Annotated in this window: 59 protein-coding genes and 1 pseudogene (2 of these 60 only partly in view); 12 read left to right on the forward strand and 48 right to left on the reverse strand. The window is 41.8% G+C overall.

Annotated elements, in window-relative coordinates:
- From recG to OC530_RS06590, 11 genes are all read right to left on the reverse strand, one after another.
- A protein-coding gene (recG, locus tag OC530_RS06540; protein ID WP_262080699.1) for an ATP-dependent DNA helicase RecG crosses the window boundary here: on the reverse strand, nt 1-1,964 show its 5' portion. 52 nt of this gene lie to the left of the window's left edge; the window shows 1,964 of its 2,016 coding nt (coding positions 1-1,964); its start codon is at nt 1,962-1,964; its stop codon lies beyond the left edge, outside the window.
- Between the two features lie 18 nt (nt 1,965-1,982).
- Nucleotides 1,983-3,086: an alanine racemase gene (alr, locus tag OC530_RS06545; RefSeq protein ID WP_262080700.1), complete on the reverse strand. Its 1,104-nt coding sequence runs from the start codon at nt 3,084-3,086 to the stop codon at nt 1,983-1,985.
- A complete protein-coding gene (acpS, locus tag OC530_RS06550; protein WP_000635004.1) occupies nt 3,076-3,438 on the reverse strand; it encodes a holo-ACP synthase in 363 nt (120 codons plus the stop codon). The genes alr and acpS overlap by 11 nt, the downstream gene beginning before the upstream one ends.
- A gap of 44 nt (nt 3,439-3,482) precedes the next feature.
- Entirely contained in the window at nt 3,483-4,514 is a 1,032-nt protein-coding gene (locus OC530_RS06555) for a 3-deoxy-7-phosphoheptulonate synthase (protein WP_262080701.1), read from the reverse strand.
- Nucleotide 4,515: 1 nt separating this feature from the next.
- On the reverse strand, nt 4,516-5,547 hold the full coding sequence (locus OC530_RS06560; protein ID WP_000232192.1) for a 3-deoxy-7-phosphoheptulonate synthase: 1,032 nt from the start codon (nt 5,545-5,547) through the stop codon (nt 4,516-4,518).
- 80 nt (nt 5,548-5,627) lie between these two features.
- Complete coding sequence (secA, locus tag OC530_RS06565; RefSeq protein WP_262080702.1) at nt 5,628-8,141, reverse strand: preprotein translocase subunit SecA; 2,514 nt, start codon at nt 8,139-8,141, stop codon at nt 5,628-5,630.
- A 145-nt stretch (nt 8,142-8,286) separates the two neighbouring features.
- Nucleotides 8,287-8,577: a hypothetical protein gene (locus OC530_RS06570; protein WP_000940698.1), complete on the reverse strand. Its 291-nt coding sequence runs from the start codon at nt 8,575-8,577 to the stop codon at nt 8,287-8,289.
- Between the two features lie 10 nt (nt 8,578-8,587).
- A complete protein-coding gene (locus OC530_RS06575) occupies nt 8,588-9,238 on the reverse strand; it encodes an ATP-binding cassette domain-containing protein (RefSeq protein WP_001235271.1) in 651 nt (216 codons plus the stop codon).
- 3 nt (nt 9,239-9,241) lie between these two features.
- Nucleotides 9,242-9,883: a hypothetical protein gene (locus OC530_RS06580; RefSeq protein WP_000475785.1), complete on the reverse strand. Its 642-nt coding sequence runs from the start codon at nt 9,881-9,883 to the stop codon at nt 9,242-9,244.
- On the reverse strand, nt 9,876-10,667 hold the full coding sequence (locus OC530_RS06585) for a hypothetical protein (protein ID WP_000701267.1): 792 nt from the start codon (nt 10,665-10,667) through the stop codon (nt 9,876-9,878). The genes OC530_RS06580 and OC530_RS06585 overlap by 8 nt, the downstream gene beginning before the upstream one ends.
- Before the next feature lie 21 nt (nt 10,668-10,688).
- Nucleotides 10,689-11,081, reverse strand: a complete 393-nt coding sequence (locus tag OC530_RS06590; protein WP_000850412.1) for a hypothetical protein — start codon at nt 11,079-11,081, stop codon at nt 10,689-10,691.
- Between the two features lie 336 nt (nt 11,082-11,417).
- Between OC530_RS06590 and rgg1518 the strand changes: the two genes are divergently transcribed.
- On the forward strand, nt 11,418-12,269 hold the full coding sequence (rgg1518, locus tag OC530_RS06595) for an Rgg/GadR/MutR family transcriptional regulator Rgg1518 (RefSeq protein ID WP_001267149.1): 852 nt from the start codon (nt 11,418-11,420) through the stop codon (nt 12,267-12,269).
- A 221-nt stretch (nt 12,270-12,490) separates the two neighbouring features.
- Here the strand turns inward: rgg1518 and OC530_RS06600 are convergent, their stop codons facing one another.
- From OC530_RS06600 to nrdR, 6 genes are all read right to left on the reverse strand, one after another.
- Entirely contained in the window at nt 12,491-12,841 is a 351-nt protein-coding gene (locus tag OC530_RS06600; protein WP_262080703.1) for a hypothetical protein, read from the reverse strand.
- An 81-nt stretch (nt 12,842-12,922) separates the two neighbouring features.
- Nucleotides 12,923-14,233: a ribosome biogenesis GTPase Der gene (gene der, locus OC530_RS06605; protein WP_001207696.1), complete on the reverse strand. Its 1,311-nt coding sequence runs from the start codon at nt 14,231-14,233 to the stop codon at nt 12,923-12,925.
- A gap of 13 nt (nt 14,234-14,246) precedes the next feature.
- Entirely contained in the window at nt 14,247-14,960 is a 714-nt protein-coding gene (locus OC530_RS06610) for an NADPH-dependent oxidoreductase (RefSeq protein WP_112443883.1), read from the reverse strand.
- Entirely contained in the window at nt 14,957-15,853 is an 897-nt protein-coding gene (gene dnaI, locus OC530_RS06615; RefSeq protein ID WP_112443882.1) for a primosomal protein DnaI, read from the reverse strand. The genes OC530_RS06610 and dnaI overlap by 4 nt, the downstream gene beginning before the upstream one ends.
- On the reverse strand, nt 15,854-17,023 hold the full coding sequence (locus OC530_RS06620) for a replication initiation and membrane attachment family protein (protein WP_112443881.1): 1,170 nt from the start codon (nt 17,021-17,023) through the stop codon (nt 15,854-15,856).
- A complete protein-coding gene (gene nrdR / locus OC530_RS06625; protein WP_001203672.1) occupies nt 17,024-17,497 on the reverse strand; it encodes a transcriptional regulator NrdR in 474 nt (157 codons plus the stop codon).
- 140 nt (nt 17,498-17,637) lie between these two features.
- Here nrdR and OC530_RS06630 point away from each other — a divergent pair, with 140 nt between their 5' ends.
- The 6 genes from OC530_RS06630 (at nt 17,638) to OC530_RS06655 (ending at nt 22,424) form a co-directional block, all read left to right on the forward strand.
- Complete coding sequence (locus tag OC530_RS06630; protein ID WP_000119149.1) at nt 17,638-18,003, forward strand: GntR family transcriptional regulator; 366 nt, start codon at nt 17,638-17,640, stop codon at nt 18,001-18,003.
- A gap of 4 nt (nt 18,004-18,007) precedes the next feature.
- Nucleotides 18,008-18,703: an ABC transporter ATP-binding protein gene (locus tag OC530_RS06635; RefSeq protein WP_112443880.1), complete on the forward strand. Its 696-nt coding sequence runs from the start codon at nt 18,008-18,010 to the stop codon at nt 18,701-18,703.
- A gap of 16 nt (nt 18,704-18,719) precedes the next feature.
- Entirely contained in the window at nt 18,720-19,487 is a 768-nt protein-coding gene (locus tag OC530_RS06640; protein WP_112443879.1) for a hypothetical protein, read from the forward strand.
- A 138-nt stretch (nt 19,488-19,625) separates the two neighbouring features.
- Complete coding sequence (locus OC530_RS06645; RefSeq protein WP_262080712.1) at nt 19,626-21,173, forward strand: ABC transporter ATP-binding protein; 1,548 nt, start codon at nt 19,626-19,628, stop codon at nt 21,171-21,173.
- Nucleotides 21,174-21,357: 184 nt separating this feature from the next.
- Nucleotides 21,358-21,732 carry a CidA/LrgA family protein gene (locus OC530_RS06650; protein WP_000781325.1) on the forward strand — a complete coding sequence of 125 codons (375 nt, stop codon included), beginning with the start codon at nt 21,358-21,360 and terminating at the stop codon, nt 21,730-21,732.
- Nucleotides 21,729-22,424, forward strand: a complete 696-nt coding sequence (locus OC530_RS06655) for an LrgB family protein (protein ID WP_001288943.1) — start codon at nt 21,729-21,731, stop codon at nt 22,422-22,424. The genes OC530_RS06650 and OC530_RS06655 overlap by 4 nt, the downstream gene beginning before the upstream one ends.
- Here the strand turns inward: OC530_RS06655 and OC530_RS06660 are convergent.
- From OC530_RS06660 to OC530_RS06675, 3 genes are all read right to left on the reverse strand, one after another.
- Complete coding sequence (locus OC530_RS06660; RefSeq protein WP_225904800.1) at nt 22,421-22,567, reverse strand: hypothetical protein; 147 nt, start codon at nt 22,565-22,567, stop codon at nt 22,421-22,423. The genes OC530_RS06655 and OC530_RS06660 overlap by 4 nt on opposite strands.
- A gap of 800 nt (nt 22,568-23,367) precedes the next feature.
- Nucleotides 23,368-24,567: an ABC transporter permease gene (locus OC530_RS06670; protein WP_112443876.1), complete on the reverse strand. Its 1,200-nt coding sequence runs from the start codon at nt 24,565-24,567 to the stop codon at nt 23,368-23,370.
- A complete protein-coding gene (locus OC530_RS06675) occupies nt 24,564-25,457 on the reverse strand; it encodes an ABC transporter ATP-binding protein (protein ID WP_112443875.1) in 894 nt (297 codons plus the stop codon). Before OC530_RS06675 ends, OC530_RS06670 begins: the two co-directional genes overlap by 4 nt.
- A gap of 336 nt (nt 25,458-25,793) precedes the next feature.
- Between OC530_RS06675 and OC530_RS06680 the strand changes: the two are divergent.
- Together OC530_RS06680 and OC530_RS06685 are read left to right on the forward strand one after the other, a co-directional pair.
- Nucleotides 25,794-26,084 (forward strand): annotated as a pseudogene (locus tag OC530_RS06680) (IS30 family transposase); the annotation flags it as partial.
- Between the two features lie 401 nt (nt 26,085-26,485).
- A complete protein-coding gene (locus tag OC530_RS06685) occupies nt 26,486-27,103 on the forward strand; it encodes a TVP38/TMEM64 family protein (protein WP_000076168.1) in 618 nt (205 codons plus the stop codon).
- A 319-nt stretch (nt 27,104-27,422) separates the two neighbouring features.
- Here the strand turns inward: OC530_RS06685 and scrK are convergent, their stop codons facing one another.
- Both scrK and OC530_RS06695 read right to left on the reverse strand, forming a co-directional pair.
- Nucleotides 27,423-28,310, reverse strand: a complete 888-nt coding sequence (scrK, locus tag OC530_RS06690) for a fructokinase ScrK (protein ID WP_000164310.1) — start codon at nt 28,308-28,310, stop codon at nt 27,423-27,425.
- Nucleotides 28,311-28,459: 149 nt separating this feature from the next.
- On the reverse strand, nt 28,460-30,346 hold the full coding sequence (locus OC530_RS06695) for a sucrose-specific PTS transporter subunit IIBC (protein ID WP_188109845.1): 1,887 nt from the start codon (nt 30,344-30,346) through the stop codon (nt 28,460-28,462).
- Between the two features lie 379 nt (nt 30,347-30,725).
- On the opposite strand from OC530_RS06695, the gene OC530_RS06700 reads away from it, so the two are divergent.
- Together OC530_RS06700 and OC530_RS06705 are read left to right on the forward strand one after the other, a co-directional pair.
- Nucleotides 30,726-32,180, forward strand: coding sequence for a glycoside hydrolase family 32 protein (locus OC530_RS06700; RefSeq protein WP_173219990.1), 1,455 nt, complete (start codon nt 30,726-30,728; stop codon nt 32,178-32,180).
- Nucleotides 32,161-33,126, forward strand: coding sequence for a LacI family DNA-binding transcriptional regulator (locus tag OC530_RS06705; RefSeq protein ID WP_262080725.1), 966 nt, complete (start codon nt 32,161-32,163; stop codon nt 33,124-33,126). Before OC530_RS06700 ends, OC530_RS06705 begins: the two co-directional genes overlap by 20 nt.
- A gap of 151 nt (nt 33,127-33,277) precedes the next feature.
- Here the strand turns inward: OC530_RS06705 and OC530_RS06710 are convergent, their stop codons facing one another.
- The 26 genes from OC530_RS06710 to OC530_RS06835 all read right to left on the reverse strand — a co-directional run bounded on the left by OC530_RS06710 (nt 33,278) and on the right by OC530_RS06835 (nt 56,395).
- Nucleotides 33,278-34,552: a hydroxymethylglutaryl-CoA reductase, degradative gene (locus tag OC530_RS06710; RefSeq protein ID WP_262080728.1), complete on the reverse strand. Its 1,275-nt coding sequence runs from the start codon at nt 34,550-34,552 to the stop codon at nt 33,278-33,280.
- On the reverse strand, nt 34,552-35,724 hold the full coding sequence (locus OC530_RS06715) for a hydroxymethylglutaryl-CoA synthase (protein WP_262080730.1): 1,173 nt from the start codon (nt 35,722-35,724) through the stop codon (nt 34,552-34,554). The genes OC530_RS06710 and OC530_RS06715 overlap by 1 nt, the downstream gene beginning before the upstream one ends.
- 130 nt (nt 35,725-35,854) lie before the next feature.
- Nucleotides 35,855-36,103, reverse strand: coding sequence for a hypothetical protein (locus OC530_RS06720; RefSeq protein ID WP_173282527.1), 249 nt, complete (start codon nt 36,101-36,103; stop codon nt 35,855-35,857).
- Nucleotides 36,104-36,263: 160 nt separating this feature from the next.
- Nucleotides 36,264-36,713 (reverse strand): threonine/serine exporter family protein, encoded by a 450-nt coding sequence (locus OC530_RS06725; protein WP_057487161.1) that lies wholly within the window; start codon nt 36,711-36,713, stop codon nt 36,264-36,266.
- Nucleotide 36,714: 1 nt separating this feature from the next.
- Complete coding sequence (locus OC530_RS06730; RefSeq protein WP_262080735.1) at nt 36,715-37,473, reverse strand: threonine/serine exporter family protein; 759 nt, start codon at nt 37,471-37,473, stop codon at nt 36,715-36,717.
- Nucleotides 37,474-37,587: 114 nt separating this feature from the next.
- Entirely contained in the window at nt 37,588-39,567 is a 1,980-nt protein-coding gene (gene pknB / locus OC530_RS06735) for a Stk1 family PASTA domain-containing Ser/Thr kinase (RefSeq protein ID WP_262080737.1), read from the reverse strand.
- The gene (locus OC530_RS06740; RefSeq protein ID WP_000406242.1) at nt 39,564-40,304 is read right to left on the reverse strand and encodes a Stp1/IreP family PP2C-type Ser/Thr phosphatase; all 741 of its coding nucleotides are present in this window, start codon (nt 40,302-40,304) and stop codon (nt 39,564-39,566) included. The genes pknB and OC530_RS06740 overlap by 4 nt, the downstream gene beginning before the upstream one ends.
- Nucleotides 40,305-40,318: 14 nt before the next feature.
- A complete protein-coding gene (gene rsmB / locus OC530_RS06745) occupies nt 40,319-41,632 on the reverse strand; it encodes a 16S rRNA (cytosine(967)-C(5))-methyltransferase RsmB (RefSeq protein ID WP_262080740.1) in 1,314 nt (437 codons plus the stop codon).
- The gene (gene fmt / locus OC530_RS06750) at nt 41,625-42,560 is read right to left on the reverse strand and encodes a methionyl-tRNA formyltransferase (RefSeq protein ID WP_262080742.1); all 936 of its coding nucleotides are present in this window, start codon (nt 42,558-42,560) and stop codon (nt 41,625-41,627) included. Before fmt ends, rsmB begins: the two co-directional genes overlap by 8 nt.
- Nucleotides 42,561-42,572: 12 nt before the next feature.
- On the reverse strand, nt 42,573-44,969 hold the full coding sequence (locus tag OC530_RS06755; protein WP_262080743.1) for a primosomal protein N': 2,397 nt from the start codon (nt 44,967-44,969) through the stop codon (nt 42,573-42,575).
- Nucleotides 44,970-45,034: 65 nt separating this feature from the next.
- Nucleotides 45,035-45,349, reverse strand: coding sequence for a DNA-directed RNA polymerase subunit omega (gene rpoZ / locus OC530_RS06760; RefSeq protein WP_262080745.1), 315 nt, complete (start codon nt 45,347-45,349; stop codon nt 45,035-45,037).
- 24 nt (nt 45,350-45,373) lie between these two features.
- Complete coding sequence (gmk, locus tag OC530_RS06765) at nt 45,374-46,000, reverse strand: guanylate kinase (protein WP_262080747.1); 627 nt, start codon at nt 45,998-46,000, stop codon at nt 45,374-45,376.
- A 128-nt stretch (nt 46,001-46,128) separates the two neighbouring features.
- Nucleotides 46,129-47,742: a ribonuclease Y gene (locus tag OC530_RS06770; RefSeq protein WP_049511849.1), complete on the reverse strand. Its 1,614-nt coding sequence runs from the start codon at nt 47,740-47,742 to the stop codon at nt 46,129-46,131.
- A gap of 202 nt (nt 47,743-47,944) precedes the next feature.
- Nucleotides 47,945-48,199, reverse strand: coding sequence for a Txe/YoeB family addiction module toxin (locus tag OC530_RS06775; RefSeq protein WP_218764346.1), 255 nt, complete (start codon nt 48,197-48,199; stop codon nt 47,945-47,947).
- Between the two features lie 3 nt (nt 48,200-48,202).
- Nucleotides 48,203-48,457 carry a type II toxin-antitoxin system Phd/YefM family antitoxin gene (locus OC530_RS06780; RefSeq protein WP_218764345.1) on the reverse strand — a complete coding sequence of 85 codons (255 nt, stop codon included), beginning with the start codon at nt 48,455-48,457 and terminating at the stop codon, nt 48,203-48,205.
- A 131-nt stretch (nt 48,458-48,588) separates the two neighbouring features.
- Entirely contained in the window at nt 48,589-49,686 is a 1,098-nt protein-coding gene (locus tag OC530_RS06785; protein ID WP_262080752.1) for a nucleotidyltransferase, read from the reverse strand.
- A gap of 9 nt (nt 49,687-49,695) precedes the next feature.
- The gene (locus OC530_RS06790) at nt 49,696-50,436 is read right to left on the reverse strand and encodes a class I SAM-dependent methyltransferase (protein WP_025170714.1); all 741 of its coding nucleotides are present in this window, start codon (nt 50,434-50,436) and stop codon (nt 49,696-49,698) included.
- A gap of 111 nt (nt 50,437-50,547) precedes the next feature.
- Complete coding sequence (gene rsfS / locus OC530_RS06795) at nt 50,548-50,901, reverse strand: ribosome silencing factor (protein WP_001003006.1); 354 nt, start codon at nt 50,899-50,901, stop codon at nt 50,548-50,550.
- Nucleotides 50,902-50,913: 12 nt separating this feature from the next.
- Nucleotides 50,914-51,414, reverse strand: a complete 501-nt coding sequence (locus OC530_RS06800) for a cysteine hydrolase family protein (protein ID WP_000844710.1) — start codon at nt 51,412-51,414, stop codon at nt 50,914-50,916.
- A complete protein-coding gene (gene yqeK / locus OC530_RS06805; RefSeq protein ID WP_262080756.1) occupies nt 51,415-52,008 on the reverse strand; it encodes a bis(5'-nucleosyl)-tetraphosphatase (symmetrical) YqeK in 594 nt (197 codons plus the stop codon).
- Entirely contained in the window at nt 52,008-52,637 is a 630-nt protein-coding gene (locus OC530_RS06810) for a nicotinate-nucleotide adenylyltransferase (RefSeq protein ID WP_112443859.1), read from the reverse strand. The genes yqeK and OC530_RS06810 overlap by 1 nt, the downstream gene beginning before the upstream one ends.
- A gap of 52 nt (nt 52,638-52,689) precedes the next feature.
- Nucleotides 52,690-53,001 carry a ribosome assembly RNA-binding protein YhbY gene (gene yhbY, locus OC530_RS06815; protein WP_000060169.1) on the reverse strand — a complete coding sequence of 104 codons (312 nt, stop codon included), beginning with the start codon at nt 52,999-53,001 and terminating at the stop codon, nt 52,690-52,692.
- Between the two features lie 214 nt (nt 53,002-53,215).
- Complete coding sequence (gene yqeH / locus OC530_RS06820) at nt 53,216-54,322, reverse strand: ribosome biogenesis GTPase YqeH (RefSeq protein WP_173282462.1); 1,107 nt, start codon at nt 54,320-54,322, stop codon at nt 53,216-53,218.
- A gap of 2 nt (nt 54,323-54,324) precedes the next feature.
- Nucleotides 54,325-54,852, reverse strand: a complete 528-nt coding sequence (locus OC530_RS06825) for a YqeG family HAD IIIA-type phosphatase (RefSeq protein WP_125443532.1) — start codon at nt 54,850-54,852, stop codon at nt 54,325-54,327.
- Nucleotides 54,853-54,868: 16 nt separating this feature from the next.
- Entirely contained in the window at nt 54,869-55,774 is a 906-nt protein-coding gene (locus OC530_RS06830) for a magnesium transporter CorA family protein (RefSeq protein WP_173282461.1), read from the reverse strand.
- Nucleotides 55,775-55,834: 60 nt separating this feature from the next.
- Nucleotides 55,835-56,395, reverse strand: coding sequence for a mechanosensitive ion channel family protein (locus OC530_RS06835; protein ID WP_001168881.1), 561 nt, complete (start codon nt 56,393-56,395; stop codon nt 55,835-55,837).
- A 138-nt stretch (nt 56,396-56,533) separates the two neighbouring features.
- Here OC530_RS06835 and sstT point away from each other — a divergent pair, with 138 nt between their 5' ends.
- On the forward strand, nt 56,534-57,671 hold the 5' portion of the coding sequence (gene sstT / locus OC530_RS06840; RefSeq protein WP_119943197.1) for a serine/threonine transporter SstT. 68 nt of this gene lie beyond the right edge of the window; only the first 1,138 of its 1,206 coding nucleotides appear in the window; the start codon lies at nt 56,534-56,536; its stop codon lies off the right edge, out of view.

Here is a 57,671-nt window from a genome sequence, read left to right on the forward strand (position 1 = left end):
GGATCCTCTTGCCAAGCTTCTATCGAACTAATGTAGCTAGCAACCTTTCTTGCTTCCTCTAAAATCGGAAAATCCTCGATAATATCAGCCACTTGAAACTCTGGGAGACCTGACTGTCTGGTTCCAAAAATCTCACCAGAACCACGCATTTTCAAATCTTCCTCCGCAAGGACAAAACCATTGGTGGTTTCTGTCATGATGCGCATGCGGTCTTTCCCAGAATCAGTCTTAGGATTGGCAACGAGAACAGCATAGGACTGCTTGTCTCCCCGACCGACACGACCTCTAAGCTGGTGAAGCTGACTGAGACCGAAGCGATCCGCATCCATGATGATCATGACAGTCGCATTGGGAACATTAACCCCAACCTCGATAACCGTTGTTGAAACCAGAATATCTGTTTTTCTCTCCTTGAAATCCTGCATGATCTGGTCTTTTTCGTCACTCTTCATCTTACCATGTAGAAGAGCCACTTCTGCCTTGCCTGCAAAATGAGCCGTCAGCTCTTCTGATAAGGCAATGGCATTTTTCAAGTCCAGAGCTTCTGATTCTTCAATCAAAGGAGAGATGACATAGGCTTGAGAACCTTTTTGGATTTCCCCCTCTAACCAAGTCAAAACCTGAGCTAGTTGCTCATGTTTGATCCAGCGCGTCACAATAGGCTTCCGACCTGCTGGCATCTGGTCGATAATGGAAACATCCATATCTCCAAAGGCTGTGATGGCAAGCGTCCGTGGAATAGGAGTCGCTGTCATCATGAGAACATCTGGATTGTCTCCTTTTTCCCTTAGAATACGCCTTTGCCCCACACCAAAACGGTGCTGCTCATCGATAATAATCAAACCAAGGCGATTATAATCCACCCCATCCTGAATCAGAGCGTGGGTTCCGATAATCAAATCAGCCTCACCCTTGGCAATAGTCTCTAAAACTTCTCTTTTTTCTGAAACTTTTAAGGAACCTGTCAAAAGAGCTACTTTTAGGTCTGGGAAGAGACTCTGTAGACTCTCAAAGTGTTGCTCTGCGAGGATTTCTGTTGGTACCATGAGGGCTGCCTGATAGCCAGCTGTCACCGCCGCAAACATGGCCAAGCCAGCGACGACTGTTTTTCCACTCCCCACATCTCCTTGCAAGAGACGATTCATGTGATGGTCGGACTTCATATCAGTTAAAATTTCCTGTAAACTCTTTTCCTGAGCTTGGGTCAGAGCAAAAGGTAGACTTTCTTTAACAGCCGACACTTTTTCCTGAGACCACTCCAGAACCAGACCGCTTCCCTGAACTCTATTTTTAGACTTGAGCGTCTGCAATTGCATTTGGAAATAAAAGAGTTCCTCAAATTTGATACGGCGAAGGGCCTGCTTGTATTCCGCCAAATCCTTTGGAAAATGCATAGCTCGGACAGCCTGACAACGGGACATGAGTTTGTATTTGTCCAGCAAAGACTGGGGAAGATTTTCTTCTATCAAGAGGTCCAGTCCCTGATCAAAGGCTGTCTTAATGACCTTTACCAGACTGGCTTGACTGATTCCCTGAGCCAGACGATAGACAGGTTGGAGGTCATCTTCCACCTGAGCCAAAACCTTCATCCCTGTCAGACTAGCCTTGGCGCGGTCCCATTTTCCAAAGACAGCAAGGGTTGCTCCCAACTCTATCTTGTCAGCCAGATAGGGCTGATTAAAGAAATTCACCGCAAAAACGACTTCTCCCTGCTTGAGGCTAAAGCGCAGGCGATTACGCTTGAAACCATAATACTGGACACTGGCAGGAGTCACAACTTGACCAGATAGGACTGCCTTCTCCCCGTCTTCCAGCTCCAGCACTTGCTTGGTTTTGAAGTCTTCATAACGGAAAGGAAAGTAGAGCAAGAGGTCTTGCAAATTTTCAATTCCTAGTTTGGCGTATTTTTCTGCTGACTTTGGTCCCACACCAGGTAAGACATGCAAGGGTTGATGTAGATTCATGCTCCACTCCTTTCTTTTCTAATCATATTCTCTCGGAATGCGGTCGCTGAGAAGACAAACCACCTCGTAGTTAATAGTCCCACGGTAGGTCGCTACCTGAGTAGCTGTAATTTCCTTGCTTCCGTCGGAGCCAATCAAGATTACCTTGGTTCCAAGTGGATAAAGCTTAGGCAGACGAATAGTGATTTGGTCCATCGAAACCCGCCCAACGATTGAGCAAGCTTGCCCATCTACCAAGACAGTGAAATTCTGCATATCTCGTGTCCAACCATCCGCATAGCCGATTGGCACGGTCGCGATGACTTGCTCACTGTCCGCCTGATAGGTGGCTCCGTAGCCCATACAAGCTCCAGCTGGAACTGTCTTGACGTGAACCAGAGCAGATTCCAAGGTCAAGGCCGGAGTCAAGTCATAAGGCAAGTCCAAGACCGCTCCGCTAGGATTGAGACCATACATGGCATCTCCCATACGAACTGCATTGAAAATAGTCTCTGCATGCCAAAGAGTCGTTGCAGAATTGCTAGCATGAACCAAGTCTGGAAGACCTTTCATACTGGCCAAAATATCTTTAAACCGTTCTAACTGGGCATTAAAGTAGTCATCTGATTTCTCGTCTGCAGTAGCAAAGTGGGTAAAGATCCCTTCAACACGAGCGCCGTGTTGTTGGAGTAAGTCTTGAGCCTGCTCAGCCTCACGACCCTCTCTAAAACCAATCCGTCCCATTCCTGAATCAATCTTGAGGTGAACTGTCAAACCAGATAAATCTACTTCCTTATCTAAGAGTGCTTGAATCCACTCCAGTCCAGCCACTGTCAAGGTGATGTCATATTCTTTAGCTAGAGTAACAGCTTCGATTTCAGACACTCCTAAAATAAGGATTGGCTTGCTGAGTCCAGACTGTCTGAGTTCAATGGCCTCATCAATATTGGAAACGCAAAAGCCATCAACATCATCTTGAATTGCCTTGGCAACGGCAACAGCCCCATGCCCATAGGCATTGGCTTTGACCACTGCCCACTTGAGTGTCCCCTCAGGGATATGAGCCTCCATTTGCTGAATATTGTGTCGAATAGCTCCCAGATGAATCAGAGCCTTGGTTGGTCTATGTGGACTAGCTTTCATGATTTTCCTCCAAAATGACACTGGCTGTCACAAACTGATCGGTATGGCTAATAGACAGCCAAATCTTTCCTGAAAATGGTGCCTGACTAAAATAAGGCGCCCCGCGTTCATTATTCAAGACTTCCAAATCCTGAAAACCGAGCTTGCCAATACCCGTTCCCAGAGCCTTGGAAAAGGCCTCCTTAGCCGACCAGCGACCAGCCAAATATTCGATTCGCCTGCGCCCTTTAAGACTGTTAAACCGTTCCATTTCCTTAGCGGTCAGCACGCGCTTGGCAAAACCTTCATGTCGTGTAACTGCGCTTTCTATCGAAGCCAATTCTTCGATGTCAATTCCGTGTCCAACTATCATTCTCATCAAAAGGAGTTGAGATTCCCCAACTCCATCCTTTTCACTTATTTTGTTAAGGTAGCATAGATTTCTTCTACCAAGGTCTCTGTATTTTCCCAACCTAGGCAAGGGTCAGTAATAGAGCAACCAAAGACCTCTGGTTGATTTTGACGACCATCTGCTAGATAGGATTCAATCATAAAGCCTCGAACCGTCTTTTTGATTTTCTCGTTCCAATCACGATTTTGCAAGGTCTGGCGGACAATTCGAATCTGTTCCATATATTGCTTTCCTGAGTTATCATGGTTGGTATCAATGAGGATAAAGGGATTTTCAAGTCCCATGGCTTCATAGCGCTCAATAGCATTTAGCAGGGTTTCATAGTAAAAGTTAGGCTCATTTTTCCCATATTCATTAACTGCTCCACGGAGGATGACGTGGGCCAAGGGATTTCCTGAAGTTTCAACTTCTTGACCATGGAAGAGGAAGGTTTGTTTGTTTTGAGCGGCATAGATACCGTTAAACATTACTCCAAGATTTCCTGAAGTTGGATTTTTCATCCCGACCGGTGCATCAATCCCTGAGGCCACAAAGCGGTGCTCTTGGTCTTCCACAGAACGAGCTCCAACAGCATGGTAGCTGACCAAATCATCTACCAAGACCAGATTTGATGGATAAAGCATCTCGTCTGCCGTTGTCAAACCAGTCTCTGTAATCACGCGGTAGTGCAACTGACGAACAGCCTGCAAACCATTAATCAGGCTTGGAGCCTTAGAGGTATCTGGTTGGTGAACCAAGCCTTTATAGCCGTCTCCGTTGGTACGAGGTTTAGCTGTATAAACACGCATGACTATGAAAATCTTGTCCGCCACCTTCTTTTGCAAGGCGGATAAACGGTGAGCGTATTCCAAGACAGCCTCTTCATTATCAGAAGAGCAAGGACCAATCACCAAAAGGATCCGGTCATCTTCTCCTGAAATGATGTCTGCCAATTCTCTATCACGACGCTCCTTTAGTCGCAAGGCTTCCGCAGACAATTGAGTTTCTGCCTTGATTGCTTCAATATCTATTTCTTGACCTTTTTCAATAAATGCCATCTTATTCTCCTAGCGTTTGGTAGATTTCTCTGACGAGGGCTTCCGTATTTTCCCAGCCAAGGCAAGGGTCTGTGATAGACTTGCCAAATACTTCTGGCTCATTTTGTCGACCATCTTCCAGATAAGACTCAATCATAAAACCACGAACGAACTGCTTGATTTTTTCATTCCAAGCACGATTAATCAAGGTCTGGCGGACAATTCGGATTTGTTCCATATACTGCTTACCAGAATTGTCATGATTGGTATCAATGATGATAAAAGGATTTTCCAAGCCCATTTTCTCATACTGGGCAATGGTGTCAATTAAATTGTCATAATAGTAGTTGGGAATATTTTTTCCATACTCATTAAGAGCACCACGAAGAATGGCATGCGAAAGCGGGTTCCCAGTTGTTTCCACTTCTTTTCCTAGGAAAAGGAAACTTTGCTTGTTTTGAGCAGCATAAATCCCATTAAACATGACATTGAGATTTCCAGATGTTGGATTTTTAAAACCAGTCGCAAAATCTGCTCCACTTGCCACAAAGCGGTGTTGCTGGTCTTCAACTGAACGGGCACCAACTGCCATGTAAGAAATCAAATCATCCACAAGCGGAAGATTTTCAGGATAAAGCATTTCATCAGCTGTTGTCATACCAGTTTCCGTGATAACACGATAATGAAGATGACGAACGGCTTTGATTCCATTGATGAGGCTTGGCGCCTCTGTCGCGTTAGGCTGGTGAATCAAGCCCTTGTAGCCATCTCCGTTGGTACGCGGTTTAGCAGTGTAAACACGCATAACCATAAAGATACGGTCTGCCACTTCTTCTTGTAGGACTGCCAAACGCTTAGCGTATTCAAGGACAGCTTCTTCATTATCAGATGAGCATGGCCCGATTACCAAGAGAATCCGCTGGTCTTCTCCACGTATAATGGCTTCTAGCTCTTGATCGCGCTGTGATTTTCTCTCCAAAGCTTGGCCTTCTAATTTTGATAAGGCACGAACTTCTTCAATATTAATTTTAGGACTTTTTGCTGTAAATACCATAACTCATCTCCTTATAAAGCAAACGGATACCAAGTAAAAATTTACTTTTCACAAGGTATCCGCCTCTAAACTATCTCATTTTATTGTCTTTTTCCGTGACAGTTTTTAAACTTCTTACCAGAACCACATGGGCAAAGTTCATTGCGTCCAATCTGGCTCAAATCCAAATCTTCTGGCATACTTGCTTGGTGGGCAGCAATATTACGAGTCGCTGTTGTACTGATATGGCGTTCTGCCTGTGGTCTTTCTTGTTCATGAATTTGTGCTTTCATCATCAAACGTGTCACATCAAACTCAATCGAACCAATCATGTCATTAAACATACGGAAACCTTCTGCCTGATACTCAACAACAGGGTTGTTCTGAGCATAACCACGAAGTCCAACCGCGTTACGCAATTGATCGAGGGCATCGATATGATCTGTCCACTTGTTATCCACCACTCGTAGAATCAAGACTTTTTGGAATTCTTTAACTGCTTCTTCATCACGTAGTTTTGAAACCTGACTATCGTAAACTTGCAAGGCACGTTGGAAGAGTTCTTCCTTAATAGCCTTATCAGACAAGCCTGACAAGTCTTCCATCGTAATAGAATCTTCTGGAAGCAAGTTGTACTTAGCAAAGTTCAAAATTGCCTCTAGTTTTTCATCTTGTTTGGCACGCGCATGACCATCAACGACACGTTCAATCGTGCGTTTGATCATAGCCTGAATTTCAGGTGCCAAGTCACGATCTGCAGTGATGACATCGTAACGTTGAGCATAGATAATCTCACGTTGTTCACGCATGACATCATCGTATTGAAGGACTTGTTTACGGGTATCGTAGTTATTTCCTTCGACACGTTTTTGCGCTGCCTCAACCTGACGCGTCAACATACGAGACTCAATGGCCTCTTCAGACATGTTGAGACGTTCAAAGATTCCCTTCAAGCGTTCAGAACCAAAACGTTTCATCAAGTCATCTTCCAGAGAGAGGTAGAATTGTGACTCACCTGGGTCTCCTTGACGACCTGAACGTCCACGAAGCTGGTTATCGATACGACGGCTTTCATGACGCTCTGTACCAATAACACAAAGTCCTCCAAGTTCACGAACCCCTTCACCAAGCTTGATGTCGGTACCACGACCGGCCATGTTGGTTGCGATAGTAACAGCACCACGTTGACCAGCATTCATGATGATTTGGGCTTCTCTATAGTGGTTTTTGGCATTCAAGACTTCGTGAGGAACGCCAGCTGCGACCAATTTCTTAGAAATATAGTCACTAGTTTCAACCGCTACTGTACCAACCAAGACAGGCTGACCTTTTTGGTAACGAGCCTTAACATCTTCGACAACCGCCTTAAACTTAGCTTCGATACTTGCATAAAGAAGGTCTGAGTGGTCAATACGTTGAACAGGACGGTTGGTTGGGATTGGAATAACACGAATGTTGTAAATTTCACGGAATTCTTCTTCCTCAGTCTTACCTGTACCCGTCATACCAGACAATTTCTTGTACATACGGAAAAGGTTTTGGTAAGTGATTGAGGCAGATGTCTTGGTTTCATCCTGGATTGGCACACCTTCTTTGGCTTCAATGGCTTGGTGCAATCCATCAGAATAACGACGACCTTCCATAGTACGACCTGTAAATTGGTCAACGATCAAGATTTCTTGTTCTTCGCTCACAACATAGTCAATATCGAGAAGCATGATGTAGTTGGCACGAAGGGCATTATCGATAAAGTGAGTAAGAGCTACGTTTTCGATGTCATAGAGGTTTTCAAGTTTGAAGTAGCTTTCAGCCTTGTCAATCCCTGAATCAGACAAACCAATAGTCTTAGACTGCACATCGATGATGTAGTCGTCTTTGTCCAAAGATTTTACATAGTGGTCTGCCATGTGATAGAGCTGACTGGTTTCAACCGCATTAGCACCTGATACGATCAAAGGTGTACGAGCCTCGTCAATCAAGATAGAGTCAACCTCATCGACCAAGGCATAGTTAAGCGGACGTTGTACCATGTTTTCAGCGCGAACGACCATGTTGTCACGAAGGTAGTCAAATCCGATTTCTGAGTTGGTTGAGTAGGTAATATCACACTCATAGGCTTCTTTTTTCTCCATTGGAGATTTGGCAGCCAAGTTAATCCCTACTGACAAACCAAGCCATGAGTACAATTCACCCATCTCAGTCGCATCACGTTCTGACAAGTACTCATTGACCGTAACTACGTGAACCCCTTTACCTGAAAGGGCATTGAGGTATACGGGCATAGTCGCAGTCAAGGTTTTCCCTTCCCCTGTACGCATTTCTGGCACGTCACCATGGTGAAGAACGATTCCCCCCATGACCTGAACCTTATATGGGAAGAGACCTAGGACACGTTTGGCACCCTCACGGACAACCGCAAATGCTTCATAAAGCAATGAATCCAGCGATTCTCCATTTTGATAACGTTCTTTAAATTCAACTGTTTTTGCTTTTAGTTGGTCATCTGTCAAAGCAGCCATTTGGTCTTCGTATTTGAAAACCTTGTCAGCCATCTTTTCCAGACGACGGATTTCTCCTTTATCATTTTCGATAATTGTTTTTAAAATATTAGCCATGTTTTTCCTTACTTTAAATTCCGAATATTTTAGAATGTTCTTTTAATTTTAGCACAATTACTGATTATTTTCAAGGAAGAATCCCCATTTTGAAAAGGAAAAAGAGGCTAGTTTCCAAGCTAACCTCTCTGACTTTTATGATGCTTTAATTGCCAACAAAAATCGGCAAAATCGCAAATAGGATAAATAGATTTATCCAAAGAGAAAAACAGCAGATCAATCCAAAAACAAAGAGACTGACTTTCTTGGACAGCAAGGCCATCAAAATCGACAGAATTCCAAAAACTAGCAAGACTTTCTGTATGCTGAAGAGGTCAATCTTCCCCCCCAGAATCGGACTGCCCCAAGGAAGAAAGAAGAAAGCAATCCAGATCAACAGAACTAAACCAATATAGACCTTAGAATAGCGTGTAATAAATGATTTTAGATGTGCCATAAGCTACCTCCTAGGATTGTATATCCTTTATATATTGTATATGTCCGTTTTCGACAACTAATACATCTGTACAAAGATCTGAAATATCTTCCGATATGTGTGACGTCAGGATAACCAGACTATTTTCTTTTTTCAGGTAAGATAAAATGACCTGTTTGGTTAACCTCACACTCTTCTCATCTAAAGCATTCATAGGTTCATCGAGAAAGAGTATAGATGGTTCGGCAATAAAGGCTTGAATCAAGGCCATTTTTTGTTTCGTTCCTAAGGATAAATGACGGTACTCAACGTCTTCAAATTCCTGTAAATCATAATATTGGATCCAATCGGCAATTCTTTTTTCCGTAACTTTAGATGAAAAACACCTTAACAATTCCAAATTTTCTCTAAGGGATAAATGAGATAAAAACTCGACTTTTTCAATTAAAACCCCTGCATCCTGAATATAATGATTTTTTATCCCATAGACTTCCCCATCTTGAAGAACTTTTCCTTTATCAAGCTTAATATAACCAGCAAGTATCTTTAAAAGAACTGTCTTACCAGATCCATTATCACCTTTAAGACCATAAATATTTCCTGATTGAAAGACCAGATTCAACTCATTTAAAATAGGTCTTTTCCCATAAATTTTCTGTCCATTTATAATTTCAAGTCTCATCGTTTATCCTTTCTTAAATTTCTCTTCCAAGCGACTAACAATCAACATAACTAATAAACTTAAGAGTACTAAATACACTGTTACAATATGATCCATCATCCATTCTTGTCCCACAAATGCTAAAAAATAGAGAAAAAAGGAAAAACCAGCGCCCGCACTAATAAGTGCTATCAGATAAGACAGTAGTAAGTACAAGATCATTAACTGAGCAAGTAAAAAGAAAAGTGCGACTGTTTTGAAATGAATTCCTAGAGGAAGTAAACCAAGGAACCAGACAAATAAATCTTGAATAAAAAATTTAGAGATGACAACCAATCGTTTCCTTGTATAATCGAAAAAGGAGGTTGATTGATAGCGGATCAAGTGATGGTAATGGTCTGCCAAATCAGTTTCAAGTAAAATGACAGAGAGCCATCCTACCATGAAAAGCGAAAGATTTAACAAGAGTTTGGGGATTTCTAAATTCGCTTCAGAATAGTCATTATAGGAAAAGATTGAAATCAATTCCCTCTTGAAAAAGAGAAAAACATCCTGCTTTTGAACCGCTATTGACAATAGATAGTTAATCAAAATCATCATCAGAACTATACGAAGTAGTAAAACGATCTTTCTCTTTAGCCAAATATTGTTAAAGTTCTTAAACATTATCTTCATATTTTTTAAGTACCATATAGGGGACAATATAAAGGATATAAGGAGTAAAGAGTCTCATCAAACTTACATCCCCATAGCTAGCTTGCATCAAACTCGTCATAGGAACCATATAGTATGGCAAGATACTATAGAGCATCATAGAACCAAGCCAAAGAAACATCAAATAGGCAATTGCCGAACGAGTCACATTCCCTAAATAATCAACTATTTTAAAAAAATAGACTGCATTGATGAAAATACCGATTAGTAGGACACAAGTAAAGAACAAATAGCTTGTTATCTCTCCATCTAGGAGCCTTTGTAAACTACTCCCATCAGAAAATAGAGAATTCCATTCAAGAGGAGAAAAAGTCCCAAAGAAATAAGTTAAAATTGCAATTATCAGCACAGTCACTAAATATATCACACAAGGGATACTTGCAAGTTGAAAAGTCAACTTTCTTTTTAACCCTTGATAACTCACTTCTCTTCCAATACTCAATCGTAAAACTTTATTTTTCAGCTCAATATATTGAAAACCTAGCAAAACAATGATGATTGGAATAATAAATGATTGATAAAAACCTAGATTGAACTGGAGAATACGAAAATCTAATGCTGATTTTAATAAGTCATTTTTAATTGCTTGTCCATCGAATTTAGCTAGATCGGGCGCATGAATATCAAAAAAGAAATAAGTCATCAAAACATCACGATAAACCAAAGCAAGAAAAAGCAAAGTAAGCAAGACATAAACAAATTTATGCCTTGCCAAAGTTAAGAGAGGAATCTTCATAAATTATACCTACTTTACGAATTAATTTGGTGACCAACTACCTGAAATGGCAGCTGATAAATCCCACCAATTTTGTCTTGCCATATCTGCTGCATAAACATAGCCAACCGTTGCCCAATTACCATGAGTTGAACGAGTACCACAGGTTGTTAACGATTCTCCACTACGAGCTTCTCCATTAGAATTTACTATACGATGCTTAACAGTCATGGGATGTAAATTTCTACAAGGATTTAAGTTCATGATATATTCCGCACCTTCATTTTCTTTGGTCAAATAACCTGTTCTCTTATAACTGGTAGTAATAACAAAATTACTAAAAGCACCTATCTGATTTGCTTCTACGAAAGTAGTTCCAACAGCACTTATCATTAAAACAGGAATAACCATTTTCAATAATTTTTTAGTTTTCATTTTTTCTGTTTCCTTTCATTTTTTATTCAAGAAGATTCCTTATAACTTCTATTTTAAATATAGACTTATTCTAAACGATGGTATATCATACAAATTCCTCCTTTACTTAATTATGTATGGACTCTAATTTCTTTATCCCCAAAACCACGTTTCAAACCAGATAAGTTGAATCCAACTCCAAATCAAAGATATAATAAATCCAGAGTTTTTCGGTAAATTCTTCAAATATTTTTTAAAGCCCATGACTTTTTCCCTCCTTTTTGATATAATAATACCACCTTTTTCTACGTTTTTTATAAATGTAGAAAATATTCACATTTACCTAGGAGGAACAATATGAGATGGGATTATGGACAAATTTTTAAAGAAATTCGAAAGTCAAAAGGATTGACCCAACAAGATGTATGTGGACAAGTCATACATCGAACAACTCTAACAAATATTGAACATGGTAAAGTTATTCCCAGTTTTGAAAACATGGTATTTCTTCTTGAACAAATTGATATGAGCTTAGCAGAATTCAAGTATATATGCAACGAATACCACCCTAGTGAAAGACGAGATATTATTGTAGAGAGCCAAAATCCATCTATTCTTCAGGATACTAGAAAAATGGTTGAACTTACTGATAAATGTCAAAAATATCTTAAGACACATCACGATGTTCCTATTCAAAATATCTATCGTCATACAAAAATTGTCACAGAGTTACGAACTAAAGGATTCAAAAACAACCACGTCTTGAAAGATTTGTCTGAAGAAATTTGGGACTATCTTGAACCTATGGATACATGGTACATTAGTGATTTGAAATTGCTTGGAACCATTCTCTTTTTCTTTCCTTCTGAAAATCTTCCCCTTCTTATTGATAGAATTATGAAAACCATCGAGAAATATAAATACTTCCGAGAAACAAAAGTATTTTTATCATCTTTTTTAGCCAATCTCTCCACTGTATATTTTCAACATCATTTATTCAAAGAATGTGAAACAATCACCCTACAACTTTTGGTATTAGCAGAAGAATTAAAAATATACGATATTCTTGGATTTTCTCAAGTACGCTTGGGAATACTACAACATAATTCCGATTTGATTGATAAAGGAATAACCTTATTACGACTAACCAAAGAAGAGTCATTAGTTAAAATACTCGAAAAAGAAATTAATGATTTTTCAAACCTATAATTTATAATAATTCTTATCGTTTTATTGTAGTAGATTGGAATAGAATGTGAACGAATCAATCAGGGGATCTAAAGCATTTTATACCAATGTTTTATAAGTTGTATTGTATTATTCCAGATTCAATCTACGATATAAGACGAATACTTCTCTCAAGTTTCATGATTAAAATAAAAATGACTGTATCTATAGCTCCGTAAATAAATCATAGATACAGTCATTTTTTAGTTCCTCCCCCTTTCTTTATTCACGCCTTTAGACTTCCCTAGCTCCTGTCTCAAGCGAAGCATTTTTTTGAAACAGGAATAAGTTAACCTATTCAGACCAATAGCTAGCAGAATAAAAAGAAACCAAATGCCCCATAACTTGATATCTGTCAAATTTCTCAAGACGATATTGAAAAACAGAACTGAAATAACTGTCCAAGCAAGGCTAAAAAGAGCATAGAGAGGGATGTAAAACCAGTAAAAATAGTAAAAAATTGGGAAAAATTTACTTTCTCTATTATCCTTTTCAATCCAGCTAAAAAAGTAAAACCAGGGAAATAAGATTATAAATTTAAACAAATGTTTCATCGACACCTCCTTTTTGATAGCGTTTTCTATTATTTTATTATATCAAAAAAATCTGGAAATGTCATTCCAGATTCTACTTTTTTATTTACGCTTTCTTGCGATGAGATGGATTGGAGTTCCCTCAAAGACAAAGGCCTTGCGGATTTGATTTTCCAAAAAACGTAGGTAAGAAAAGTGCATGAGTTCTTCTTCGTTGACAAAGATAACAAAGGTTGGTGGTTTGGTTGCCACTTGGGTCGCATAAAAAATCTTGAGACGTTTCCCTTTGTCTGTCGGTGTTGGGTTGATGGCAATAGCATCCATAATCACATCGTTCAATACAGCTGATGGGATACGTGTGTTTTGACTTTCACTGATTTGCTTGATCATCTCAGGAAGTTTGTGGAGACGTTGCTTAGTCAAGGCTGATACAAAGATAATCGGTGCGTAAGGCAGGTATTGGAACTGCTCACGGATATCTTCTTCCCAGTTTTTCATAGTGTGGTTGTCTTTTTCAAGTGTATCCCACTTGTTGACCACGATAATCATTCCTTTACCAGCTTCATGGGCAAATCCTGCGATACGCTTGTCGTATTCACGAATGCCTTCTTCCGCATTGATGACCATTAAGACCACATCTGAACGGTCAATAGCACGCATGGCACGCATAACAGAGTATTTCTCAGTATTTTCATAAACCTTACCAGACTTACGCATACCTGCCGTATCAATCATGGTAAACTCTTGACCATCTGTATCTGTAAAGTGGGTATCAATGGCGTCACGTGTTGTTCCAGCAACTGGACTGGCAATGACACGGTCTTCTCCCAAGATAGCGTTAATCAAGCTTGATTTTCCAACGTTGGGACGACCAATCAAGCTAAACTTAATGACATCCGGGTTTTCTTCCTCATATTCATTTGGAAGATTTTCTACGATGGCATCTAGCACATCTCCTGTACCGATACCATGGACAGATGAGATAGGCAGTGGTTCACCCAAACCGAGAGCATAGAAATCATAGATATCATTTCGCATCTCAGGGTTGTCCACCTTGTTGACTGCGAGGATAACTGGTTTGTGGGTCTTATAAAGCTTACGGGCTACGTATTCATCTGCATCAGTAATTCCTTCCTTACCAGACACGACAAAGACGATAACATCTGCTTCTTCCATGGCAATTTCTGCCTGGTGCTTGATTTGTTCCATGAAAGGAGCATCGACATCATCGATTCCTCCTGTATCAATCATGCTAAAGGAACGATTGAGCCACTCACCCGTTGCATAGATACGGTCACGTGTCACTCCTTCGACATCTTCTACAATGGAGATTCGCTCACCAGCGATCCGATTAAATAGGGTTGATTTCCCAACATTGGGACGTCCTACAATGGCAATAGTTGGTAGGGCCATAATTTCTCACTTTCTACAATAACTTCTTCTGTTCAAGATTTTTTCTAGTTGAGCTTGGTTCAGCTTGACCAAACTGTTCTGCTAGGCGCTGACTCCAGCTTGTGGTCGCACGCGCCCCAGCATAGTCAGCCTGTACACGGTCATAAGCCTCAATCACATCAACTGTTTGTTCCTGATATTCTTCCTCAAAGACAACATTCTCCAGTGGTAGTCTTGGCTTCACATCATGATGTTGATTTGGCACACCTAGTGCCATCCCAAAGACAGGATAGGTGTAGTCAGGCAGGTTAAAAAGTTCTGCAACTTCTTCTGACTTGTAACGCACCAAGCCAATAATGACACCACCATAGCCCAAGCTTTCAGCTGCCAGCAGGGCATTTTGACCAGCAAGAGCTGCATCGACCGAACTAATCAAGAGACTTTCTACACCTTGAGGTTGGAAGGTATCAGTATGAAGTTGGGCTCCCTTTTCTGCTCGGTTCAAGTCTCCGACAAAGAGGAGGAAAACAGCTGACTGACGAATGGCTTCTTGAGGTACCAATTCATACAAGGCATCTTTCTTCTCTTGACTTCGTACCACAATCACAGAGTAGGATTGGAAATTCTTCCAAGACGAGGCCATTTGGGCCGCTGTCAGGATTTCAGTCAAGTCTTCCTGAGGAAGGATTTGCTCCTTAAATCTTCGAACAGACTTATGAGCTTTCATCAGTTTAATCGTTTCTGTCATCGACGGTTTACTCCTTCTAAACGAGTCTCCTCAGCCAAATAACGGATGCGTTCCATGACCCGTCTGGCTTCCCAGGTTTCGTCATTTCCATTCTTCCCTTTAGCAAAATGCTTCTCCAAATCTTCAAAGTTGAAGTTGGATGTGAAAAAGGTCGGTAAATTTTCCTGCATCCGATATTGGAGAATGACCTGCAGGATTTCGTCACGCACCCAAGCTGTTGATTGCTCGGCACCAATATCATCTAAAATCAGGACTTCAGACAGTTTAATCTCATCTACCAAGGTCTTGACATTACCATCACTAATAGCATTTTTGACATCAATGACAAAGCTAGGATAGTGGAGAAGAGTGGAGGAAACACCACGTTTTTCTGATAAATCATGAGCTAAGGCAGCCACCATGAAACTTTTACCCACACCAAAGTCTCCATACAAGTAAAGACCTTTTCGAATAGCTGGATATTGCTCCACGAATGCTAATAACTTTTCAAAAACTGGTAAGCGCCCCAAATCATCCAAGTCTACTTGAGCCAAACTAGCTTTCCTGAGACTGGCTGGCAGATTGATTAACTTGAGACGGTTCTTAATAGCCGCTTCTTTTTCCGCCGCAATTAGTTCAGGAGTTTCTTCATAAGAAACGTCCGCATAGCCATGATTCATGACTAGTATAGGCTTGTAGCCTTTGGCAATATAATCCGTATCACCACGAAGAAACTTATCACGCTCGGTGATGTACTGATTAAACTTGGAGATACTGCGTTTCAATTCCTCTGGAGTCAAGGATTCTTGCTGGATAAAGGCCGCAACATCAGGGTCCTTCATGATTTTCTGAACCAAATCTTGATAATGAAAACGGCTAGGTTGACGTTTGAGTACGTCTCCGACACTTTCCATCTAATCTCCTCCTTTTTCTAATCGAGCTAATAGTTCTTGTTTCTTACGTTCTAGTTCCAGACGAGTTTCCTCGCTGGTTTCATTCTTATAATCTGGATTGCTCCACTTGGGTACATTGGACTTGGTAGGACTCGGTTTACTAGCCTTTTGAGCCTGATTCTTCTGCCCTCTCTCACGGATGCGCAAGACTGCCTCTTCTGCCGAATGTATCTTTTGATAGGCATAGTCATTGGCCACTTTCATGGCATATTTCTCATTGATGTTTGCTGAATCCACCTTATTAAAGGTCAATAAGAGAATGATATTGATGACTTCGTCCAGCAAGCCCAAGCCAGCCATCTGTTGCAAGAGTTCTCTTTCTGTTTGGGTAATGGTTCCCTTACGTGTTTGCTTGATTTCTGCCAAGAACTGCAGGGCAGTTTTACTTTTTGCTTCCTTGATAATGGTTGCTTCCTTAGGACTAAAATCAGAAGAAATCGGTTTTTGAGCGATTTTTTCCCGCATGCGTTTGGTTGAAATGACCTGGGAAACAGCTGTTGACTTAGCCAATTGATAGGTCTCAAACCAAGTCCATTTCTTCTCCTCGGCAATGGCAAAGAGGTTTAAGACATCGGACTGCTCATCCGCAAAGCGAAGGCCATCTCTAGCCATAAGCTGACGAAAATGGTCCAAGTCAAAATCGTTGGCCACTTTCTTCTTGAGACTAAGGTCTTCTTGACTTCCCAGTTCTTCCAAATCTGGAAAGACTTGATTGAGCGAGATAGGTATTTCTTCTCCCTCAGCACTCTCAACTTTCAAATCCTCCACAGCTGCATCGCCAATCTTTTTTTCCAAGAGTCTACGATAAACAGGGTGTTCCAAAAAATCCTGACTCGAAAGAGGAGCATGGAGGGCTAGCTGATAAACTTCCCCCTTTTGATAGAGGGTCAAGAGATTGAAAGCAGATAGGATTTTCAGGGCTTTTATCAATCTATCCATTCCAAAATTGAGATGGTTGAGAATACTTGAAAAGAGGTATTCCTTTCTGCCATTATCCCAAAAACTGATTGTATAAAGATAAAGGCTCAGTGCCTCCTGACCGATAATCGGGAGGTAGCACTGTACCAGAGATGAGGTATCTTGCGACACCCGATTATTCTTTAGATAAGAAAAACGGTCAATTGGCTTCATTTATCTTTCCTTTTTCTTTTTAGAGGACTGGGTGATTTGTTGGAGTAAGCTCTCTAACTCACTGACATCCTTAAAACTACGATAGACACTGGCAAAACGTACATAGGTAATCTCATCCAATTCAGCCAACTCCTCCATGACGAGTGAACCAATGTCCTCACTTTGAATTTCGTTTTCATTTCGACCACGGAGTTTCTGTTCGATACGATTGACTACCATGTTGATTTCATCACTTGACACAGGACGTTTCTGGGCTGAGCGGATAATCCCATTAAAGATTTTATCTCTGGAGAATTGTTCCCGTGTGCCATCTTTTTTAACAACCACTAAGGTTCTTTCTTCTACTCGTTCGTAGGTTGTAAAACGGTGCTGGCATTCATCGCACTCACGTCTTCTACGAATAGTGTTCCCTTCTTCTGCTTGGCGACTATCGATAACACTTGACTTGGTAGCCCCACATTTTGGACAACGCATCCTTTCCCTCCTTATCGTTTTCTTTTCATTATACCATTTTTTAAACGATTCCCAAAACAATTCTTCTTTTTGCTTGACAAGTTTTTTGTTTTGTTGTATTATTTAATTAAGACAAATAGATAAAAAGAAAGGAGACCAAGATGTCCTGGACATTTGACAACAAAAAACCCATCTATTTACAGATTATGGAGAAAATCAAGCTTCAGATTGTTTCCCATACACTGGAACCCAATCAACAACTTCCGACCGTGAGAGAGCTAGCTAGCGAGGCAGGGGTCAATCCAAACACCATCCAAAGAGCCTTGTCAGACCTCGAACGAGAAGGATTTGTCTACAGCAAGCGCACAACTGGACGATTCGTAACTGAGGATAAGGAGCTAATCGCCCAATCGCGCAAACAATTATCGGAAGAAGAATTGGAACACTTCGTTTCCTCCATGACCCATTTTGGCTATGAAAAAGAAGAACTACCAGGCGTAGTCGGCGATTATATTAAAGGAGTTTAAGCCTATGTCATTATTAGCATTTGAAAATGTATCCAAATCTTATGGAGCAACACCAGCCCTTGAAAATGTTTCCCTTGAGATCCCAGCTGGAAAAATTGTTGGTCTCCTTGGCCCAAACGGCTCAGGAAAAACAACCCTGATTAAACTAATCAATGCCCTCTTGCAACCAGATCAAGGACGCGTCCTTATCAACGACATGGACCCAAGTCCAGCAACCAAGGCCATCGTAGCTTATTTGCCAGATACAACCTATCTCAATGAGCAAATGAAGGTCAAAGAAGCCCTAACCTACTTCAAGACCTTCTATAAAGATTTTAATCTTGAACGCGCCCATCATCTGCTTGCAGACCTAGGCATTGATGAAAATAGTCGTCTCAAGAAACTATCAAAAGGAAACAAGGAAAAGGTACAACTGATTTTGGTTATGAGCCGTGATGCTCGCCTCTATGTTCTGGACGAACCCATTGGTGGGGTGGACCCAGCAGCCCGTGATTATATCCTCAATACCATCATCAACAACTACTCACCAACTTCTACCGTTTTGATTTCTACCCACTTGATTTCAGATATCGAGCCAATCTTGGATGAAATTGTCTTCCTCAAAGACGGAAAAGTCGTTCGTCAAGGCAATGTAGACGATATTCGCTATGAGTCGGGTGAATCCATTGACCAACTCTTCCGTCAGGAATTTAAGGCCTAAGCAAAGGAGATTATTTATGTTTTGGAATTTAGTTCGCTACGAATTTAAAAATGTTAACAAGTGGTATTTAGCCCTCTACGCAGCCGTGCTAGTCCTTTCTGCCCTTATCGGGATACAAGCACAGACCTATAACAATCTGCCTGTCAAAGAAAGTCAACCTACTATGCTACTTTTTCTAGCCCTCGTCTTTGGTGGCTTGATGATTACACTTGGGATTTCAACTCTTTTCTTAATCATTAAACGCTTTAAAGGCAGTGTCTATGACCGACAAGGCTATCTGACTTTGACCTTGCCAGTTTCTGAACACCATATCATCACAACCAAACTAATCGGTGCCTTTATCTGGTCGTTGATTAGCACTGCTGTCCTAGCTCTAAGTGCTGTTATTATTGTGACCATAACGGCTTCAGAATGGATCCCTCTTTCTTATGTGATTACATTTGTAGAAACACATCTCCCTCAGATCTTTCTTACAGGTATATCCTTCCTACTAAATACCATTTCCAGTATACTCTGCATCTACTTGGCTATTTCCATTGGACAGCTTTTCAATGAATACCGTACAGCACTCGCTGTTGCAGCCTACATTGGTATCCAAATCGTCATTGGATTTATTGAACTTTCCTTCAATCTTAGTTCTAATTTCTATGTCAATTCACTTGTAGGACTCAATGACCATTTCTATATGGGAGCAAGTATAAGTATTGTTGAAGAACTCATTTTCATAGCTATCTTTTACCTCGGAACCTACTATATCTTGAGAAACAAGGTTAATTTGCAATAGTTTTAAAGTCTAGCGACAATAACTCGCTAGACTTTTTTCGTTCTCAGGACTTACATTTTTATATGAAGTATTTAACAAAAAGGAGTATAATGACTTTAAAACTGATTACATGTATATTGATAAGGAGGTTAAGTCTTTATGCTGAGAAGATTTGTTACTAAGAAACACCTCTTACTTTACTTCTTTTCTATTGCCATTACTTGGCTGGAAGCAATTATCACACCAGCCCTTGTTCAAAATATTGTTGCTAGTTTTACCAATCAAGAACTAGGCCTTCTTTGGAAAGTTTTGATTTTAGGAATCCTTGGTAATCTCATCCTCTTACTGGGTTTAGCTGGGAAACGCTATTACTACGCTCGTTTGATTACTGATTTCAAATATGGAATCAAGAGTGCTATTTTCAAGCGATTTTTAAACAGTTATGAGATTGATGAAAAGGATATTTTGTCCAACCTAGAAAACGACGTCAAGCAACTAGAAGAAAGCTATATTGAGCCAACGGTTATCATCATTTCTTCTCTTGGCTTCACAACTGTGTCCATTCTCTATGCCCTATGGACCAATTTTTACTTGGGCTTGATTTTCATCCTCTTCTACTCCTTTCCTGTACTCTGCAGTGCGATCGGATCAAAGCGTTTGGATTCACTTTCTGAAAAGCGGTCCACTGTTAACCAGAGCTACTTAGCAAGCTTGACAAATTTTATTGGCGGTAGCCAACAAATTCGCCATTATCATGGGCAAGACTACTTTTTTGCTCGCTATCAAAAGCAATTACAAACCAGTCTAGATGCCGAAATCAACTATGAAAAGCAACGCACTTTAAACAGTCTCTTGATCAATGGCATCGATGCCTTTTGTTCTGTCACACCTATCGTCATCGGTGGCTTTATGACCTACTATAATTATTTAGATGCGGCGAGTTTTGTGGCCATCTATCTGGTTTCCCATAATATTGGCTATCAATTCCAAGAGTTGGCCTACTTTACCAACACCCGAAAAGCGACTCGAACTCTTCTCAACAAATACCAAAAACTTTTGGGCCAGTCTAACTTCATCTCGCCTAGAAGCATAGAAAATATTTTCCCCATCCAACTTGACAACATCTGCCTTGAAAAAGATGGAAATATCCTCCTGTCTCCGATTTCCATGCATATCAAGCAAGGAGAAAAAATTGCCATTATCGGGGAAAGTGGCTCTGGTAAAACAACCCTGCTCAATATCATTCATGGAGAAGAGACACCAACAAGTGGACAGATTAGCTTTGCTGGTCAAAACCTGTCACGTAAAGAAATCACAAGCTTTAGTTCCTATATCCTCCAAGATAGCCATTACTTTGACACGCTATCTCTGGAAGACAATATCCTTCTGGGATTGAATAAAAATAAAGAGACTTTAAATCACATCCTCAAAAAAACAGGATTAGAACATTTGAAAAATCGAACACTTAGCAATGACAGTCTATCTGGTGGCGAGAAACAACGCCTTGAAATCGCCCGCGCCCTCTACCATGATAGCCAACTCATCTTAGCAGATGAAATCAAGGCCAATCTTGACTCGGAAAATAGCAGAAAAATTAGCGACTTGCTCTTCTCCCTACCTCAAACAGTCATTGAAGTCATTCACCACTACACAGAAGAGGACTTAAAGCACTATGACCAAGTCATTCACTTAAGCAAAGAAAAGTAGTATTCTTCGAAAATCGCTTCAAACTATGTCAGTTTGACCTACAAACCCAACACTTTGCTTTGAGCAACATGCAGCTGACTTTCTAGTTTGTTCTTTAATTTTCATTATCCCTTGTGCATTTCCTTGAAATTTTCTGAAAAAAGAGTAAACTGGTATTCAAGAAGTCTATTTCGTGGAGTTTAGGATGAAATTATATGTTCAATTAATGATTCTCTTTGTGATTTCTCTAATCGGAGAGGGGATCTCTAGTTTCTTTCATTTGCCCATACCAGGCAGTATTATCGGTTTGATTATTCTCTTTCTAGCCCTGCAGTTCAAGTGGCTGAGAACCAGACATGTCAACATGGTTGGGAATTTCTTGCTGGCCAATATGACCATTCTCTTTTTACCGCCAGCAGTGGGAATCATGGAGAAGTTTGATGTGATTGCTCCCTATCTTTTGCCCATTGTTTTGATTGTCTTTTTTGCAGCAGTCATCAATATTATCCTTATTGCCTTGGTGGTTCAGTTTATCAAGAGACGATTTGAGGGAGATTATGAGAAAGGAGATGCCAAATGAGTGAATTTGTTTCCAATCCCCTGTTCGGGCTTGCCCTATCTATCCTAGCTTATCTAGTGGGAATGCTGATTTACAGACGTTTTCCCCATCCATTGACAACTCCCCTGCTTTTGTCGGCTATTTTTATCATTATTTTTCTTAAGGTGACAGGTATTTCTTACCAAGATTACTACCAAGGTGGGGTTTATCTGAACAACTTGATTGTTCCGTCTACAGTGGCTCTAGGGATTCCGCTTTATAAGAGTTTTCACCTGATGAAGCACCATGCTCGGAGTATTCTCTTTGGTAGTCTGTTAGCAGTAGTGGTCAATACCTCTTTCACAGCCCTTGTGGCAAAAATATTTGGAATGGACTTTTTCCTAGCCATTTCTCTCTTTCCTAAGTCAGTAACAACCGCCATGGCAGTAGGAATTACAGAAAAATTGCAAGGTCTGACGACCGTGACCTTGGTGGTTGTAGTGGCGACTGGGATTTTAACCAGTGTCATCGGACCAACCCTTTTGAAGTGGTTGAAAATTGACGATCCAGTAGCTGTTGGTCTTTCCCTTGGAGGAACAGGCCATGCAGTCGGAACAGGGACAGCCTTCCGATACGGCTCTGTAGCAGGAGCTATGGGTGGTTTGGCTATCGGTGTCACTGGTATTCTCTATGTCTTTGTCAGCCCTATCGTAGCCAGTTTGATATTGAGTTAATACTCTTCGAAAATCTCTTCAAACCGCGTCAACGTCGCCTCGCCGTAGGTATGGTTACTGACTTCGTCAGTTCTATCCACAACCTCAAAACACTGTTTTGAGCAACCTGCGGCTAGTTTCCTAGTTTTCTCTTTGATTTTCATTGAGTATAAAAAGCAAGGAATTCGAGCAATCTCATTATGGTAGTGATATGGGGGTCTAACTTCTCATATTTATACATTTCTCCAATCAGTTAGTTGATTACAATCGAGATTTTCTATACTCTCCTTATAAGATTTTCGCATAAGATGAGACAGCACACGCTGAAGACGTCTATGTTATTTAGATTTAATGCAATCTTTTAAAAGAGTTTTGATAATCTATATTTCTTATTTAGTTTAGTTGATTTCATATCACTTCATATCACTATACTATAATGCTTATCCAAATGATTACACTATCAAAATACCCTATTATTAGATGCTTACGAAACAGATTTTTATACTCTTCAAACCACGTCAGCTTGTCCTTAGTGTGTATATGTTACTGACTTGGTCAGTTCCTAAACCTCAAAACATAGTTTCGAAGATCCTTCCGCTAACTTCCCAGTCTGATTTCCATTGAATATTAAAGATACTTTATCACATAAAGAGGCTGGATGAAAAGTCTTCACAATCAAAAAACGCATACTATCAGGTCTTGAAAAATCCTGGTAGTATGCGTTTTTTGTGAGCTGACTTATTTCCTTTCACTATATCGCAAAATGAAATAAGAACGGAAAACGATGGGATTTTGGAATTCAAATCAATTTATAAGAATGTTTTAGAAGCAATATTATCCTATTCCAGATTCAGTTCACTATACAATCAAGTTTTCAAGTAACCTATTTACATAATGTGTAAGTAATTAGGTTCGTGATTCCACTCTTTTCATCTCTAAAAAACCTCGCTTTCGCGAGGCTCTTCTATTTATAAGCTAAGGCACGTTTAAAGGTTTTCCAGATTCCTAAATCATCTGTTTGCAGAACGAGACTAGCATACATGCGTCCGATAAATCCTGTTGCTACCACCGCAAAAATCACTGTAATAGCTAGCGAAATCCATGCTTCTGCTCCCCCTGCATAGCCATTAATGGTTCTAAATGGCATGAAGAAGGTCGAAATAAAGGGAATATAAGAACCAATCTTCAAGATGAGATTGTCACCAGCTGCACCCAGAGCTGTCACTCCAAAAAAACCACCCATAATCAAAATCATCAAAGGCGACAAGGCTTTTCCTGCGTCCTCCGGACGAGAAACCATAGAACCTAGAAAGGCCGCCAAGACGACGTACATAAAGAGACTAACCAAAATAAAGAGCAAGGTATTCAGTGAGAAAGCATCTCCCAAGTGATCTAAAACACCAGACTGAGCCAAGAATGGCAAATCTTTAAATAACAGAATGGCAGCGATACCACCTACAACATAAATCCCAATATGCGTTAAAATCACTAGAAATAGAGCCATCATCCGCGCATAGAAATAGTGACTTGCCCTTATGCTAGAAAAAACGACTTCCATAATTTTGGTGCCTTTTTCACTGGCAACTTCCTGAGCCGTCACACCCGCATAGGTAATCAGAATCATATAAAGAAAGAATCCTAAGGCGCCTGCTGCAATTGTTTGAATAAACTTTTTATTTTCCTTGGCTTCATCAATCTTTTCTGTGAATTGAACTGTCTGCGCTAAGCGTTTTTCCTGCTCTTGAGACAAGGAGGCCGTTGAACGATTAAGCTGATTTTGCAGCTCATTGAGTGTACCTGTAACTGCAAATTTAATTCCATTTTCAAGCGATGTTTCGCCATGATAAACTGCCTTTAGAACACTATCTTCTTGATCAATAGTCAAATAGCCTTTTAATTTTTCATCTTTAATCGCTTCTTTGGCACTTGCTTCGTCTTTATAGTCAAAGTTAATACCATTTACATTCTTCAGTCCTTCTGCCACAGATGGCACTGTTGTCACTACTGCCACTTTATTATTTTTAGCCATTGAAGAGCCTTGAAGATGCCCAATTCCTACAAAGATTCCTAAAAAGAGGAACGGCGAAATCACCATAAAGAAGAAACTCCACGATTTGACATGTCGAAGATAGGTTTCCTTGATTACAACCCACATATTTCTCATACTTCCACCCCTGATTCTAGTTTAAAGATTTCATCGATTGTCGGCGCTTGTTGGTCAAAGGTTGCGATATATTGCCCCTGAGTCAAGATTGGGAAGAGTTCCCTTCCAGCGCTCTCATCCTCCAAAATCAATTTCCAACTGCCTTGTTTGGTCAAGCTCACCTGTTTAACATGAGGAAGTTTTTCCAGTTCTTCCTTGCTTCGTTCACTTGCAACAAAGAGACGCGTTTTCCCGTATTGATTGCGGACATCCTGAACTGGTCCATGCAAGACCACACGGCCATCTCGGATCATGAGAATATCGTCACAAAGTTCCTCGACGTTGGTCATAACATGGTCAGAAAAGATAATGGTTGCCCCACGTTCTTTTTCCTGAAAGATGACTTGCTTGAGCAATTCAGTATTGACTGGATCCAAGCCACTGAAAGGCTCATCCAAGATAATCAAGTCTGGTTCATGAATCAGAGTAATAATAAGCTGAATCTTCTGCTGATTTCCTTTTGACAGACTCTTGATTTTATCAGTCAGCTTCCCTTTCACTTCCAACTTCTTCATCCATTGAGGGAGTTTTTCCTTGACCTCCTTGGCATCCATACCTTTTAGAGTCGCCAAATAGCGAACTTGTTCAAGAACTGTCAATTTAGGCATGAGACTGCGTTCTTCAGGCAGATAGCCAATCCGAGTGTAGGTCTCCTGACGAATATCCTGATTATCAAGACTAATTTCTCCTTGATATTCTAAAAACTTCAAAATACTGTGGAAAATCGTTGTCTTCCCAGCACCATTTTTTCCGACTAGTCCCAAAATACGACCTGGTCGCGCTTGAAAGTCAATACCAAACAAAACTTGCTTGGATCCAAAACTTTTCTCTAGACTTCTTACTTCTAGCATCTTTAACCTCCGAAATTTCTTTCACTCATTATACTCTTTTTTGATAGCCTTTACAATGATTTCTGTCCATTTTTAGAAGACTAATGCTATGTAAAATATGGCATGGAGCGTTTTTAGTGATAAATCCATTATACAGTAGCAAACTTAATTTATCCACTCTGCTCCTCAACTGTCTATTTTTGATCCTGAATTGTTATTTGAGTAACTCCTTTTTCCCCATAAAGTTCTCTTCCTCTAAAACTTCTGGAAAAAAGCGAATAATTTCTTGACAACATTTTTTATAAGAAACAAGTTCATCTGTCATTTCAAGAAGGAGTAATCCTTTATCTACTAATGGACGGAACGGAATTCAACCGCCTGTCCGATATGTTTTCTAAGGAACATATCTACTATGCACATCCCTATACCTCTTGGGAAAGGGGAACTAATGAGAATCACAACAGGCTTATTCGTAGATGGTTACCTAAGCCTAAGGGAACTAAGAAAACGACTCCCAAAGAAATCGCATTCATCGAAAAATGGATTAACAACTATCCTAAAAAATGCTTGAACTACAAGTCGCCTAGAGAAGACTTCTGGATGGCTAACTTGAACTCGAAATTTAGCAATAATTCATTCACCATCTAACTATATTTAGTAATTATTTCAGAACTGATTCATATTAAAATTAACTAACGATTCAAAGGATTCATACTAGACATAAATTACATCCATCAGATAGAGACCCTTATTATTTTTAGATTTTAGCTTTTCTAGCTTCAGAATACATCTAAACTTTAGGGAATATGACTATTCGAAAGCTCGAATGCATCAAAATTATCTCAGATAAGCTATTCGAAACTTAGAATGCTTTTAAATTTATGTAATTGCGATTATTCTAAACCTAGAATACATGTAAACTTTAGGGAACGGACCTATTCTAAGTCTCGAAGGACTATTCACTATCCATTCCTCATCAAAAACACTCATTCCCCCTTTCTCCTCCAAAATATGGTATAGTAGAAATATACTATCTATGAGGAGTTTACATGTCACAGGATAAACAAATGAAAGCTGTTTCTCCCCTTCTGCAGCAAGTTATCAATATCTCATCGATTGTCGGTGGGGTTGGGAGTTTGATTTTCTGTATTTGGGCTTATCAGGCTGGGATTTTACAGTCTAAGGAAACCCTCTCTGCCTTTATCCAGCAGGCAGGCATCTGGGGGCCACCCCTCTTTATCTTTTTACAGATTTTACAAACGGTCGTCCCTATCATTCCTGGGGCCTTGACCTCGGTAGCTGGGGTCTTTATCTACGGTCACATCATCGGGACAATCTACAACTATATCGGTATCGTGATTGGCTGTGCCATTATCTTTTATCTGGTGCGCCTCTATGGGGCTGCCTTTGTCCAGTCTGTCGTCAGCAAGCGCACCTATGACAAGTACATCGGCTGGTTGGACAAGGGCAATCGTTTTGACCGTTTCTTTATCTTTATGATGATTTGGCCCATTAGTCCAGCTGACTTTCTCTGTATGCTGGCTGCCCTGACCAAGATGAGTTTCAAGCGCTATATGACCATCATCATTCTGACCAAACCCTTTACTCTCGTGGTTTATACCTACGGTCTGACCTATATTATTGACTTTTTCTGGCAAATGCTTTGACACGTAAAAAATCCGTTTGGTTTCCCAAGTGGATTTTTAAAGCGTAGATTAACTATAGCTTAATACTAAATATACTTTGGTATGGAAATCATGCATATTTTTCGATAGTAAGGCGAGGACTTACCTAGCCTTTCCGCCGTGATAGAAACACCTGAAATCTAATGGTTTCAGGTATTCGGAAACTTTGAGACATTAGGCTCAAAGTTTAGGTATGGAATTTCGAAGAAAGTCGCTACCGTCCGTAATCACTTAAGGAAAGGCTCAAAAATATTATTTGCAACCACAAAATCCGTTTGGTTTCCCAAGCGGATTTTGTGCTTTATTTTGAAACTTCTTTTGCAAGGACAAAGTTTCCAAGAGTAGCAGAACCATTTCCTGCGACTGCTGGCGTCACGATGTAATCACGCACATCAGGTACTGGTAGGTAGCCATTGAGAAGAGATGTAAATTTCTCACGGACACGGTCCAGCATGTGTTGTTGAGCCATGACCCCTCCACCAAAGACAATCACGTCTGGGCGGAAAGTCACTGTCGCATTAACCGCAGCTTGAGCGATATAGTAGGCTTGAACATCCCAAACAGGGTTGTTGAGTTCAATGTTTTCCCCACGAACACCTGTACGAGCTTCCAAACTTGGACCAGCTGCATAGCCTTCCAGACATCCCTTATGGAAAGGACAAACACCCTTAAACTCTTTTTCAATATCCATTGGGTGTCTAGCAACATAATAATGACCCATTTCAGGGTGACCCACACCACCGATAAACTCACCACGTTGGATAACACCTGCACCGATACCTGTACCGATTGTGTAGTAAACCAAGTTTTCGATACGACCACCCGCATTGTTACGGGCAACCACTTCACCATAGGCAGAGCTGTTTACGTCGGTTGTGAAGTACATTGGCACGTTGAGGGCGCGACGAAGGGCACCAAGCAAGTCCACATTTGCCCAGTTTGGTTTTGGAGTCGTCGTGATAAAGCCATAAGTTTTTGAGTTTTTATCAATATCAATCGGACCAAATGAACCAACTGCAAGACCAGCAAGGTTGTCGAATTTTGAGAAGAACTCAATGGTTTTATCGATTGTTTCGATTGGAGTTGTTGTTGGAAATTGTGTTTTTTCTACAACGTTAAAGTTTTCATCACCGACAGCACAGACAAACTTTGTACCGCCCGCTTCCAAGCTTCCATATAATTTTGTCATGATAAACCTCTTGTTTTTATTTTCTTTATTATAGCATATTTCGAAAGTCTAAATTTCTCTATTTTTTAGATTTTCCTCTGTAAATCTTACCATTCAAGCAAAAACGAACAAACATGTCATTTGTTCGTTTTCACATTAGAGAGGATTGATTAGATTTTCACTTCGATCACAGCATCCCCCTTCGCAACTGAACCTGTTGCGACTGGAGCTACTGAAGCGTAGTCAGCTGTGTTTGTAACGATAACCATTGTTGTATCATCAAGACCAACTGCAGCGATTTTGTTTAAGTCAAATGTTCCAAGAACATCGCCAGCTTTCACCTTGTCACCTTGAGCAACTTTTGCTTCAAAACCTTCACCGTTCATTGTTACAGTGTCGATACCAACGTGGATCAAGACTTCAGCACCATCAGTTGTTTTCAAACCAAAAGCGTGTCCTGTTGGAAAGGCGATTGAAACTTCAGCATCAGCTGGTGCATATACCACACCTTGACTTGGCTTCACAGCGATACCTTGTCCCATAGCTCCACTTGAGAAGACTGGGTCATTAACATCAGCAAGAGCTACAACATCACCGACGATAGGAGTTACAAGTGTTTCATTTTGAAGAGCTGCTGGAATATTACCAGTTGTTTCTTCTTGGACCAAACGTTCTGTCGTCGCTTCAGTAGTAACTTCTTCTTCGTCCTCGTAACCAAACATGTAAGTAAGAGCAAAACCAAGGGCAAATGATACAGCTACCATGAGAAGGTATTGGGCAAGTTGTCCGTTACCAACATAAAGCATTGTACCAGGGATGATGGTGATACCATTACCAGTACCAGCAAGTCCAAGGATAGAAGCCAATCCACCACCGATTGCACCAGCAATCAATGAAAGGAAGAATGGTTTACGGAAGCGCAAGTTAACCCCGAAGATAGCAGGCTCTGTAATACCTAGGAAGGCAGAAAGAGCAGCTGGGAAAGCAAGTGTTTTTAGTTTTGGATTTTTAGTTTTAACACCAACCGCAACAGTCGCAGCACCTTGAGCTGTCATAGCAGCTGTGATGATAGCGTTGAATGGGTTAGCATGGTCAGCAGCAAGCAATTGAACTTCAAGCAAGTTGAAGATGTGGTGCACACCTGACACGACGATCAATTGGTGAACCCCACCAATCAAGAAACCACCAAGACCAAATGGCATGCTGAGGATCGCTTTTGTAGCGATAAGGATGTAGTTTTCAACTACGTGGAAGACTGGTCCGATGACAAAGAGTCCAAGGATAGACATGACCAAAAGTGTCACGAATGGCGTTACCAAAAGGTCAATGACATCTGGAACAACCTTGCGGACAGCTTTTTCAAATTTAGCTCCGACAACCCCGATGATGAAGGCTGGAAGAACAGAACCTTGCAAACCAACAACAGGGATGAAACCAAAGAAGTTCATAGCTGTTACTTCACCACCTGAAGCGACTGCCCAAGCGTTTGGAAGTGAGCCAGAAACAAGCATCATACCAAGAACGATACCAACGGCAGGATTTCCACCAAATACACGGAAGGTTGACCACACAACCAAACCTGGCAAGATGATGAAGGCCGTATCTGTCAAGATTTGTGTGTAAGTTGCAAAGTCACCTGGAAGTGGCATTTCAAGAGCGTTGAAAAGACCACGCACACCCATGAAGAGACCTGTCGCTACAATAACTGGGATGATTGGAACGAAAACGTCACCGAAAGTACGGATAGCACGTTGGAACCAGTTCCCTTGTTTAGCAGCTTCTGCTTTCATGTCAGCTTTAGATGATGTTGGCAAGCCAAGCGCAACAACTTCATCGTACATTTTGTTAACTGTACCTGTACCAAAGATGATTTGGTATTGACCTGAGTTAAAGAAAGCACCTTGAACTTTTTCCAAGTTCTCAATCACTTCTTTATTGATTTTTCCTTCATCTTTGACCATGACACGAAGACGAGTCGCACAGTGAGCTACACTGTTGACATTTTCACGTCCGCCCAAGGCATCGATGACTTTTTTTGCAATTTCCTGATTGTTCATTTGCAAAAATCTCCTTATATAAAATTTTGTTATTGTTTGAAAGCGATTTTATTCGCCCTACGACTATTATTTTATCATGTTTTAGAAATATGTCAAGCGTTTTGCAGAAAAAATATTCTATCCACTTAGTGGGCACGCCATAGATTGATTGTTTTTGACTGTTTTAGCAGGCATTTCTTAAAAAAATAAGTTTGGAATCTTGTTTAAAAGGATTTTGCTTCACTTTCTTTCATTTTTTTGTAGATAGATGTTTGATTTTCTGGTTTTAATTTGTGATAAACGCTTGACAGCTTTTCCTCTTTTTTAACATAAAAGGCTTGCATTTTTTATCGAAAACGGTTACTATTAAAAGTGATAAGATTTTTGGAGGAATGAATGAATGGAATGGACAACTGAGCGTCGTTACAGACTTTATCAAGATTGGACGCAAGAAGAAATTCAACATATAAAAGAAAATATAGCACAATCTCCATGGCATACTCATTACCATGTTGAGCCAAAAACAGGACTTCTCAACGATCCAAATGGCTTTTCCTACTTTGATGGCAAGTGGATTGTTTTTTATCAGAACTTTCCATTTGGTGCAGCCCATGGTTTAAAATCTTGGGTGCAATTGGAAAGTGAGGACTTGGTTCACTTCACAGAAACTGGTGTCAAAGTTTTACCTGATACTCCATTAGATAGCCACGGTGCCTACTCTGGTTCTGCCATGCAATTTGGTGATCAGTTATTCCTATTTTATACAGGAAATGTCCGCGATGAAAACTGGATCCGTCACCCTTACCAGATTGGAGCTTTGATGGATAAGGATGGTAAGATTACCAAGATTGACAAGACCTTGATCGACCAGCCAGCAGACTCAACTGACCACTTCCGTGATCCGCAAATTTTTAACTTTAAGGGGCAATATTATGCTATCGTTGGTGGACAGGACTTGGAGAAAAAAGGTTTCGTCCGTCTCTACAAGGCTGTCGATAATGACTATACAAACTGGCAAGCCGTTGGCAACCTTGACTTTGCTAACGACCGTACTGCCTACATGATGGAATGTCCAAATCTGGTCTTTGTAGGGGAACAACCTGTCCTTCTCTACTGCCCACAAGGATTGGATAAGAACGTTCTAGACTACGATAATATCTTTCCAAATATGTATAAGATTGGGGCTTCCTTTGACCCTGAAAATGCCAAAATGGTAGATGTGTCTCAACTTCAAAACATGGACTATGGTTTCGAAGCCTATGCAACTCAAGCCTTCAACGCTCCTGATGGACGTGCTCTAGCTGTTAGCTGGCTTGGCTTGCCTGATGTTTCATATCCATCTGACCGTTTTGACCACCAAGGAACCTTCTCTTTGGTCAAGGAACTCACTATCAAAGACGGCAAACTCTACCAATACCCAGTCGCAGCTATCAAGGACCTTTGTGCTTCTGAAGAACCTTTCTCAAACCGTGCCCAAACCAAGAACACTTACGAACTTGAACTCAACTTGGAAGCCAATAGCCAGAGCGAGATTGTCTTACTTGCTGATAAAGAAGGCAAGGGACTTTCAATCAACTTTGACCTTGTAAATGGTCAAGTGACAGTGGATCGTAGCCATGCTGGAGAACAGTATGCCCAAGAATTTGGAACTACACGTTCTTGCCCAATCGAGAATCAGGCTACTACTGCTACGATTTTCATCGATAACTCTGTCTTTGAAATTTTCATCAATAAAGGAGAAAAAGTATTTTCTGGTCGTGTCTTCCCACATGAGGACCAAAATGGTATCCTGATTAAATCTGGAAACCCAACTGGAACTTACTATGAATTAGATTATGGTCGCAAAACTAACTGATGTCGCCAAACTTGCAGGCGTCAGTCCTACTACCGTTTCTCGGGTTATCAATAAAAAAGGGTATCTATCTGAAAAAACCATTCAAAAGGTTAATGAAGCCATGCGAGAATTGGGCTATAAACCCAACAACCTAGCTCGCAGTCTACAAGGAAAATCAGCTAAGTTAATCGGCTTGATTTTCCCAAATATTTCTAACATTTTCTACGCAGAATTGATTGATAAGCTGGAACACCAACTCTTCAAAAATGGTTACAAGACCATCATCTGCAACAGTGAGCATGACTCTGAAAAGGAACGCGAGTACATCGAAATGTTGGAAGCCAATCAGGTGGACGGCATTATTTCTGGTAGTCACAACCTAGGAATTGAAGACTATAATCGTGTGACAGCACCGATTATTTCCTTTGACCGAAACCTATCGCCAGACATCCCTGTCGTCTCCTCTGACAACTATGCTGGTGGAGTTCTTGCTGCCCAGACCTTGGTTAAGACAGGTGCCCAATCTATCATCATGATTACAGGGAATGACAATTCCAATTCACCAACTGGACTACGCCACGCTGGTTTTGCATCTGTACTCCCCCAAGCTCCTATTATCAATGTTTCCAGTGACTTTTCTCCCGTCAGAAAAGAAATGGAAATCAAGAATATCTTAACTCGACAAGAGCCAGATGCCATCTTTGCTTCAGATGATTTGACAGCTATTCTGGTCATTAAAATCGCTCAAGAATTGGGCATTTCTGTCCCAGAAGAGCTCAAGGTCATCGGCTATGATGGGACCTACTTTATCGAAAATTACTACCCTCAACTGGCTACTATCAAGCAACCCTTGGAAGAAATTGCCTGCCTCACTGTTGACCTCCTCTTGCAGAAGATCGAAGGCAAGGAAGTCGCCACAACTGGTTACTTCTTACCAGTTACACTATTACCAGGAAAAAGTATTTAATACTCTTCGAAAATCTCTTCAAACCACGTCAGCTTCCATCTGCAACCTCAAAACAGTGTTTTGAGCAACCTGCGGCTAGCTTCCTAATTTGCTCTTTGATTTTCATTGAGTATAAGCACAAGAAAACTCAGACCAATTCGTCTGAGTTTTTTTATGATCTTAAGTTTTCTAGATAACGTTGGGCAGTCTCTAAGTTAAAGGTTTTATCTGCGATAAGCTGCTCGACCAGGGGAGCAACTTCAGACTCACTAGCACCAGCTAGGAGAGCTAAGGATTTAGCCTGCAATTTCATGTGGCCTTGCTGAATCCCTGTACTGACCAAGGCTTTCAGGGCCGCAAAGTTTTGAGCAAGTCCGATAGACACGATAAGCTGTGCTAATTCCTTGGCAGAAGGATTTCCCAGTAGCTCATGACTGAGGGCTACACGAGGGTTAAGGCCGATAGAACCACCCTTGGTCGCTACAGGCATGGGCAGGGTCATCTCACCGACCAATTCTTCTCTTTCAAGATCCAGCGTCCATCGGCTAAGACCTTGATAGCGTCCGTCTCGACTGGCAAAAGCATGAGCCCCTGCCTCAATGGCACGCCAGTCATTACCAGTGGCAATTAAAATGGCATCAATACCATTAAAAATCCCTTTATTGTGCGTAGCAGCTCGGTAAGAATCAGCCTGCGCAAACTGACTAGCCAAGGCCATTTTCTCCGCAATGTCTCGTCCTTGATCCTTTTGGCGACTCAAGTAACGAAAAGCGATGCGACAGCTTGCAGTCACCAGAGAATCGGTCGCGTAGTTGGACAGAATACCCATAAGACTCTGACCCTGACTGAGTTCTTCTAAGACTGGTTTCAAGGCTTCCAGCATGGTGTTGAGCATATTGGCACCCATGGCTTCCTGGGTATCCACATGAAGATAAACGACTAGAAAGTCTGTTTCGCCTTTGATCTGCTCTACATGCAAATCACGCGCCCCACCTCCTCGTTTAACGATAGAAGGATAGGCTTGATTGGCAAGCTCCAAGAGTTCTGCTTTCTTGCTGGCAATCTTCTCTTGGGCTTGTTCAGGTTCAACAACTTGATAAAGGGCTACCTGTCCAATCATCTGACGCTCATGCACTTGAGCAGTAAAGCCACCTGCTCGCTTGATGATTTTGCTGGCATAGCTGGCTGCAGCAACCACGGACGGTTCTTCTGTCACATAGGGAACTGTGTATTCCTGACCGTTAACGAGAACCTCTGGGACCAGCGAATAAGGCAGAGAAAAAGTTCCCACCACATTCTCACTCAGCTGGTCTGCCACAGTCACACTCATCTGTTCATCCTGCTCCAGACTGGTTTGTTTTTCAGTACTAAGGAGCGCCTGAGCTTTTAACAGCTCGAGGCGCTCTTGGTATGATTTTTTAGAAAATCCATTCCAACTTATCTTCATTATTTTTCAACCTTGCTATAACGGCGTTGGTGGTCAACAATCTCCACCAAGGCATAGTTTTGATTTTCAAAACCAGTAAACTTGGCTGAACCAGATTCATCCAAGTCTACTTCCTCAAAGAAGACTTTTTCATAGTCTGCAACAGACAGGGCAGTCCGTTGGTTGAGCTTGTTCAAACGGTCTTTATCCAGATAAGCTTCATATCCTTCAACCAATTCACCACTGAAGAACTCAGCCACAGCCCCGCTTCCATAACTATAAAGGGCGATTTTATCCCCAGCTTTCAAGCTATCTGTATTTTCCAAGAGAGACAAAAGTCCAAGGAAAAGCGAACCTGTGTAGATATTCCCCACCTTTTGACTGTAGAGAATAGACTGATCAAAATGCTTTTGCAAGAGGTCTTTTTTCTCCTGAGGCAAGTTCTTATCCATGATTTTTTTCAAGCCTTTTAGCGCTAATTTAGGATAAGGCAAGTGGAAGCAAACCGCCGCAAAATCATCCAAAGTAAGCTGGTAGCGTTTTTGGTATTCAAGCCAAGTCGTTTTCAAACTATCCAAGTATTGCTGGGTAGAATAAACACCATTTACATAAGGGGTTGTTGAGTAATTTGGTCGCCAAAAATCCATGATGTCACGGGTCTGAGCTACATTGTCATTATTAAAGGCCATCATGCGTGGATTTTGTGTAATCAACATGGCCACACTGCCAGCACCTTGAGTTGGTTCTCCTGGAGTTTCAATACCATATTTGGCAATATCACTGGCGATGACCAATACCTTGGACTCTGGAGAATTTTCCACATGCAATTTGGCATAATGAAGGGCCGCTGTCGCTCCATAGCAAGCTTCTTTAATCTCGAAACTACGAGCAAAGGGCTGGATGCCCAGCAAGCCATGCACAAAGACGGCCGCAGCCTTACTCTGGTCAATTCCTGACTCAGTAGCCACAATGACCATGTCAATTTCTGCTCTTTCTTGCTCAGTTAAAATAGAGTCACTTGCGCTGGCCGCCAAGGTCACAATGTCCTCAGTTAGGGGCGCAATACTCAATTTCTCGAGTAAGAGTCCTTTACTTAATTTTTCAGGGTCAATTCCCCTCGCTTCTGCTAAGTCTTGTAACTTCAAGACATATTGACTGGTCGCAAAACCAATCTTATCAATACCGATTGTCATATTTACCTCTGTTTTATCATTCATGTAAAAAATCGTTCAGTACTATTTTATCACAAATGGTAGTAAAAGAGAGAAAAAAGACTTGATTCACCAAATCAAGCCTCTTATTGGTCATAATTTTAAAAAATGATCAGTTGCTAGAGAGTTCACCAACATAAGTAGCTTTATAAGCCCCATTCTCAGTTATCAGTTCCTGGAGGATTAAATTTCCTGAGTAAGTTCTTCCCATCTCATCTACAAATTCTTGATAAAACTGACTGGTCGGAATTTCTCTGACATCCTTATCAAATGTCTTGTCAAGTGTTTTACTAACCTTTTCGGCAATCAACTGATTCTCTTGCCATCCACTTTGAAACTCTGAGCCTGAACTAGAAACCATGACTGGGATAACCAACAAGGTCAGTAGACTTACAGACAATAAGGAAAATAGTGATTTTTTCATGATTTTTCCTCCTTTCTATATAGAGAATAGCACATATAGAAAGCCTTGTCACTATATTTATCTTATTTTTCAGAAAATTCTTTTATTTCTGCATATTCTACGATACTCGATGTGTTTTTATATAATGATAAAGTCTGAGAATCACTGTTCCGCTAGCCATTCCAATAGAGATTACCAAAGCCAGCATGACAACCAAGGTCGCACTTGCCAGCGCTTTATTATAGTCCCCTGTCACAAAAAAGGCAGTTGTTCGGTAGGAGAGATAACCTGGAACCAGCGGTGCCAAGATGGCCAAGATAAAGACCACAGCAGGAGTCTTATAAAGAATACTCAAAATCTGGCTGACACAAGAACCGATAATGGCCGCAATGAAGGTGGCTACAATGACATTGGTCGGTTCCTTGAGCAAGAGATAGATTAGCCAGACAGCCATGCCCAAAATCCCTCCAGGTAAGAGCATAGAGCGTTGCACATTGAGTACGATTAGAAAAGTGATAATGGCAAGAAGACTTGCTACTGCTTGTAATAAAAAGGTTGTTAGTGTCATATTAGTTCATCAATACCAAGGCAACAGAAGTTCCCGCCCCTAAAGCAAGGGTAATGAGTAGAGATTCAAACATCTTGCTCATACCAGAGTTTATGTGGTTGGTCATAATATCACGGACCGCATTGGTCAAGGCAATTCCTGGTACAAACGGCATGACCGCACCAGCTATAATCAAATCTGCTGTTGAAGGAAAGCCTGTGTAGCGAGCCCAAAACTGGGCAATCATCCCAAAGACGAAGGCCCCAGCAAAGGCTGTTACAAAAGGAATTCGGATAAACTTCTCCACATAAAGGGAAAAGGCAAAACCAAATAAGGTAGCCACTCCTGCCCCAAGTGCGTCGTAGATATTTCCACTAAACATAACCGAAAAGAAAGGAGCACTTAAGGTCGCAGCCAAAGTTACCTGCAACTTAGTATAAGGAAGGGGCTGGGCTTGCAAGGCCTTCAATTGCTTGAAGGCTGTCTCTAAATCAATCAGCCCCCCTACCAACTGACGAGAAATCTGATTCACATCGCAGACTTTTTCGATGTTATAAGAAGAGGAAGTCACGCGCTTCATACGCGAAATATTTGTGTTTTCAATGGAGAAAAAGATGGCTGCAGGCATGGCAAGGACATTGCAATCCACAATCCCCTGCGAATGCGCGATCCGAATCATGGTATCTTCTACACGATGGATTTCTGAGCCACTTTTAAGGAGAATAGTCCCCGCTAACATAATCACATCAATAACGGCATTTAATTCTTTTGATTCTTCCATGCTTTCCTCCTTTTATCAACTCCTTCTATTCTATCACAAATCTGGAGTCAAAAAAAATCTTTGCCATGAAATCATGACAAAGATTGATTACTCATTTTGATTATCCATCTGATTTTAAGGAGTAGCTGAACTTGTTTTAGGTTTGTAGATTGAAATCTTGACTCTAGTCTTATTGAGGTCTACCTTTTCACCTGCTCTAGGACTTTGTTCAACGACTGTACCTTCAGCAGTTCCAGCGGGAGCTGTCGACACTTCTACAACTTCTATATTGGCTTCCTTAATCCCAACAATTTGAATCAAATTATTCTTAGTAAACTCCAAGCTGGAACCAATGTAGCTCGGCATGGCAACACTTGTAACTTTTTTAGCTACTGTCAAGACGATTTGAGTAGGTTTACTCAAATCATAAGGGATACCTGCACCTGGACTTTGTTTCATAATCGTTCCTGGTTCGCTTTCGCTGGACTCTTCTTCCTCTATCTTAATCAAATTCTCAGGAACCTTCTTCTGCTTGAGTTCCGAGATGACTTCTGTAGAGTTCCGTCCAATATAGTTCCCTAATTGAATCGTCGTAGCTTTTTTAGCTACTGTCAAGACGATTTGAGTTGCCTTGCTCAAGTCATAGGTCGTACCTTCTGGTAAACTTTGCTTCATGACCGTTCCAGCCTCACTCTCATTCGACTCTTCTTCCTCAATCTTGATGAGATTTTCAGGAACCTTCTTCTGCTTGAGTTCTGCTATAACATCTGTCGATTTACGGCCGATATAGTTACTCAATTGGAAAGATTGCTTGCCTGATGAGACAACCAAATTGATTTTCGATCCTTCTTTTCGAGTCTTTCCAGCTTCAGGATCTGTACGGATAATCCGCCCTTCTTCCACCTTTTCACTAGCCTCTGATTTCTCCTCGCCAATCTCAAAATTGGCTTTCTTGAGCGTTTCCTTGGCTTCCGCAACTGTCTGGCCTGCCACATCTGGAATGGCAATGGTTGCAGGAGTTCTGGATAGTATCCAAATCAGAGAGGCTGCCACCAATACAATGCTGGCCAACAAAATCATATAACGAACTCTAAATTTCCGTTTCTTAACAGGCTTGCTTGCGTAATTGTCTTCTGAAACCTGCTGACTCGGCTTCGCAGTCTGTGGCTTCGGACTTTGTGTTTGCACCTTAGGAATCGAAGTCAAGGTACTCTGGGATACCTTTGGTAGTGTCTTGGTGTCCGCCTTAGTAGTATCATTAAATACCAGTTTAGGTTCATTACGACGATTGTAAGACAAGCTACTAGACAAGTCCACATACATCTCTGCAACTGACTGATAACGATCTGTCAATTTCTTGGCAGTTGCCTTGATAACAACATTCTCCAAAGCCTGAGGCACAGATGGATTTTCAGCTATAACTGACGGCAGTGGTTTCTGGAAATGCTGAAGGGCGATGGTCACCGCGCTATCCCCATCATAAGGGATATGGCCTGTCAACATCTCATAGAAAATAATCCCCATGGCATAGATATCACTCTGTACAGTTGCCTTTGAACCACGCGCCTGCTCTGGTGACAAGTAATGAACCGAACCCAGCATAGAGTTAGTCTGAGTCAGACTCGTCTCAGCAAAGGCTACTGCAATCCCAAAGTCTGTGACCTTGGCAGTCCCATCTGGTGTCAAGAGGATATTTTGAGGTTTCAAGTCCCTATGGACAATTCCTCTAGTATGGGCCAAGCGCATAGCCAAGAGAATTTGTCCCATAATACGGACTGCTTCTTCATTAGAAAGAGGATAGTGTTCCTTGATATAGCGTTTGAGGTCTAGTCCAGCAACATACTCCATTGCAAGATACTGTTGACCGTCTTCCTCACCAATATCTGTTATCCGAACGATATGAGGATGGTCTAGATCTGCCATAGCTCTCGCTTCACGCTGAAAACGAGCTACAGCTATCGGGTCCGTCTGGTAGTTGGTCCTCAGGACCTTCACTGCCACTTCTTCTCCGTCTAGAATTAAATCCTTGGCCAAGTAAACATCTGCCATGCCTCCTCGACCAATCTGTTTCACAATCCGATAGCGTCCGGCAAAAATCTTGCCGATTTGGATCATTCTGCATCCTCCTCGTTCATAGAAACAAGGGCAACCGTAATGTTGTCTAAACCTCCTGCATTGTTAGCAAAACGTACAAGCGTCGCTGTTTTATCTGCCAAAGGAATATCACTGGTTACAATATCACAAATCTCACTGCCTGAAATCATGTTAGTCAAACCATCACTATTGAGCAAGAGATAGTCTCCTGGCTCAAGGGTAATCATTCCAAAATCAGGTTGAACTTCATCTTTTTGACCGATAGATTGAGTAATAATATTTTTCTGTGGATGGCTAGCTGCTTCTTCTGGTGTCAATTGACCTGCCTTAAGCAATTCATTGACCAAAGAATGGTCGCTCGTCAACTGGTGGTACTCTTCTCCACGAATCAAACCGATACGAGAATCTCCAATATGAGCATAGATAGCCTGATTGCCAATAATAGCAACAGCTTCTAGAGTTGTTCCCATTCCTTTATAGGCATCATCTTGTCCAAGTTGATGAATCTTTTGATTTTCAATTTCTAGGTAATTGGCGAACCATTCACGCACTTCATTGACTGTATCGATCTGGGTGTCAACCCAAGCTATACCTAGGTCTGTTACCGCCATTTCACTAGCGATATTCCCTGCGCGATGACCTCCCATCCCATCAGCTAAAATAATCATGGTACGCCCAGCTCTATTGACATAGTGGTTGACATAGTCTTGGTTATTTGTTCGTTTCTGACCAACATCTGTTAATAATGAAATTTCCATGTGTCAGTTCCTTCCTAATCCGATATCTTGCGAAATTGACTGATGAAGAATCCATCACTTCCATACAATTCAGGTGTAATGAGGATACAGCCGTCTTTCATGATATCCTTACATTCATGTTCTAGTTCTACCTGCTCGAACTCAGGATGACTTTCTAAAAACGCCTCAACGACTTGAAAATTCTCCTCTGAGACAATAGTACAGGTACTATAAGTTATTATACCACCTTTGCCTAGTGTTTGACAAACACTACCTAATATTTCTAGCTGAATTTCCTGCAATGACGCGAAATCTGCCGTTTCTTTATTGTATTTGATGTCTGGTTTTCGACGCAGAAGGCCAATTCCTGAACAGGGAGCATCTACTAAAATCTTGTCAAAGGAATCCTGACCAAAAAACTCATGCACCTTTCTGGCATCTAATTTTTGCCTTTGAACCCGATCTGCAACTCCTAGACGTTGGGCATTTTCTTGGATTAAATCCAACTTGTGGTCATACAAGTCCAAAGCAGTAATCTGACCTGTCGTAAGATAAGAGGCCATATGGGCTGTTTTCCCACCCGGAGCCGCACAGGCATCTAGAACCTGCTCATTACCTTGTAAATCAAGCGTCGGAGCAACCAGCTGACTAGACTCATCTTGGATGGTAATGGCTCCATCCGCAAACAAATTATGCCCTGCAAAATGCCCTTGCTCCTTAACCAGACCAGTGGTTGCTAAAAGGGAATTATTCGCCTCCAACAAGGCTTGAATTTCCTCTTTTCGACTTAGGTCTGTTACACGAATGCTGGCCTTGTTGCGCACCAAGAGACTTTCAAAAATAGCTTGCGCTCGCTCTTCACCGTATTCTTCCTTGAGTTTGGCAACTAGCCAAACTGGGAGAGAATAGGCAATGGAATCACGCTTGTTTTTTCGTTTGATGCTAGCAATATCTGGCCAGCCTTCACGCAGAATACGACGAAGGAGGGCATTGACCAATTTTTCACTGCCTTTTTTACGGACTTTGGCCAATTCCACTGCTTCGTTGACCACAGCATGATTTGGAATCTTATCAAGATAGCGGAGTTGGTAGGCACTCATGAGGAGAAGGACGTAGAGCCAACTGTCTAACTGGTCTCTGTCCTCAATAAAGTGGGATAGGTACCATTCCAGAGTCAGTTTACGGGCTACCGTTCCATAAACAATCTCAGTTACCAAGCCCTTGTCCGTTACTGAAAGTTGGCTTCCCTTGAGATGCTTATTTAAGGCGATGTTTGAGTATGCTTGATTGATAAGGACATCCTCTAGCACTGCTAGGGCTAAACTTCTAGCCGTTTCTACTTTAGTCACCAAATCGTTCTCCTACAGTCAATGTCCGCCCAACACCGTTAAGGAAGGAAGCAATGTCCATCTTAGGCTTACCAGCTGGTTGCACTTGTTTGAGTGATAGAGCCCCTTCTGCCGTTGCGACAATCAATTCTTTCTTGCCGATAGAGAGAATCTCACCTGGATTTCCCTTACCTTCTACTGGTAGGGCTTCATAAATCTTAAAGCGGTCTCCCTTAAGGAAAGTATGGGCAACAGGCCAGGGGTTCATCCCACGGATCTGGTTAAAAAGTTGACGATTGCTTTTATTCCAGTCCAATTTTTCTTCTTCTGGCTTGATATTTGGCGAGAAAGTAACCTGACTTGGATCCTGTGGTTCAGGTTTGATTTCCCCAGCAATGTAGGCAGGCAAAGTGTCCAAAAGCAAATCACGACCAACAAGAGCTAATTTCTCAAACAAGGTGCCAACATTGTCCTCATCAGTGATAGGAATACTGCGACGGGAAATCATATCTCCTGCATCCATCTCCTTAACCATTTCCATAATGGTCACACCAGCTTCCTCATCGCCTTGAATCAAGGCGTAATGGATAGGCGCTCCACCACGATGTTTAGGAAGAAGAGAAGCGTGAACGTTGACCGCAAAGTCCATGCTATCAAGGAGTTTACTTGGGAGAAACTGGCCAAAAGCAGCAGTCACAATTCCATCTGCTCCTAGCTGCATAATCTCTTCCATCTCTGGACTTCCAGATAGTTTTTCAGGTTGGTAGATAGGAAGACCTGCTTCCTTGGCAGCCTGCTTGACTGGGGTTTCTTGGATCACTTTTTTACGTCCGACAGCACGGTCTGGCTGGGTCACAACGGCTAGAATTTCGTAACGGTCATCTGTCAAAAGCCCTTTTAAAACTGTTGCTGAAAAGTCGGGGGTCCCCATAAAGATTAATTTTGTCATATCTTCTCCTTCTTATAAAAATTGCTGTGGCTCATGGTCAATGCTGAGACGGAGCTCACTATTTTCCCGTTCTTGAGTCAAGGCCAAGACCTGGTTGAGAGTCGAACTTAGCTCATCTTCTAAACGGTATTTAATTAAAATCTGGTAATGATAGAGGTTGTGGGTACGGGCAATGGGTTTGGGCGTTGGCCCGAGGATGTTACTGGTTTCTGACAAGCCTGACCGCAAAACGTTCATGACTTCATAGGCACGTTTGACCACCTCTTCTTCCTTCTTGTGAGAAAGGGTAATGCCAATGGTGAAATAGTAAGGTGGATAGCCAAGTTGTCGTCTGATACCCATTTCATAAGCATAAAAGCCTTCGTAGTCCTGGTCTTTTGCAAATCGAATAGCGTAGTGCTGCGGATTGTAAGACTGGATCAAGACCTGCCCAGCTTTTTCAGCACGTCCTGCTCGACCTGCCACCTGAGTCAAGAGCTGGAAGGTTCTCTCAGAAGAACGGAAATCAGGCAGATTCAAGGCCGTATCCGCATTTAGAACACCGACTAGAGTTACATTGGGAAAATCCAATCCCTTGGCAATCATCTGAGTACCTAGTAAAATATCTGCTTCTCCTCGCCCAAACTGGTCAAGCAGAGCTTGGTGACTACCTTTCTTACGAGTCGTGTCCACATCCATGCGCAGAATGCGAGCCTGGGGAAAGAGTTCTGCTAGCTCGTCATAAGCCTTCTGTGTCCCTGTCCCATAGTAGCGAATACTGCGGCTCTTACAGTTAGGACAGACCTGAGGAATGTCCTTAGAAAAACCACAATAATGGCAGTTCATGGTCTTAGTATCCATGTGCAGAGTGAGAGAAATGTCACAGTTGGGACAAGTATCAACGGTTCCACACTCCCGACACATGACAAAGCTAGAATAGCCACGACGATTGAGCATAAGAACTACCTGCTCTTTTTTAGACAGACGGTCTTGAATGGCTTCTAGCAAAGGTGGCGTAAAGTTTGACGTCTCATTTTGTCCGATATAGTCCCGAAAATCAATCACTTGAACCTCAGGAATCCTAGCCAAAGGATTGGCCCGTTGGGTCAGACGTAAGTGTTGATAGACGCCTTTGCCAGCACGCGCCCGGCTTTCCAGACTAGGAGTTGCTGAACCAAGTACCAGAGCTGCTTGATTGTACTGGGCCCTCAAAATAGCTACATCCCGGGCGTGGTATCGGGGATTGCTGTCCTGCTTATAAGCCGCTTCATGCTCTTCATCAATAATCATGACACCCAGATTTTTCAGCGGAGCAAAGATGGCCGATCTGGCACCAACCACAACTTGGGCATCGCCGCGTTCCACCTTGCGCCATTCATCATACTTTTCACCATTGGACAAGCCTGAGTGAAGAATGGCCACCTTGTCCCCAAAACGAGCAATAAAACGCTCCGTCATCTGTGGAGTCAAGGAAATCTCAGGCACTAGCAAAATAGCTGTCTTACCCTTGTCCAAGGCTCCTTGGATTATTTGTAAGTAAACCTCGGTCTTCCCACTTCCTGTAATCCCTTGAAGGAGGAAGGGAGGCTGATGACTGCCAATCGCACCCACAACCGCATCACGCGCCTGTCTTTGCTCTGGATTCAACTCCAAAGGCTGACTTGCCTCAATGCCTTCAAAATAAGCAGCCGAGCGTTGAACTTCCTTTTGAACTATGGTCACAGCACCTTGTTCCACAAAGAAGTTAACTTGCTCCCGCGAGTAGGACTCTAACAAACTAGCCAAGGAAGCACTCTCAGGATAAGACAGCAAATAGTCTCTCAATTCCAACTTTTTCTTGGCACGTGCAGAAATCTCTACACCTTCTAATTGAGCAAGGTCTACCTCATACCAAGACTGGGTCTTGACCTTCTTTTGATCGACCGCCTGATATTCCAAACCAAGCAGGCCTTTTCTAGTCAAACGCATCATTTCAGCTTGCTTAGCTAAATCCAGAGAAGAAAAGGCTAGCGAATCTTCTGAACCAAACAAGCGCTCTCGGTCTTCCTGACTCAGACCTACCAGAGGATAGAGAATTTTGTCATAGCTAGAGTTCAGAAATCCCGGTAACATAGCCTTGAGAATAGAGATTTTGTAGGAGAAGACAGATTTACGTAGCTCTTCAGCTAACCAGAGTTGTTCTTGCGTGAGAACAGGAGAAAAATCCAGTACCTCGGCAATATCTTTTAAATCTTGCTCAATCTCTTCTTCATCTGATTGGGATTCCAAACCAAGCACAATCCCTTGAATCAGGCGATTGCCCTTACCAAAAGGCACATGAACCCGCATCCCAACTTCCAGCATTCCCTCAAATTCCTCAGGAATCCTGTAACTATAGGGCTGGTCCGTCTGCATCAAGGGCACATCTACGATAATCTTGGCTATAGCCATCTTCTCACCTCCTCCTTGTCAGTACATTCTTGCAATAGAAAAAATAAGATTGAGTCCCCCCAACCTTAAATTTTTTCACCATCTTCTTTTTCTTTAGCGATTTGCTCTTTGATTTTCTTTTCTTCTTCTTCTTTGCGGCGTTTTTCTTCTTCGATACGGCAACGCACAGCTTCACGTTTTCCTTCTGGATCTGGGTGAATTGTAACGTTTCCTGATTCGATTTCTTCTAAAGCGCGAAGAGTTGATTTTTCAGATTTGAAACCTTGAGTTGCTGGCGCACCTGCTTCCAATTCGTGGGCACGTTTTGCTTCCAAGATTACGAGTGAATATTTTGATGGAACCTTGTCAAGCAAGGTATCAATAGAGGGTTTTAACATCATTTGCTTGTACCTATTTTCTAAATTTTATCGGGTAGTTGGAGATTTTGGTAACATCTCCTGATAGTGACCAATAACACGATCCACACGGAAGTGCTCTGCTTCGATCACACGTTTGACACGCTCAGCAGCTAGGGGCACCTGATCGTTGACAATCGCATAATCATACTCACGCATAAGCGCAATTTCTTCCTTGGCTTTTTCGATTCGTTGGGCAATCACTTCTGCGCTGTCTTTTCCACGTCCTACCAAACGATCTTGCAATTCATCCAAATCTGGTGGTGTCAGGAAGATAAAGACAGCATCTGGAACCTTTTTCTTGACCTGAAGAGCACCCTGAACTTCAATTTCAAGGAAAACATCAATTCCCTTGTCCAAGGTTTCATTGACATAGGTCAGAGGAGTTCCATAGTAGTTGCCGACGTATTCTGCGTATTCCAACATCTGTCCTTGACGAATCAGCTCTTCAAACTCTTCACGAGTACGGAAGAAATAGTCAACACCGTCCACTTCTCCAGGACGTTGTGCACGTGTCGTCATCGATACAGAGTATTGAAATTGGTTTTCAGAACTCTCAAAAATCTCTCTTCTAACCGTTCCTTTTCCAACCCCTGAAGGACCAGAAAAAACGATTAGTAAGCCTCGGTCTGCCATTGTGTCTCCTTTTAGTCAGTCTGTGAAATAACATTTCTCTAGAATAATGGCAAAAGCCAGATTATCCTTTACAGTCTTTCTATCTAGTGTAACAAAAAAGCAGTAATTTTTCAACTGCTCTTTCTTATTTATTTAGCATAATCTACTGCACGAAGCTCGCGAATCACGGTTACCTTGATATTTCCTGGGTAATCGAGATTGTTTTCAATTTTCTCACGAACTTTATGAGCCAAGATTGTGACTTTGTCGTCCTTGATTTGTCCTGGATTGACCATGATGCGGATTTCACGACCTGCTTGAAGGGCAAAGCTAGTTTGTACCCCTTCAAAGCCGTTAGCAATTTCTTCCAAATCATGAAGACGCTTGATGTAGCTTTCAAGAGACTCACTACGAGCACCTGGACGGGCTGCACTCAAGGCATCTGCCGCAGCAACGATCACTGCAATGACGCTTTCAGGTTCTACATCGCCGTGGTGACTAGCAATCGTATTCACTACAACTGGGTGTTCCTTGTACTTACGGGCCAATTCCATACCGATTTCAACGTGGCTACCTTCAACCTCGCGGTCAATGGCTTTCCCGATATCGTGAAGGAATCCAGCACGACGGGCAAGAGCCGCATTTTCACCAAGTTCGCTCGCCATGATACCAGCCAACTTAGCAACCTCAATCGAATGACGCAAGACATTTTGTCCATAAGAAGTACGGAACTGCAAACGTCCCATAATCTTCATCAAGTCTGGATGAAGGTTTGGCGCACCAATCTCATAGGCCGCTGCCTCACCGTATTCACGGATCTTATTGTCAATCTCTTGACGGTTTTTCTCAACCAACTCTTCGATACGAGCTGGGTGGATACGACCATCTTTGAGCAACATTTCCATAGTCATACGGGCAATCTCACGACGAATCGGGTCAAATCCTGACAAGGTTACCACTTCCGGTGTATCGTCGATAATGACATCAACCCCTGTCAAACTTTCAAAGGTACGAATGTTACGACCTTCACGACCAATAATGCGTCCCTTCATAGTATCGTCTGGCAGATGAACCGTTGAGTTTGTTGACTCCGCTACATATTCACCAGCGATACGTTGCATAGCTTGAACCAGGATGTCCTTGGCCATTTTGTCAGAACGTTCCTTAACCTCTTGCTCAGCTTCGCGAATACGGCTAGCAATCTCCTTGGTCAAGTTTTCCTCTGTCTGAGCCAAGATAATATCTCGTGCTTCTGCCTGAGACAGGGCACCAATACGCTCTAACTCTGCTTCTTTTTGTCTTTCGACTTCCTCTAATTGCTCTTCACGCGCATCAAGGTTTTTCGCTCTATCAGAAATACTTTGTTCTTTTTGTTCAAGTGTTTGTTCTTTACTCGTCAAATTGTCGTCCTTACGGTCGAGGCTAGTAGCTCTCTCTGTCAAACGACTTTCGATTTGTTTGAGTTCTTGACGTTCTGATTTGAATTCAGCGTCCACTTCTTCACGGTATTTTCTGGCTTCTTCTTTGGCCTCCAATAGTGCTTCTTTTTTAAGAGACTTGCTTTCACGCTTGGCTTCATTAACAAGTAAATCTGCTTCACGCTCAGCTTGTCCACGTAAATTAGTTGCTTCTTGTTCAGCATTTAAAAGCATCAACTCTGCAGCTTCCTGAGATGATTTCATCTTAGCTGAGATGCTGACATATCCAATGACTAAACCAATGATGACGGCAAAAACAGCAATCGCAAGCGACATGATTTCCATGTTTTTACCTCATTTTATTGTTATTCCGAATGACATACATTCTTTTACATTCTACCATAAAAAAGTGATTTTCACAAACCTAAAATAGAATATGTTTTGGGGAAATTGGAGTTTAATTACCTTTAATTTATTAGCGTAATCTCTATTTCTTAGAAATCCTAGTTTAGTAAAGATTTGAGAAAAAGCCTACTTCACAGTAGACTTAGTAATGATCTTTGAAAGACAAGAAAGCCACGCTATCCCCATCCATCATATAAATCAAGCGATTTTCTGCGTCGATACGACGTGACCAGGCTCCTTGGTAGTCATACTTGAGTGGTTCTGGCTTACCTATTTCTGTAAAGGGATCACGTTGAATATCCTTGATTAGTTTATTGATTCTTTTTAACGTTTTCTTGTCCTGAGTTTGCCAGTAGCAATAATCTGCCCAGGCATCTTCTGTAAACTTGAGCAGCATTTCTTACTCCTCAATAACATGGATCTGAGTACTTCCAGCACGGACTTGAGCCATTCCTCGCAAAACCTTATCTGATAACTCCTTATTTTGAGTGATTCTCAAGGTTTCCTGAATACTGTCCCATTCGCTCTTTGAAAGAACTACAATGTCCTCGTTTGGATTTTTATTGACCACCGTCAAAGGCTCAAATTCATCATTTACCTTTTTCATGTAGTCTTTTAAATGATTTCGGAATGTTGAGTAAAGAACTGCTTCCATAACCATACCTCGTTTTACCTCTTTTCCACTATTATACACGAAAAGAAAGAATTTGTCAGGAACTTGTACAAGATTTTCTTTTCTATCTATTTATTCGTAAAAAATCTCAAAAAGTCCACCTTTCAGTAGACTTAGTTTGTTTCTATTCTTATCGGCACTCTTCCAAAATTCTGCTCTGCTATACTTGATTTTCCCAGTTGGTAAATCTGGTCTGCTTTTTGGGTCATAGCATCCCAAGGTTCTTTGCCAATTCGGCTGACTAGATTGACCTGTCCCTTCAAGGACTTGAGGTGTTGCCTGCCTTTTTCAGTAAAGCCAAGAACATGAATAGCTTCTGGTAAGTCACTTTCTCTGGCCTGCACCAAGATATAGGTCAAGAGGCGTCTGACACGCGCCTTGGTGTAACGTTTGGTCGCAACCTCCTTAACCAAGTCTTCCACAGACTGGGCTGTTTTAATAACCTCTTTAATGCGCACAGCCATTTCTTGATTGACCTGATAGATGGTGGTTAAGTCGGGATTTGACAAGATTTGATAGCGGAGCAAGGGAAAATAGTCGTCCCAACTCACCTTATTAGCATTTTCAAAGAGGTCAACCGAAGGCATAAAACGTTCTAAGAAATTTTTGTCCCTTTGGTGCTGACGAAGGGCTGTCGCCGAAGCAAAGTCCACATCCTTATCCACAGAATGATAGCCAGCCCCCTGACGCTGAATCGGATGCAGCTTGATGTTTCGTCCAGCAACCGCCTTGACATAGGCCAGAGCAAGGACATGGTTGGGCGTATTGCCAGAAAAATCAAGACCAGCAAATTCCTTCCACATGACCTGAGTTTTCTGAGGATAAGAGAGAGAGTCAGGCAGATTTTCCACAAATTTCTCCATCTTAGTAGCCTGCTCTGTATATAAGTCAGCGATTTTCTGGTAATCTAGAACTTCCTCCGTCCCAAAAACTAGACTATCAATGCCCAAGCGTATCAAGATATCCACAGCTCCTTGACCGAAGAAATCCGCCGCCTGAACACTGACTAAAAATGGCAATTCCACTACCAAGTCTGCGCCATTTTCCAGTGCCATCTGGGCCCTTGTCCACTTATCCACAATAGCAGGCTCGCCACGCTGCATGAAATTCCCTGACATGGCTACGATTTTCAGCCCCTCAGCCTGATCCAGCAGGTATTTGTGTCCATTATGAAAAGGATTAAACTCCGCGATAATACCCGTGATGGTCATAGTAATCTCCTACTTCTGCGCGACAAAAAACCAACGGGTGCTAGTTTCTGTAGGCTCTTTATCCTCAAAGTCTGCATAGAGTTTGAAAGACTTAAATCCGGCCTGTTCCAGCAAAATATCATAGGTCAAGACCTCATAGGTCCGCTCCTCATGCACTTCATCGTGACGACTAAAGGAGCCATCCGCTTCCTTGACAAAGAAAGTCAACTCATGCACGATGGAGTGAGGCGTCGCATCCTCATAGGTATCCCAAAGCATAGCGAAATCTTCCGCATTTTCATGGTAGGAATAGCCTGGAAAAACCTCGTCCGTCTGGTAGGTCGAATGCACATCAAAGATAAAGACACCATCTTCGTTGAGAGCATTATAGACTTCTTTAAAAACGTCCCCGACTTCCACCTCATCCTGCATGTAACAGATTGAGTCCGAATAACAAGTGACAAAATCATATTGACCTGCCTTGGACAAATCCAGCATATTGCCTTCAATAAAATCAATCTTTTGCTTGGCTGAAGTCGCTCTCTTCTCCGCAATCTTCAACATATCCCCACTCAAGTCAAGTCCAGTCACATCAAAACCAGCCTGAGAGAAGCGAACAGACTGGATACCTGTCCCACAAGCCAATTCCAAAAGTTTCTTTTTCTCCTTGGTCTTAGGCAAATGACGCAGAGAAAAATCAGTCCATTTATCGTATAAACTGTCATCCATAACCGCATCATAGACCGCCGCAAAAGTTTCATAAGTTGCCATAATCATGATACCAAGAGCCTCCATGGCAAACACCACTCGCCCTATACCTTTCTATCACATTCCTTTTAAAATAAGCAAAGAAACCCAGTTGACTACAACTGAGTTCATCTTCTAAGCAAGAGCTTCTGAAATATCTACTGAATTTGCCTCATGCCATAGTTTTTCTAAGTTATAGTGGGCACGCATTTCTTCTGAAAAGACATGCACGACAACAGCACCGAGGTCTAGCAAGACCCAGCCTCCAGCCGCATCTCCTTCGACATGACTGCCTTTAAAGCCTGCTTCCGCTACTTTTTCACGGATATTATCAGCGATAGCGTCCAACTGACGGCTATTCATTGAACTAGTAATAACAAAGTAATCCGTCACACTAGTCAAATCTTGTACGTCAAGTGCGAGGATATCCTCCGCACGTTTCTCATCAGCCGCTTTCACGACTAGTTCTAGTAATTCTTTTTCGTTCATTTAGTCCTCTTTTTAGAAAATATGTTTGTAATCTAGGACATCTGCAAAGCGCCCCTCCCAAATGCCCTCATAAAATTCATTAATCGTTTCTGCTGGAATGTCATCCCCATCAAAGGTTGTGACAGCACCTTCTGGAATAATCAGCTTATAGCCATATTCAAAGGCAACCTTGACAGAGGTATCCACACAATATTCTGTCTGCATACCACATAAAACTAATTTTTCAATCCCCTGTTTATCCAAGTATTCTTTTAAGCCAGTTTCTTTGAAAATACTGTTATACTTCTTCTGAAAGACCTTTTCATCAGTTTTTCGATTTAAAAGCGCAGATAACTGCCAATCTTCTGATGTTTGAGCTTCAGAGTTCTCAATATGTTGAACATAGATAATTTCAATATTCTTGCTTCTAGCCTGGTTTTGTAAATAAGAAATTTTTTCCAATAGACTTTTTGTCTGGAACCCAGTTTCTACTAAAACATTCTGAACATCAATGATTATAAAAGCCGTCTTCATTTAGTCCTCTTTCAAATAGTGCACAAAGGCGTTATAGGTTTCAAGGGTTTGGGGATAGATGGCAAATCCCTGATGAGCTAGATGCTCCACAGTGCGAGCTGTCTCATAAGCTACTGCCTTATTAAGTGATAGACTTGCAATCTCACGTGCCACATCAACTCCTGGAAAGGCACGATTATGCTCGATATAGTCTGCTACATAGATAACCTTATCTAAGTCTGTCATCTGAGCCGCCCCGACTGTATGGATTTCAATGGCTCGCAGGATTTCTGGATCATGCAAATCCAAGTCTTCTTGAATCTTGTAAATTCCGACCATACCATGCCAGACATTATTGCCCCAGTTTTTGAGGTCAGGATCCAGCTGATAACGATCAATCAAGTCTAGAAATTCCTGATCTGACAGCTTTTTAGCATAGTCATGAAGAAGACCTGCTAGACCAGCTTTCTCGGCATCTACTCCAAATCGTTGGGCTAGTTCTATGGCTGCACGCTCCACACCCAAGCAATGGGTTAAACGTTTTTCAGGTAGAAGCTCTGCCATTTTTTCCAACAAAGTCTCACGAGAGCAGTTGATATAGTCTTGATAGTCCATTAGTAGAGACCCTCCTTCTCGATGTAGTCTAGCACCGGCTGAGGTAGGAGAAAGTTGGGTTTCCGTCCTTGGGCAAGGAAGTCACGCACCATGCTGGATGAGATATCCATGAGAGGTACATCCACCCAGATAACTGGATAGGAAGTCCCTGCCTTGTAGCGTGGGCGCTGAACTCCCACAAACTGAACCATATCTACCAGTTCATCAATTCGGTACCACTTGGGCAGATAGTCCACCATGTCGGCACCGATGATAAAATAATAATCTGTATCTGGATTCTTCTCAGTTAGAAGCTTCATGGTGTCGTAGGTGTAAGAAATGCCCTTGCGCTCCAACTCAATGGTTTCAATGGCTAGTCCTTCAATCCCCTCAATCGCCAACTCAAGCATCTTGAGACGATGGTGTTCAGGGATGGTTTCCTTTTTATCTACATGAGGAGGTTGGTATTCAGGCATGAGCAGAACCTGGTCCAATCCCAACTGCTGGCGTACTTGATCCGCAACAATAAGATGGGCATTGTGAACAGGGTTAAAATTCCCCCCTAAAATCCCAACTTGTTTGCGTTTTTTCTCCTTGATTTCTGGCTCCAACTCTATCTTAGTAAAGGGAGTCAATAATTCGATTGCCATAGGCTAGTCTCCTTTATTTCTCTGTAAAAAACAGTTGTTTGGAGTATGGGGGTCAAATTTCTTTGACTTTTTTAGAAATCTTGCGATTCTCTTTCTTGCTGGATTGTTTAAACAAAATCAAGATGCGTCCGATTTTTTGGACTGTATCCACACCGATTTCTTCTTCCAAAATTTCAGCTACTTCGTGGATATTTTCATCGGTGTTTTGCAAAAGAGTAACCTTGATCAATTCACGGGCATCAAGAGCCTGACGGACGCTGGTTTTGATTTGGTCGTTGAGTCCATTTTTCCCGATTTGGATGATGGGTTTGAGGGTGTGTGCCTGACTGTTGAGGAAGGCACGTTGTTTTGATGTTAATGACATAATTTCTTTAAAAGAGTTTCTTTTTATACTTTTCTGAAGTGGTGACGGACGTCAGCAAAGTCCTTCGGACTTTCATGACTAAAATTTGAGCCTAAGGTCTCAAATTTTCCGCAGTTGGTACAATCACTTGTACCAACTAGCACCACAGCGAAAAGTATTCCCTATGGGGCTCGCCCTGCTCGTCCGAGTTCAGAAAACCCTTTCCTTTCTGTGTTTAAATAATTGCTTTTCGTGTGACGACGGCGACGCCTTCTGGTGCCCAGACGGCGACTTTTGCGGTGCCTGTTACGCGAATCCAGCCGAGTCCAGAGATGACTAGGTCTGTCTTGTCCTTAATGTTAAAGACATGTTGGACTAGTTTTGGAAAATCTTCTTTTTCCTTGCTATTTGGTGGGGTTAGAAGAGTTCCAAGGTGCTTGTCGTAGAAAGCACCAGCGCCTTCAAGCTTAGTACGATGGAGTTTCAATTCATTGTCAAAGAAGGCAGTGAAACCTTGCTTCTCACCCGCAATGAAGTCAAAACGTCCGAGACCACCTAAAAATAGAGTTTGTTCAGGATTGAGCTGATAGGTTTTAGGTTTGATTTCCTTTTTAGGGCTGACATACTTGAGGTTTTTGGCCGTCAAGTAGTGGGCCATCTGGTGGCGGTGGATAATCCCCGGCGTATCGTAGATATAAGATCCGTCGTCAAGCGGAATCTCAATCTTATCCAAGGTTGTCCCTGGGAAACGCGAAGTCGTAATGACATTCTGATCACCCGTGATTTCTTGGATAATGGCATTGATTAGAGTTGATTTTCCAACGTTGGTCACACCGACCACATAGACATCACGGCCCTTACGGTAGTGTTCAATCTTGTCGATGACTTCCTTAATGGCATATTTGTTTTGTGCTGAAGTTAGGACGACATCGACTGGACGAAGACCTTCTTCGTGGGCACGTTCCATGAGCCACTGGCTAATCTTGCTCGGCTTAACTGACTTAGGCAGGATATCTTTTTTATTCCCGACCAAGAGGACATCATTACCCGATACAAAACGTGGCAAACCTGGGATAACAGAGCCATTAAAGTCAAAGATGTCAATGACATTGACCACCAAGGCATCACTATCTCCCACCTCGTGCAAGAGTTTGAGGAAATCATCGTCCGTCAACTGGACATCCGTGATTTCATTGTAGTGGCGGAGACGGAAACAGCGTTGGCAATAGACTTCGCCAGTCTCCAAACCTTTTTCGAGTGCCGACTGGGGAGTAAAGCCAAGACCAGCCTTGTCTGTCGTCTGAATGGTTGCTCCACAACCAATACAGAGAATTTCTTCCATAGTTAAATTCCTTTTTTATATGTAATCGGTCCGTACGTTTCAGTGATTTTTCGCATCACACGACGCTCACGAGCTCGGTTAATCTGTGTTTTAATCGAGTCATGTTGGACCAAGGGTTTGACTAAAATCGAGCGAATGCCAGCACGGTGGGCTGCTCGTATATCTGTCATGAGCTGGTCGCCAACCATGACCACTTCGCTTTTCTCATAGTGGAATTCCTTCATGGCACGGTCAATCCCAAATGTGAAGGGTTTCAGAGCCCAATAGACGTAATCAATTCCAAACTTCTCAACTGCTCTTTGGACGCGTTTCTTAGTGTTATTTGAGACTACGATAATGCGAATGCCCGCGTCCCGAAGATCATGTAGCCATTGCTTCATCTCTGGCGTCCCATCAGGGTTGTTCCAAGCAATGAGGGTATTATCCAAATCGACCAAAACAGCCTTGATTCCCTGCGCCTGCAGGCTTGGGACTGTCAGATCATAAACTGCTTCCACAGCAAAATCTGGCATGTAATTTTCAATCGCCATTCTGGCTCCTTCTCTTTTATTTTCTAGTAATTTTCTTCATCCATTGAGATAAGGCTGCCCATAAAATCAAGCTAGCCATTAAGATATAAATCCAAGCATTTGGCTCTTCTGTAAATGGTAGAGGAACATTCATTCCGAAGAAACCTGTAATAACCGCAAGTACTGCTAGTAAGACGGAGATAATAGTCAAAATTGACAAACTATCATTCAAGTTATTGTTTAGGATGTTGTTGTAAGAAGCTGAGAGTTGTTGCAAGACTTGAGAAATCAAGTCTGTCATAGACACCAACTGATGGGCTTCAATCATGGCATCATCAAACTGCTCTCGTTCGACATCATTAAATCTCCGATAAAGAGCATGGCCCTGGATATGTTCCAAGAGGAGTCGATTTTGTTTTGCTGCTGCTGTCAAGTAAACCATACCAGTCTCCAAGTCAGAGAGGGCGAAGAGATTTTTCTTTGTTGTAGTTTGACGTAGCAAGGCACTAATTTCGTCCTTACTTTTATCCATCTCTTCAATGACAGGATAATAAGCGTTACTGATAATCTCTAAACCAGCAAAGAGAAACTTGTAAATAGAAAGCGACTCATGGCTATCCAGATAAGCTGACATCTGATCAATGACATAAGCATTCTTATGGTTGCTGATGGTAATCATTCGTTGTCTTTCGACGATAAAGGTCATGGGAATCGCTTCATAATATTCTTTGTCTTTTTCTAAATCAAGAACATTATAAATAAAGGTTACCGTCTCCGTTTCACGGTTATAATCCATATGAGCTCGTTCATTTCTATCCAGAGCATACTCAATGGTTTCCTTGTCCAATCCATAGATGTCAGAAAGATCTTCCATATTTTTAATCTTATCCACATCAAGGTCTATCCAAATACAACCATTGCCCAACTGCTTTTCTAAAAACATCTTTTTTTCTCCTTTATTAAACTCTTTCTATTGTACCACAAATTACTTAAAATAACAGGTCTAGTCTGTGCGTGAGAAATTGCTAACAACCGTGATATTTCGGTTAGGGACAAAGTGAAGGGCTTGCTCCTCGCTACGAAGCTGGGTCGTACGAATTCCCACGCTGACGACCTTGCCCGATACAGTAATAGGACCATTTGTCAGAACGACCTCATCTCCCACATCCAGTTGACGTTCAAAAAGGATGAAAAAGCCATTGATGACATCAGACAGAAAACCTTGGGCTCCCATCCCAATGGCCACCCCAGCAATCCCAGCTCCAGCCAACAAACTAGATACAGGTAAGCCTAAAATCGATAAAATACAGTAGAGTAAAAAGAAATATAGCGTATAATTAAACACATTTTCTAGTAAACGCGCAATAGTCTTTTGGCGCCCGACATCATGATGAGACATTTTTAGAGAAGGTTTGACAATTCTCTGCACCATAGTATGAAGCATTTTTTTAGCAATATAAAATACAATCAAAAGCAGTAAAAGAGAAATGATCTTGGTGAGAATATTCTCGATAATAGTTGTCACATCTAGCTTTTCAATATAAGCTTGAATAAATTTTTGCATATAAAACTCCTTTATTTCATTATACCATACTTTTATCGGTCTCATTCTCCATAAATATTCAAAAAATAGACAGAAAATTCTTGATTTTGCCTATCATTTATACTATAATCATAATCACTACATAAAAAGGAGATTATTATGAAAAGAATCATTCATGCTTGGAATAAGGCAAGCCTTGTCAAGCGTATCTTGATTGGTATGCTTTGTGGGGGAATCCTAGGACTGACCCTTCCTAATCTCTCAGGAATTGGGCTACTCGGGGATTTATTCGTCGGAGGTCTAAAAGCTGTTGCTCCTATCCTAGTCTTTGCCCTCGTTGCCAATGCCCTTTCCCAACATCAAAAGGGGCAAGATAGCAATATGAAAACTGTTATTTTCTTGTATATCCTAGGGACTTTCGCTGCTGCTCTTGTAGCTGTACTAGCAAGTTTCATCGTCCCTATTGAAATTACCCTAAATAGTGCCAATACTGAAATTGCACCACCAGATGGGATTGGGCAGGTCCTCAGCAACCTCTTGCTCAAACTGGTTGACAATCCAGTCAATGCCCTCATTACTGCCAACTACATCGGTATCCTATCTTGGGCAGTTGTTTTCGGAATTGCCATGAGAGAAGCCAGCAAAAATAGTAAAGAATTGCTAAAAACTATCGCTGACGTGACTTCTAAAATTGTCGAATGGATCATCAACCTGGCTCCATTTGGAATCCTTGGTCTTGTCTTCAAAACTATTTCCGATAAGGGAATCGGAAGCCTTGCCAACTACGGTATTTTATTGGTTCTATTAGTAACGACTATGCTTTTTGTTGCCCTTGTGGTCAACCCTTTGATTGCCTTCTTCTTTATGAGACGCAATCCTTACCCTCTAGTTTGGAACTGCCTCCGTGTCAGCGGTGTGACAGCCTTCTTCACTCGTAGTTCTGCGGCTAACATTCCTGTCAACATGAAACTCTGCCATGACCTCGGGCTAAACCCAGATACCTATTCTGTTTCTATCCCACTTGGTTCTACTATCAACATGGCAGGGGCAGCGATTACCATTAACGTTTTGACCCTTGCTGCAGTAAATACTCTGGGAATCCCTGTTGACTTTGCCACAGCCTTTGTCCTCAGTGTAGTAGCAGCTATCTCAGCCTGTGGTGCTTCTGGTATTGCGGGAGGTTCCCTCCTTCTTATCCCAGTTGCTTGTAGCCTTTTCGGTATTTCTAACGATATTGCCATGCAAGTTGTTGGGGTTGGATTTGTGATTGGGGTCATCCAAGACTCATGTGAAACAG

This window comes from Streptococcus sp. Marseille-Q5619, from assembly GCF_946901205.1.
Classification (GTDB): domain Bacteria; phylum Bacillota; class Bacilli; order Lactobacillales; family Streptococcaceae; genus Streptococcus.

Excerpts from the sequence above, each read along its gene's own strand:
- alr (WP_262080700.1), bottom strand. The coding sequence starts at position 3,086 with ATGAAAGCTAGTCCACATAGACCAACCAAGGCTCTGATTCATCTGGGA.
- acpS (WP_000635004.1), bottom strand. The coding sequence starts at position 3,438 with ATGATAGTTGGACACGGAATTGACATCGAAGAATTGGCTTCGATAGAA.
- OC530_RS06555 (WP_262080701.1), bottom strand. The coding sequence starts at position 4,514 with ATGGCATTTATTGAAAAAGGTCAAGAAATAGATATTGAAGCAATCAAG.
- OC530_RS06560 (WP_000232192.1), bottom strand. The coding sequence starts at position 5,547 with ATGGTATTTACAGCAAAAAGTCCTAAAATTAATATTGAAGAAGTTCGT.
- secA (WP_262080702.1), bottom strand. The coding sequence starts at position 8,141 with ATGGCTAATATTTTAAAAACAATTATCGAAAATGATAAAGGAGAAATC.
- OC530_RS06570 (WP_000940698.1), bottom strand. The coding sequence starts at position 8,577 with ATGGCACATCTAAAATCATTTATTACACGCTATTCTAAGGTCTATATT.
- OC530_RS06575 (WP_001235271.1), bottom strand. The coding sequence starts at position 9,238 with ATGAGACTTGAAATTATAAATGGACAGAAAATTTATGGGAAAAGACCT.
- OC530_RS06580 (WP_000475785.1), bottom strand. The coding sequence starts at position 9,883 with ATGTTTAAGAACTTTAACAATATTTGGCTAAAGAGAAAGATCGTTTTA.
- OC530_RS06585 (WP_000701267.1), bottom strand. The coding sequence starts at position 10,667 with ATGAAGATTCCTCTCTTAACTTTGGCAAGGCATAAATTTGTTTATGTC.
- OC530_RS06590 (WP_000850412.1), bottom strand. The coding sequence starts at position 11,081 with ATGAAAACTAAAAAATTATTGAAAATGGTTATTCCTGTTTTAATGATA.
- rgg1518 (WP_001267149.1), top strand. The coding sequence starts at position 11,418 with ATGAGATGGGATTATGGACAAATTTTTAAAGAAATTCGAAAGTCAAAA.
- OC530_RS06600 (WP_262080703.1), bottom strand. The coding sequence starts at position 12,841 with ATGAAACATTTGTTTAAATTTATAATCTTATTTCCCTGGTTTTACTTT.
- der (WP_001207696.1), bottom strand. The coding sequence starts at position 14,233 with ATGGCCCTACCAACTATTGCCATTGTAGGACGTCCCAATGTTGGGAAA.
- OC530_RS06610 (WP_112443883.1), bottom strand. The coding sequence starts at position 14,960 with ATGACAGAAACGATTAAACTGATGAAAGCTCATAAGTCTGTTCGAAGA.
- dnaI (WP_112443882.1), bottom strand. The coding sequence starts at position 15,853 with ATGGAAAGTGTCGGAGACGTACTCAAACGTCAACCTAGCCGTTTTCAT.
- OC530_RS06620 (WP_112443881.1), bottom strand. The coding sequence starts at position 17,023 with ATGAAGCCAATTGACCGTTTTTCTTATCTAAAGAATAATCGGGTGTCG.
- nrdR (WP_001203672.1), bottom strand. The coding sequence starts at position 17,497 with ATGCGTTGTCCAAAATGTGGGGCTACCAAGTCAAGTGTTATCGATAGT.
- OC530_RS06630 (WP_000119149.1), top strand. The coding sequence starts at position 17,638 with ATGTCCTGGACATTTGACAACAAAAAACCCATCTATTTACAGATTATG.
- OC530_RS06635 (WP_112443880.1), top strand. The coding sequence starts at position 18,008 with ATGTCATTATTAGCATTTGAAAATGTATCCAAATCTTATGGAGCAACA.
- OC530_RS06640 (WP_112443879.1), top strand. The coding sequence starts at position 18,720 with ATGTTTTGGAATTTAGTTCGCTACGAATTTAAAAATGTTAACAAGTGG.
- OC530_RS06645 (WP_262080712.1), top strand. The coding sequence starts at position 19,626 with ATGCTGAGAAGATTTGTTACTAAGAAACACCTCTTACTTTACTTCTTT.
- OC530_RS06650 (WP_000781325.1), top strand. The coding sequence starts at position 21,358 with ATGAAATTATATGTTCAATTAATGATTCTCTTTGTGATTTCTCTAATC.
- OC530_RS06655 (WP_001288943.1), top strand. The coding sequence starts at position 21,729 with ATGAGTGAATTTGTTTCCAATCCCCTGTTCGGGCTTGCCCTATCTATC.
- OC530_RS06660 (WP_225904800.1), bottom strand. The coding sequence starts at position 22,567 with ATGAAAATCAAAGAGAAAACTAGGAAACTAGCCGCAGGTTGCTCAAAA.
- OC530_RS06670 (WP_112443876.1), bottom strand. The coding sequence starts at position 24,567 with ATGAGAAATATGTGGGTTGTAATCAAGGAAACCTATCTTCGACATGTC.
- OC530_RS06675 (WP_112443875.1), bottom strand. The coding sequence starts at position 25,457 with ATGCTAGAAGTAAGAAGTCTAGAGAAAAGTTTTGGATCCAAGCAAGTT.
- OC530_RS06685 (WP_000076168.1), top strand. The coding sequence starts at position 26,486 with ATGTCACAGGATAAACAAATGAAAGCTGTTTCTCCCCTTCTGCAGCAA.
- scrK (WP_000164310.1), bottom strand. The coding sequence starts at position 28,310 with ATGACAAAATTATATGGAAGCTTGGAAGCGGGCGGTACAAAGTTTGTC.
- OC530_RS06695 (WP_188109845.1), bottom strand. The coding sequence starts at position 30,346 with ATGAACAATCAGGAAATTGCAAAAAAAGTCATCGATGCCTTGGGCGGA.
- OC530_RS06700 (WP_173219990.1), top strand. The coding sequence starts at position 30,726 with ATGGAATGGACAACTGAGCGTCGTTACAGACTTTATCAAGATTGGACG.
- OC530_RS06705 (WP_262080725.1), top strand. The coding sequence starts at position 32,161 with ATGGTCGCAAAACTAACTGATGTCGCCAAACTTGCAGGCGTCAGTCCT.
- OC530_RS06710 (WP_262080728.1), bottom strand. The coding sequence starts at position 34,552 with ATGAAGATAAGTTGGAATGGATTTTCTAAAAAATCATACCAAGAGCGC.
- OC530_RS06715 (WP_262080730.1), bottom strand. The coding sequence starts at position 35,724 with ATGACAATCGGTATTGATAAGATTGGTTTTGCGACCAGTCAATATGTC.
- OC530_RS06720 (WP_173282527.1), bottom strand. The coding sequence starts at position 36,103 with ATGGTTTCTAGTTCAGGCTCAGAGTTTCAAAGTGGATGGCAAGAGAAT.
- OC530_RS06725 (WP_057487161.1), bottom strand. The coding sequence starts at position 36,713 with ATGACACTAACAACCTTTTTATTACAAGCAGTAGCAAGTCTTCTTGCC.
- OC530_RS06730 (WP_262080735.1), bottom strand. The coding sequence starts at position 37,473 with ATGGAAGAATCAAAAGAATTAAATGCCGTTATTGATGTGATTATGTTA.
- pknB (WP_262080737.1), bottom strand. The coding sequence starts at position 39,567 with ATGATCCAAATCGGCAAGATTTTTGCCGGACGCTATCGGATTGTGAAA.
- OC530_RS06740 (WP_000406242.1), bottom strand. The coding sequence starts at position 40,304 with ATGGAAATTTCATTATTAACAGATGTTGGTCAGAAACGAACAAATAAC.
- fmt (WP_262080742.1), bottom strand. The coding sequence starts at position 42,560 with ATGACAAAATTAATCTTTATGGGGACCCCCGACTTTTCAGCAACAGTT.
- OC530_RS06755 (WP_262080743.1), bottom strand. The coding sequence starts at position 44,969 with ATGGCTATAGCCAAGATTATCGTAGATGTGCCCTTGATGCAGACGGAC.
- rpoZ (WP_262080745.1), bottom strand. The coding sequence starts at position 45,349 with ATGATGTTAAAACCCTCTATTGATACCTTGCTTGACAAGGTTCCATCA.
- gmk (WP_262080747.1), bottom strand. The coding sequence starts at position 46,000 with ATGGCAGACCGAGGCTTACTAATCGTTTTTTCTGGTCCTTCAGGGGTT.
- OC530_RS06770 (WP_049511849.1), bottom strand. The coding sequence starts at position 47,742 with ATGGAAATCATGTCGCTTGCGATTGCTGTTTTTGCCGTCATCATTGGT.
- OC530_RS06775 (WP_218764346.1), bottom strand. The coding sequence starts at position 48,199 with ATGCTGCTCAAGTTTACAGAAGATGCCTGGGCAGATTATTGCTACTGG.
- OC530_RS06780 (WP_218764345.1), bottom strand. The coding sequence starts at position 48,457 with ATGGAAGCAGTTCTTTACTCAACATTCCGAAATCATTTAAAAGACTAC.
- OC530_RS06785 (WP_262080752.1), bottom strand. The coding sequence starts at position 49,686 with ATGACCATCACGGGTATTATCGCGGAGTTTAATCCTTTTCATAATGGA.
- OC530_RS06790 (WP_025170714.1), bottom strand. The coding sequence starts at position 50,436 with ATGGCAACTTATGAAACTTTTGCGGCGGTCTATGATGCGGTTATGGAT.
- rsfS (WP_001003006.1), bottom strand. The coding sequence starts at position 50,901 with ATGAACGAAAAAGAATTACTAGAACTAGTCGTGAAAGCGGCTGATGAG.
- OC530_RS06800 (WP_000844710.1), bottom strand. The coding sequence starts at position 51,414 with ATGAAGACGGCTTTTATAATCATTGATGTTCAGAATGTTTTAGTAGAA.
- yqeK (WP_262080756.1), bottom strand. The coding sequence starts at position 52,008 with ATGGACTATCAAGACTATATCAACTGCTCTCGTGAGACTTTGTTGGAA.
- OC530_RS06810 (WP_112443859.1), bottom strand. The coding sequence starts at position 52,637 with ATGGCAATCGAATTATTGACTCCCTTTACTAAGATAGAGTTGGAGCCA.
- yhbY (WP_000060169.1), bottom strand. The coding sequence starts at position 53,001 with ATGTCATTAACATCAAAACAACGTGCCTTCCTCAACAGTCAGGCACAC.
- yqeH (WP_173282462.1), bottom strand. The coding sequence starts at position 54,322 with ATGGAAGAAATTCTCTGTATTGGTTGTGGAGCAACCATTCAGACGACA.
- OC530_RS06825 (WP_125443532.1), bottom strand. The coding sequence starts at position 54,852 with ATGGCGATTGAAAATTACATGCCAGATTTTGCTGTGGAAGCAGTTTAT.
- OC530_RS06830 (WP_173282461.1), bottom strand. The coding sequence starts at position 55,774 with ATGTTTTTAGAAAAGCAGTTGGGCAATGGTTGTATTTGGATAGACCTT.
- OC530_RS06835 (WP_001168881.1), bottom strand. The coding sequence starts at position 56,395 with ATGCAAAAATTTATTCAAGCTTATATTGAAAAGCTAGATGTGACAACT.